This is a genomic window from Microcoleus sp. D3_18a_C4, assembly GCF_036702415.1.
In the GTDB taxonomy this organism is placed as follows: Bacteria; Cyanobacteriota; Cyanobacteriia; order Cyanobacteriales; family Microcoleaceae; genus Microcoleus.
Genome location: NZ_JAUBTI010000025.1, coordinates 1 through 57,671, shown reverse-complemented (window position 1 = coordinate 57,671; position 57,671 = coordinate 1). Strand labels below are relative to the sequence as shown.

54 protein-coding genes and 1 pseudogene are annotated in these 57,671 nt (G+C 45.3%); 25 read left to right on the top strand and 30 right to left on the bottom strand.

Annotation, left to right across the window (positions count from 1 at the left end):
• Positions 1-2 precede the first annotated feature (2 nt).
• The 3 genes from QUB16_RS14025 to QUB16_RS14015 form a co-directional block, all read right to left on the bottom strand.
• Positions 3-353, bottom strand: a complete 351-nt coding sequence (locus QUB16_RS14025) for a hypothetical protein (RefSeq protein ID WP_333316881.1) — start codon at positions 351-353, stop codon at positions 3-5.
• Between the two features lie 483 nt (positions 354-836).
• Positions 837-2,390, bottom strand: a complete 1,554-nt coding sequence (locus QUB16_RS14020; RefSeq protein WP_333316879.1) for an ATP-binding protein — start codon at positions 2,388-2,390, stop codon at positions 837-839.
• Positions 2,391-2,423: 33 nt separating this feature from the next.
• Positions 2,424-2,597: a ribbon-helix-helix protein, CopG family gene (locus tag QUB16_RS14015; protein WP_333316877.1), complete on the bottom strand. Its 174-nt coding sequence runs from the start codon at positions 2,595-2,597 to the stop codon at positions 2,424-2,426.
• A 34-nt stretch (positions 2,598-2,631) separates the two neighbouring features.
• Between QUB16_RS14015 and QUB16_RS14010 the strand changes: the two genes are divergently transcribed.
• Positions 2,632-3,252: a hypothetical protein gene (locus QUB16_RS14010; RefSeq protein ID WP_333299203.1), complete on the top strand. Its 621-nt coding sequence runs from the start codon at positions 2,632-2,634 to the stop codon at positions 3,250-3,252.
• Positions 3,134-3,757 carry an RNA-guided endonuclease TnpB family protein gene (locus QUB16_RS14005; RefSeq protein WP_333101674.1) on the top strand — a complete coding sequence of 208 codons (624 nt, stop codon included), beginning with the start codon at positions 3,134-3,136 and terminating at the stop codon, positions 3,755-3,757. The genes QUB16_RS14010 and QUB16_RS14005 overlap by 119 nt, the downstream gene beginning before the upstream one ends.
• Before the next feature lie 314 nt (positions 3,758-4,071).
• Here the strand turns inward: QUB16_RS14005 and era are convergent, their stop codons facing one another.
• Entirely contained in the window at positions 4,072-4,983 is a 912-nt protein-coding gene (era, locus tag QUB16_RS14000; RefSeq protein WP_293354472.1) for a GTPase Era, read from the bottom strand.
• A gap of 510 nt (positions 4,984-5,493) precedes the next feature.
• Between era and QUB16_RS13995 the strand changes: the two genes are divergently transcribed.
• Positions 5,494-5,925 (top strand): hypothetical protein, encoded by a 432-nt coding sequence (locus QUB16_RS13995; protein WP_333316875.1) that lies wholly within the window; start codon positions 5,494-5,496, stop codon positions 5,923-5,925.
• 573 nt (positions 5,926-6,498) lie between these two features.
• Here the strand turns inward: QUB16_RS13995 and QUB16_RS13990 are convergent.
• Positions 6,499-6,771: a hypothetical protein gene (locus QUB16_RS13990; RefSeq protein ID WP_333316873.1), complete on the bottom strand. Its 273-nt coding sequence runs from the start codon at positions 6,769-6,771 to the stop codon at positions 6,499-6,501.
• A gap of 252 nt (positions 6,772-7,023) precedes the next feature.
• Here QUB16_RS13990 and QUB16_RS13985 point away from each other — a divergent pair, with 252 nt between their 5' ends.
• From QUB16_RS13985 to QUB16_RS13975, 3 genes are all read left to right on the top strand, one after another.
• Positions 7,024-7,581, top strand: coding sequence for an NUDIX hydrolase (locus tag QUB16_RS13985; RefSeq protein ID WP_333316871.1), 558 nt, complete (start codon positions 7,024-7,026; stop codon positions 7,579-7,581).
• A 502-nt stretch (positions 7,582-8,083) separates the two neighbouring features.
• Complete coding sequence (locus QUB16_RS13980) at positions 8,084-8,839, top strand: ATP-binding cassette domain-containing protein (protein WP_333316869.1); 756 nt, start codon at positions 8,084-8,086, stop codon at positions 8,837-8,839.
• A gap of 137 nt (positions 8,840-8,976) precedes the next feature.
• Positions 8,977-9,627: an ABC transporter permease gene (locus tag QUB16_RS13975; RefSeq protein ID WP_333316867.1), complete on the top strand. Its 651-nt coding sequence runs from the start codon at positions 8,977-8,979 to the stop codon at positions 9,625-9,627.
• Here the strand turns inward: QUB16_RS13975 and QUB16_RS13970 are convergent.
• The 9 genes from QUB16_RS13970 to QUB16_RS13930 all read right to left on the bottom strand — a co-directional run bounded on the left by QUB16_RS13970 (position 9,614) and on the right by QUB16_RS13930 (position 23,655).
• Positions 9,614-10,249, bottom strand: coding sequence for a DUF1802 family protein (locus tag QUB16_RS13970; RefSeq protein WP_333316865.1), 636 nt, complete (start codon positions 10,247-10,249; stop codon positions 9,614-9,616). The genes QUB16_RS13975 and QUB16_RS13970 overlap by 14 nt on opposite strands.
• A gap of 116 nt (positions 10,250-10,365) precedes the next feature.
• The gene (locus QUB16_RS13965; RefSeq protein ID WP_333101594.1) at positions 10,366-11,646 is read right to left on the bottom strand and encodes a glycosyltransferase family 4 protein; all 1,281 of its coding nucleotides are present in this window, start codon (positions 11,644-11,646) and stop codon (positions 10,366-10,368) included.
• A gap of 222 nt (positions 11,647-11,868) precedes the next feature.
• On the bottom strand, positions 11,869-12,585 hold the full coding sequence (locus QUB16_RS13960; protein WP_333316863.1) for a class I SAM-dependent methyltransferase: 717 nt from the start codon (positions 12,583-12,585) through the stop codon (positions 11,869-11,871).
• Positions 12,576-13,589: a class I SAM-dependent methyltransferase gene (locus QUB16_RS13955; RefSeq protein ID WP_333316861.1), complete on the bottom strand. Its 1,014-nt coding sequence runs from the start codon at positions 13,587-13,589 to the stop codon at positions 12,576-12,578. Before QUB16_RS13955 ends, QUB16_RS13960 begins: the two co-directional genes overlap by 10 nt.
• Positions 13,546-18,888, bottom strand: a complete 5,343-nt coding sequence (locus QUB16_RS13950; protein ID WP_333316858.1) for a glycosyltransferase — start codon at positions 18,886-18,888, stop codon at positions 13,546-13,548. The genes QUB16_RS13955 and QUB16_RS13950 overlap by 44 nt, the downstream gene beginning before the upstream one ends.
• Before the next feature lie 48 nt (positions 18,889-18,936).
• Entirely contained in the window at positions 18,937-20,457 is a 1,521-nt protein-coding gene (locus QUB16_RS13945; protein ID WP_333316855.1) for a methyltransferase, read from the bottom strand.
• Between the two features lie 15 nt (positions 20,458-20,472).
• On the bottom strand, positions 20,473-21,885 hold the full coding sequence (locus tag QUB16_RS13940; RefSeq protein ID WP_333316853.1) for an ABC transporter ATP-binding protein: 1,413 nt from the start codon (positions 21,883-21,885) through the stop codon (positions 20,473-20,475).
• A 176-nt stretch (positions 21,886-22,061) separates the two neighbouring features.
• Positions 22,062-22,913, bottom strand: a complete 852-nt coding sequence (locus tag QUB16_RS13935; protein WP_445251123.1) for an ABC transporter permease — start codon at positions 22,911-22,913, stop codon at positions 22,062-22,064.
• Between the two features lie 181 nt (positions 22,914-23,094).
• Positions 23,095-23,655 (bottom strand): hypothetical protein, encoded by a 561-nt coding sequence (locus tag QUB16_RS13930; RefSeq protein ID WP_333316851.1) that lies wholly within the window; start codon positions 23,653-23,655, stop codon positions 23,095-23,097.
• 71 nt (positions 23,656-23,726) lie between these two features.
• On the opposite strand from QUB16_RS13930, the gene ruvB reads away from it, so the two are divergent.
• Complete coding sequence (gene ruvB, locus QUB16_RS13925) at positions 23,727-24,815, top strand: Holliday junction branch migration DNA helicase RuvB (RefSeq protein WP_333316849.1); 1,089 nt, start codon at positions 23,727-23,729, stop codon at positions 24,813-24,815.
• Positions 24,816-24,827: 12 nt separating this feature from the next.
• Positions 24,828-25,391, top strand: a complete 564-nt coding sequence (locus QUB16_RS13920; protein ID WP_333316847.1) for a Uma2 family endonuclease — start codon at positions 24,828-24,830, stop codon at positions 25,389-25,391.
• Positions 25,392-25,650: 259 nt separating this feature from the next.
• On the opposite strand, the gene QUB16_RS13915 is transcribed toward QUB16_RS13920, so the two are convergent.
• Entirely contained in the window at positions 25,651-26,982 is a 1,332-nt protein-coding gene (locus tag QUB16_RS13915) for a TAXI family TRAP transporter solute-binding subunit (protein WP_333316845.1), read from the bottom strand.
• A 553-nt stretch (positions 26,983-27,535) separates the two neighbouring features.
• Positions 27,536-28,867 (bottom strand): TAXI family TRAP transporter solute-binding subunit, encoded by a 1,332-nt coding sequence (locus QUB16_RS13910; RefSeq protein WP_333316843.1) that lies wholly within the window; start codon positions 28,865-28,867, stop codon positions 27,536-27,538.
• A gap of 296 nt (positions 28,868-29,163) precedes the next feature.
• Here QUB16_RS13910 and recN point away from each other — a divergent pair, with 296 nt between their 5' ends.
• The 9 genes from recN to QUB16_RS13865 all read left to right on the top strand — a co-directional run bounded on the left by recN (position 29,164) and on the right by QUB16_RS13865 (position 41,882).
• Complete coding sequence (recN, locus tag QUB16_RS13905; RefSeq protein ID WP_333316841.1) at positions 29,164-30,918, top strand: DNA repair protein RecN; 1,755 nt, start codon at positions 29,164-29,166, stop codon at positions 30,916-30,918.
• Positions 30,919-31,514: 596 nt separating this feature from the next.
• Positions 31,515-34,697: a GAF domain-containing protein gene (locus QUB16_RS13900; protein ID WP_333316839.1), complete on the top strand. Its 3,183-nt coding sequence runs from the start codon at positions 31,515-31,517 to the stop codon at positions 34,695-34,697.
• A gap of 745 nt (positions 34,698-35,442) precedes the next feature.
• Positions 35,443-35,991, top strand: a complete 549-nt coding sequence (locus tag QUB16_RS13895) for an inorganic pyrophosphatase (RefSeq protein WP_333316837.1) — start codon at positions 35,443-35,445, stop codon at positions 35,989-35,991.
• Positions 35,992-36,152: 161 nt separating this feature from the next.
• Complete coding sequence (locus QUB16_RS13890) at positions 36,153-37,460, top strand: serine/threonine-protein kinase (protein WP_333316835.1); 1,308 nt, start codon at positions 36,153-36,155, stop codon at positions 37,458-37,460.
• Positions 37,461-37,603: 143 nt separating this feature from the next.
• Entirely contained in the window at positions 37,604-39,109 is a 1,506-nt protein-coding gene (locus QUB16_RS13885) for a serine/threonine-protein kinase (RefSeq protein ID WP_333316833.1), read from the top strand.
• Positions 39,106-39,318 (top strand): hypothetical protein, encoded by a 213-nt coding sequence (locus QUB16_RS13880; protein WP_333316831.1) that lies wholly within the window; start codon positions 39,106-39,108, stop codon positions 39,316-39,318. The genes QUB16_RS13885 and QUB16_RS13880 overlap by 4 nt, the downstream gene beginning before the upstream one ends.
• 38 nt (positions 39,319-39,356) lie before the next feature.
• On the top strand, positions 39,357-39,869 hold the full coding sequence (locus tag QUB16_RS13875; protein ID WP_006634582.1) for an inorganic diphosphatase: 513 nt from the start codon (positions 39,357-39,359) through the stop codon (positions 39,867-39,869).
• Between the two features lie 517 nt (positions 39,870-40,386).
• The gene (locus tag QUB16_RS13870; protein ID WP_333316829.1) at positions 40,387-41,295 is read left to right on the top strand and encodes an MBL fold metallo-hydrolase; all 909 of its coding nucleotides are present in this window, start codon (positions 40,387-40,389) and stop codon (positions 41,293-41,295) included.
• A gap of 20 nt (positions 41,296-41,315) precedes the next feature.
• A complete protein-coding gene (locus QUB16_RS13865) occupies positions 41,316-41,882 on the top strand; it encodes a diheme cytochrome C (RefSeq protein WP_333316827.1) in 567 nt (188 codons plus the stop codon).
• Positions 41,883-42,114: 232 nt separating this feature from the next.
• Here the strand turns inward: QUB16_RS13865 and QUB16_RS13860 are convergent, their stop codons facing one another.
• The 8 genes from QUB16_RS13860 to QUB16_RS13825 all read right to left on the bottom strand — a co-directional run bounded on the left by QUB16_RS13860 (position 42,115) and on the right by QUB16_RS13825 (position 44,292).
• Positions 42,115-42,540: a hypothetical protein gene (locus tag QUB16_RS13860; RefSeq protein ID WP_333316825.1), complete on the bottom strand. Its 426-nt coding sequence runs from the start codon at positions 42,538-42,540 to the stop codon at positions 42,115-42,117.
• Positions 42,527-42,751, bottom strand: a complete 225-nt coding sequence (locus tag QUB16_RS13855) for a hypothetical protein (protein WP_333316823.1) — start codon at positions 42,749-42,751, stop codon at positions 42,527-42,529. The genes QUB16_RS13860 and QUB16_RS13855 overlap by 14 nt, the downstream gene beginning before the upstream one ends.
• 15 nt (positions 42,752-42,766) lie before the next feature.
• The gene (locus QUB16_RS13850; RefSeq protein ID WP_333101671.1) at positions 42,767-42,865 is read right to left on the bottom strand and encodes a BrnA antitoxin family protein; all 99 of its coding nucleotides are present in this window, start codon (positions 42,863-42,865) and stop codon (positions 42,767-42,769) included.
• Positions 42,846-43,004: a hypothetical protein gene (locus tag QUB16_RS13845; RefSeq protein WP_333316920.1), complete on the bottom strand. Its 159-nt coding sequence runs from the start codon at positions 43,002-43,004 to the stop codon at positions 42,846-42,848. Before QUB16_RS13845 ends, QUB16_RS13850 begins: the two co-directional genes overlap by 20 nt.
• Positions 43,005-43,027: 23 nt before the next feature.
• Positions 43,028-43,588, bottom strand: coding sequence for a Uma2 family endonuclease (locus QUB16_RS13840; protein WP_333316821.1), 561 nt, complete (start codon positions 43,586-43,588; stop codon positions 43,028-43,030).
• 46 nt (positions 43,589-43,634) lie between these two features.
• Positions 43,635-43,829, bottom strand: a complete 195-nt coding sequence (locus QUB16_RS13835) for a hypothetical protein (RefSeq protein WP_333316819.1) — start codon at positions 43,827-43,829, stop codon at positions 43,635-43,637.
• Positions 43,826-44,065 carry a hypothetical protein gene (locus tag QUB16_RS13830; protein WP_333316817.1) on the bottom strand — a complete coding sequence of 80 codons (240 nt, stop codon included), beginning with the start codon at positions 44,063-44,065 and terminating at the stop codon, positions 43,826-43,828. Before QUB16_RS13830 ends, QUB16_RS13835 begins: the two co-directional genes overlap by 4 nt.
• A gap of 95 nt (positions 44,066-44,160) precedes the next feature.
• Positions 44,161-44,292, bottom strand: a complete 132-nt coding sequence (locus QUB16_RS13825) for a hypothetical protein (protein WP_333316815.1) — start codon at positions 44,290-44,292, stop codon at positions 44,161-44,163.
• A gap of 214 nt (positions 44,293-44,506) precedes the next feature.
• On the opposite strand from QUB16_RS13825, the gene QUB16_RS13820 reads away from it, so the two are divergent.
• On the top strand, positions 44,507-45,064 hold the full coding sequence (locus QUB16_RS13820) for an HPP family protein (protein ID WP_333316813.1): 558 nt from the start codon (positions 44,507-44,509) through the stop codon (positions 45,062-45,064).
• 143 nt (positions 45,065-45,207) lie between these two features.
• On the opposite strand, the gene QUB16_RS13815 is transcribed toward QUB16_RS13820, so the two are convergent.
• The 5 genes from QUB16_RS13815 to QUB16_RS13795 form a co-directional block, all read right to left on the bottom strand.
• A complete protein-coding gene (locus tag QUB16_RS13815) occupies positions 45,208-46,344 on the bottom strand; it encodes a phosphodiester glycosidase family protein (protein ID WP_333316811.1) in 1,137 nt (378 codons plus the stop codon).
• Positions 46,345-46,378: 34 nt separating this feature from the next.
• Positions 46,379-47,473 (bottom strand): RNA-guided endonuclease InsQ/TnpB family protein, encoded by a 1,095-nt coding sequence (locus QUB16_RS13810; protein WP_445251124.1) that lies wholly within the window; start codon positions 47,471-47,473, stop codon positions 46,379-46,381.
• On the bottom strand, positions 47,460-48,077 hold the full coding sequence (locus QUB16_RS13805; RefSeq protein WP_333135348.1) for an IS607 family transposase: 618 nt from the start codon (positions 48,075-48,077) through the stop codon (positions 47,460-47,462). Before QUB16_RS13805 ends, QUB16_RS13810 begins: the two co-directional genes overlap by 14 nt.
• A gap of 325 nt (positions 48,078-48,402) precedes the next feature.
• Positions 48,403-51,528 (bottom strand): phosphoenolpyruvate carboxylase, encoded by a 3,126-nt coding sequence (ppc, locus tag QUB16_RS13800; protein WP_333316808.1) that lies wholly within the window; start codon positions 51,526-51,528, stop codon positions 48,403-48,405.
• A 418-nt stretch (positions 51,529-51,946) separates the two neighbouring features.
• The gene (locus tag QUB16_RS13795) at positions 51,947-52,171 is read right to left on the bottom strand and encodes a hypothetical protein (RefSeq protein WP_333053485.1); all 225 of its coding nucleotides are present in this window, start codon (positions 52,169-52,171) and stop codon (positions 51,947-51,949) included.
• A gap of 647 nt (positions 52,172-52,818) precedes the next feature.
• On the opposite strand from QUB16_RS13795, the gene QUB16_RS13790 reads away from it, so the two are divergent.
• The 7 genes and pseudogenes from QUB16_RS13790 (at position 52,819) to QUB16_RS13760 (ending at position 56,452) form a co-directional block, all read left to right on the top strand.
• Positions 52,819-53,106, top strand: coding sequence for a hypothetical protein (locus QUB16_RS13790; RefSeq protein WP_333316807.1), 288 nt, complete (start codon positions 52,819-52,821; stop codon positions 53,104-53,106).
• A 15-nt stretch (positions 53,107-53,121) separates the two neighbouring features.
• A pseudogene (locus tag QUB16_RS13785) lies at positions 53,122-54,027 on the top strand (ISAzo13 family transposase); the annotation flags it as partial.
• Positions 54,028-54,136: 109 nt separating this feature from the next.
• On the top strand, positions 54,137-54,508 hold the full coding sequence (locus QUB16_RS13780; protein ID WP_333316805.1) for a hypothetical protein: 372 nt from the start codon (positions 54,137-54,139) through the stop codon (positions 54,506-54,508).
• Positions 54,505-54,870 (top strand): clan AA aspartic protease, encoded by a 366-nt coding sequence (locus QUB16_RS13775; RefSeq protein ID WP_333316803.1) that lies wholly within the window; start codon positions 54,505-54,507, stop codon positions 54,868-54,870. Before QUB16_RS13780 ends, QUB16_RS13775 begins: the two co-directional genes overlap by 4 nt.
• A gap of 224 nt (positions 54,871-55,094) precedes the next feature.
• Complete coding sequence (locus QUB16_RS13770) at positions 55,095-55,925, top strand: alpha/beta fold hydrolase (RefSeq protein WP_333316801.1); 831 nt, start codon at positions 55,095-55,097, stop codon at positions 55,923-55,925.
• 95 nt (positions 55,926-56,020) lie between these two features.
• A complete protein-coding gene (locus QUB16_RS13765) occupies positions 56,021-56,173 on the top strand; it encodes a hypothetical protein (RefSeq protein WP_333316799.1) in 153 nt (50 codons plus the stop codon).
• 39 nt (positions 56,174-56,212) lie between these two features.
• The gene (locus tag QUB16_RS13760) at positions 56,213-56,452 is read left to right on the top strand and encodes a DUF2281 domain-containing protein (RefSeq protein ID WP_333316797.1); all 240 of its coding nucleotides are present in this window, start codon (positions 56,213-56,215) and stop codon (positions 56,450-56,452) included.
• Between the two features lie 149 nt (positions 56,453-56,601).
• Here the strand turns inward: QUB16_RS13760 and QUB16_RS13755 are convergent.
• Positions 56,602-57,671: transposase (locus QUB16_RS13755; RefSeq protein WP_333316795.1), on the bottom strand; the 1,070-nt coding region annotated here is incomplete at its 5' end.

Genomic DNA, 57,671 nt, shown 5'->3' with positions numbered 1-57,671 from the left:
TTTCAGAACTCATGGCAGCATGTTGAACATTTTGGATTGGGCAATAGCTTATGTTGCTTAATAAGGAAAAGCTGATCTGAATCCAACTCCCAAATAACTCCTGGGTGAAAAGAAGCAATTTCATCTTTTATATGCTCACTTATTTTGAGCAGTTCTTCATCAGCCAAGGCTCTATATTTGCTGCTCTCAAACCAGCTTGAAGACCTAAATCTTGATTTGACGCATTTATAACAAGGGAAATCGATATAAATACCAACCAGGTAGGAGTTATCAGTTTTGCCAACCAGAAAACTCAAATCACTCGTGCTTGTGCTATGTAGCGTTTCAAGATCAGGTATTTGGTAATAGGTCATAGCAACTAGCAAACTCCACTTAAAAGATACAGAAATTTTTTTTCTAGTGAAATCACATTGACAGGATAGTGAATTCACTAGGAAGGCGATCTTTCCTTATGCCGTGCATAGTAAGTCAGTTTTGTTCTCAAATTTCTCCATCACAATCACCTCCCGAAGGTTTAGTATAATTATGGTCTAGAAGTAGGTGAGATACAGAAAAAGCCTCGAAAATCCGGACGGACTTCAAAGAATAGCGTACACCTTATATTAAGGAGAACCGCTATAGTCTAAAGATCCCGCATATCGATGATGTATGTCAACCCCTTCTTACTCGCCATCGGAATCTCCTTTCCTAGATAGAGTTCGCCGCACGATTCTACTCAATCACTTAAGCGATCGCACTGAAAAAACCTATCTATATTAGATTTTAGATTAGAGAGCATTTAGAGTCGATCGCACACTAGGGCGATCGCAAAAATCGAGACATTCATCACAACTTCTTCACGCACGAATAACTGTAACCGTTCGCCCCATTGGTGTCAGATGAATTTCAGTATTCAATCGTTCTTCTAATTCGAGCGCATTCTCGCGTCGATCGAAAATCACTAACCACCCTTCATCTTGTCCCAATCGAGCCAAATATCCATCTAACTGTTCCAACCCTTTACTCAACGGATCGACTTTCCGAGTTCGCCAAACCTTCAGTTCAATTCCCAATGTTACGTCACCATAACGCAAACATAAATCCATTCTGTCGCGTCCGATCGCATATTCCCGCTCCAACGTTCCCCCACCATTAATCACCCGATGCAGAAATGCCATCAACACTAAATGAGGGGCAATTTCGGGATAAGACGCACTTTTGAGTAACGGTTCGCCATGCTGTAGCCAAAACGCGAGAAACGCTTGCAGGAGTGCATCTGGTAGTAGTTCGCCGCGATCGTTCAACCAACTCGGACGGATAATCGGTAAACTATCTTGCGGCCCTTGCGCCAAAACTCGCGGCAACACTTCTCGATAAATTGGGTTGGCTATAACTAAACCCCCGGCTGGATCTCGTTTGAGCAAGCCCAAATCTACGAGGTATTGGCGATCGTCATTAGAAGATTCTGGCAATTCTCGTCCGGCTAGCATCGGCTCGATAATGGCTTTAACTCGGTTTTCTCGCAGTCGTTCTGCCAAGCTATCCAAATGCGTATCTTGTCGTTTTATGAGAATTTCTTTGGCTTCTAAAATATGGTCGGGTGTAATTTCTATAGATTCATCGGTAACTAATTCTTCTACAATTTCCTTAGCTAAAGCATTCACTAACCAAGGTTGTCCCTGAGTCAGTTCAAAAGCTAAGGCTACGGCTTCATGTGTAAAAACTTGCCCGGTATCTTGGGTATGTTGCGCGTAGAGTTCCGCGACTTCAGAGGCATTAAAATCTCTGAGAGTAATCGATCGCACTTTAATATTAAACGGACTGGATGTATGGAGTCGATCGCTTCCCCCCGCAGCCACTTTGTAATCGCGAACATCCCGCAAACCAATTAAACCCACCGATTGCGGAAACGCTTTCGGGCGATTGGGATAACCATCGCGTAATTGGCGCAGAATAGAAATCAAAGCTTGGTCTTGTAGTGCGTCAATTTCATCGATCAAAATGACCAAAGGACGAGATGAAACTTGTGCCCAAGCTTGTAAAGCAGCCCGAATTTTCTGTCCCCCCGATTGCATCGCTGTCCAGTCAGGCGGTTGCAGTTCGAGTGGGAGACGGACGGAAATGTTATCTCGCCAAGCCCCCAAAATAGCCTCTTCTGCACCCGCAATGTCTTGACTGAAGGGTGCGCCGACTTCAACTGACAGCATCACGGCGGTGTATTGTCCGCTTTCGGTGAGTTGTTTGGCTAACGCCAGCATGGCGGTGGTTTTTCCCACTTGCCGGGGTGCATGGATGACGAAATAGTTGCGTTGAGCGATTAACCGTTCTAAGCTTGGTAAGCGTACCGTGGGCGACAGTGCGTAATGAATGTCTTCTTGGCATGGGCCAGCAGTATTGAACCAACGCGGCATAGGTCAACTGGGGCGAATGGAGCTGCTCTCAGTTTACCTAAAAATAGGGTCTAAAGCCTCGTCCTTCGCTTGACGGATTTTTTTGAGCTTAAGGCTTCTAATGAGCTCCCTTAGAGCATCTGATTTCGATCTACCGCGTGATTCGCAGTAAGATTCTAGCTTCTCAAACTCTTCATCAGTCAGCCTAAGAAATACGCTCTTTTTCATGGCAAAGTATAGCTATATGATCTACAATAATAGCATGAAAACATTGAAGTTTAAGCTATATCAAAGCAAGCGGAATAGACACCTCAAGCGAAGTATCAATGCTGCCGGGGTGATCTACAACCATTGCATTGCACTCCATAAACGGTACTACCGAATGTGGGGAAAGCATTTGAATTGTGCAAAACTTCAATCGCATATTGCCAAACAGAGAAAGCGTAAAGCGTTCTGGCAAACGGTCGGCTCTCAAGCTGTGCAGGATATCTGCCAACGAATCTCGATCGCCTACCAACTGTTTTTTAAGCATCACAAGAAAGGAGTTAGACCGCCCGGATTCAAGAAAGTTCGCAGATACAAATCGTTCACTCTCAAGCAAGCTGGCTACAAATTCTTAGGCGGCAATCGAATTAAGATTGGGAATCGCGTTTATCAGTATTGGAATTCCAGAGAGATAGAGGGGACGGTCAAGACGTTAACCATTAAACGCACGACATTAGGAGAGCTATTTATGGTTGTGGTCGTTGACAGCGTTGAAGAACCTGAAACCAAAGTCGAGACGAGTAGAATCGCTGGCGCAAGATTTCGGCTTAAAAACGTTTCTCACCTGCTCAGATGGAACGAAAATCGAATCACCGCAATTTCTGAAACAGTCCCTTAACGCTATTAAGAAAGCAAATCGTCAGCATTCCAAAAAACGGAAAGGCTCAGCGAACCGGGAAAGAGCAAGACTCAATTTAGTTCGCAAGTACGAGGATGTAGTGAATCGTCGCTCTGATTGGTTCTGGAAATTGGCTCACGAACTAACTGATAAGTTCGATATGCTGTGCTTTGAGACGTTGAATCTAAAAGGAATGCAACGACTTTGGGGACGTAAAATCTCAGACCTTGCATTCGGCGAATTTCTCCAAATTCTCGAATGGGTTGCCAAGAAAAAAAATAAGCAGGTGATCTTCGTCGATCAGTGGTATCCATCCTCTAAGACTTGCAATCATTGTGGACACGTCCTAAAAAAGTTGGATTTGAATACGAGAGAATGGCGATGTCCGTCCTGTCAGAACGTGAACGACAGAGACGAGAATGCAGCTAAGAACATTTGTGCGGTTGGGGCATCAACCGTTAAGTTAGGCGATGTTAGACAGGCTATGCCTGCAATCGCTGTCTGAGCTTAGAATCCCCCGTGATAAGAGCCGGGGGAGTATGTCAATGTACTGTTATTGGAATGGCGTTCTAGTTGTTAAGCGGGGGTTTGTACCGACTCTCGGTACCAGATGAAGCTCTCTCAGAGCGAAAGTCGTGCTCGATTCTTGATTCAAAAGACCTCTTGCAAAAATAATTAGGACGGGCTCTCCGGCCCATCCCACAAGATTTATTTTTTCTTGTGGGATGGGCCGGAGAGCCCGTCCCATCAATTGATGAAAAGGATGTTTTGCAAGAGCTCTAAAGAACGAAAGAACCCCAACTGCCAACTGCCAAAGTTTCACTCTTCCACGCGATAGCCCAATTCCGCTAAACGAGTGCGCGACTGCCGCCATTTCGGCTGCACCTTGACAAATAATTCCAAATATACTTTACCTTCAATTAACTTTTGAATCTGTTCTCGCGCCGCACTGCCGATCGACTTGAGCATACTGCCGCTTTTACCGATTAAAATGCCTTTTTGGGAATCCCGTTCGACGTGAATTGTCGCCAGAATGCGCGTAATTTTTGCTTCTTCTTGAACTATGTCGATCGCAATTGCTACGGAATGCGGCACTTCTTCCCGCGTCAGCAGCAAAATCTGTTCCCGAATCAATTCGCCCATAATAAAGCGTTCCGGCTGGTCAGTCACCAAATCTGGCGGATAATAGTAAGGCCCAACCTCCAAATGTTCGATTAACAATTGTTGCAGCGGCTCGACACCCTCGCCCGTGAGAGCGGAAAATTTCACTACAGGCCACTCAGGATTGACAATTTGCTCGTAAGTTCGATCGATCAACACGGAATCCTCCGGTTGTTCGTCCAACTTATTCATCCCCAAAATCACCGGAACTTTGCAATTGCTGAGAATTTCGATAATATATCGATCGCCCCCTCCCGATTCCACGGAACCATCCACCACAAACAGCACCACATCCACCGACTGAATCGCGGTGCGGGCATTCTGCACCAAAACCTTGCCCAATTGGTGATGTGGCTTGTGAATTCCGGGAGTATCTACAAAAATAATTTGTGCTTCCGGTGTCGTCAGGATGCCCCGCAGCCTGTTACGCGTCGTTTGAGACACCGGCGAAGTAATCGCAATTTTCTGCCCCACCAACTGATTCATCAGCGTTGATTTTCCGACATTCGGGCGTCCGATAATACCCACAAAGCCCGATTTGTAACCCGCCGGAGCTGCGGGAACACCCATAATGTCCGATACGTCGATAAATTTACTCTCTTCCACTAAAATCACCTATTTTCAAGCCCCTTCTCTGTCTATTGTCGCCTGAAAATACTCAAACGCCCATCGATGCACTGTAGCATCTTTCTCGCCCTGGTATAGCGCGCCACACTCAAACCTCGATCGAGCCGCTTTCCCAGTGTTAAAACAGGATACGCGATCGGCAAAACTTGATATCTGAGACAAAATTTGATAAAGTTCCAATGACATCGATCGAAAATGAATCATTCTGGTAAAACCGACTCCCCAATGCTGTAACAACTTCAGATGTGTAAATATCTAACTCAACTGAAACTCTTCTACAGTTTGTCAGGCCAACCAGTTTTAACATTTTTGAAGGTGTTTGGTAATAAATTAGGTAAGTTGAACTCAAACTCAAAAGCTCAATATCATCAGGCGCTTTCTCAATAAAAGCTAGTGTCTTTTGAGCATACCTAAATTAGTGCTAATCGTCATAAAGTTGAGGAGATGAATCGAATGAAATCGAAATTATTTTGGAGTGCCTGCACCGTTTTGGTAGCAAGCTTGCCTGTTCCCGCATTGGCTCAAACAAGCCCTCCCACCAGCCCTCAAGCAGGTATTGACTACAGGGGTGGATCGAAGAAATACCAGTTGGTACCGGGCAGAATCCAAGACCGAACCTTGCCCAGAGCCTTTGACTTTCCAATTATTACCAATGTTGGTACTGACACTAGCATCACCTCGGATTTCCTAATTACCGATCAGTTTCGCGCCCCAGCGGGTCGTACAGAATACACCGGATCTCTCACCGCTTGGGCAGCATCAATCAGAGAATGTCTCGCCAAACAACCACTCTTGATTCGAGCCAGCACCAAGAACCCGATTCAGATTAATGGTAGAGTAGGCACGATTGTCAGAAACGCAAATAACCGTGCAGTTTGCAAATAAGCCAGCAATATCACAGGGGCTAAATTGACCGTAATTGCTGTAAGGGCGGGTTCACCAATATCTCCCATGCAAGCATCGATACAGTAAACCCGTCACCGCAGCGATATTGGGGTCAATCGAGGCCAGTTGATATAACTTCCGCTATCTATCTTAAAGATAAAAACTAGAGAGTGTTTGTGAACAAAAAGAGCAATAGGTTTTCTATTGCTCTTTTTGTTGGCGAAATTTCTATTAATATCTATTAGGAATTATATCATGTCCGGTCAATTAACCATGATTCCTGTAGGGGCGGGTTCGCCAAGATATTGAATAGAAACGGGAAAATCTGTAAACCCGCCCCGGCCTTTAATCGCGGTCAATCTATGGGACATAATATTATATGATATCGGCTGAAACGACATCATAATAAGAGGTTTGTAGTGAGGAATGCAAGTCCTTATCAAAGTTTAAGGACTTGCATTCCTCACTGCAAACGAGATAATTACGCAGAAACCAGCTTGTTTCCAAAAAATCCCGTGGAACCGGAGGGATATGGATTTTAACACCCGGTTTATGAAAGTTTGTCTGCGTAATTCACGATTTAGGAGCGCAAAATTCATGTGTACTCAGTAAAATTTCGCCATAATCAGGAATCCAAGCTAGCCACTGTTCTTCCGAAGATTCACACAACAGCCACGCTTCGTCAAAGCTGAATGCGGTTGGCGGATTGAACAATTTAACCCACATAGAAGGAGTCAATTTTGGTGCAGGTACGGCGCAGCCAAATTTTTCCCAGTCGCGGACACTGGCGAAGCTTCCGGGCGTTGGTTGGGATTGCCAAGTACGAATATCTGTTTGCAGTTGCATAATTACTCCTGTCTAGCTAAGAGTCTGCACCAGGGCGCGGTTGAAACAACCCAGAGCGAAGGCGCAGATAAATTTTGATTATGTAGTCTATGTTACGGAATTATCTAGGCGAATGTGTAAGGTTGTAGCAAAAATTTACAATCGAGAGGAAAAAACTGGCTCAAAGCTCAAAAGGTCGATCGGCTATTGTTGCGCTCGCTAACAATCGGCTACCATAGCAAAAAATATCTAATTTATTTCAAAAATTCCGACATGAACCAAACTGCAAAATCCCAGTGGAAAACTCTAGACCGCTTTGTAGAAATCAACTCTCATTGGGTAAAACTAATCGCCGAACATCTCGAAACAACCGAAGGAAAAACAGTAGAATATTGGCGAGTAGAAAGAGCAGATTCAGTTGTAATCTTGACCATTCAAGCTGACAAATTGCTGTTTCCCACACCGATGTATCGCCCCGGCGTGGCAGAAGCAACCCTCGATTTTCCCGGCGGTCGCGTACCAGCCGAAGCCACGCCAGCAGCAGCCGTTCCAGCTATAATGAAAAGGGAACTAGGCGTGACAGAAAGTGCGATCGCCCGCATCGAACCGATCAACACCATTGGCTGGGCAGTAAACAGTTCCTTTTCCAATCAAAAACTCTACGGTTTTGTTGCAGAATTGCACCCGACAGCAACAGTAAACCCCGAACTTCTCGGTGCTGAATATCCTGTCACCCCAGACGGAATTCGCGACTTGCTCAAAAAATTAACTTGCCTCCAATGTCGAGCCTTACTGCTAGAATGGCAAAATCAAGTCGATTTTAGATTTTAGGTTTTAGATTTTAGAATTGGGAGTTGTCCCCCGATGCTCGCTGATTTGAATTTTAGGACTTACGCTCATAAACCCGGTTTCTCTGAAAAATCTTGGGTTATACCAATTTTTTATGAGGCCCCGTAGAATCTGATCCCCCCTAACCCCCCTTAATAAGGGGAGTAGGGGGTGGGACAAGATTCTTCTCAAAGTCAACCCCTACTCCCCAACAATCAGGGGGATTTAGGGGGATCGAGATATGTGCAACTTCACCTTAAATTGGTATTAAGCAGCAAAATATCTAAGGATCGTGGATTAAATAACTTCCGTAGGTTGGGCCCGTGGCACGAACCCTCCGTTTCACTCCGCCCAAGCCCACGCTTGATTGTTGGGTTTCGTGCCTCAACCCAACCTACAAAAAATGCAAGTTATTTAATTCTAGTTCCTAATATAAAAACCTGGTTTCTAGCCCCTTGTCTGTAAGTTCTAAAATTCCTGAAAACCCAAATCACCGGAAGTAATCATGCCTCTCAATAAGGAAGTTGCTGTCGAATGCCTCGACGTGACATATCGCCTCAACCGCAGGCATTTAGTAGACCAACTCAATTTCAAAGTGCTGCAAGGAGAAGTTTTAGTATTGCTGGGACGCAGCGGTAGTGGCAAAACTACTACCATGAAATTGATTAACAATTTACTAACGCCAAGCAGTGGCGAAGTTCTTGTCATGGGAAAACCGACAACTCAGTGGAACCCAATTCAACTGCGCCGAAAAATTGGTTATGTGATTCAAGAAATCGGTTTGTTTCCCCATTTTACCGTGGAGCAAAACGTCGGTTTAGTGCCAAAATTAGAAGGTTGGGAGGGCGATCGTATTCAATCTCGCGTCCGGCAACTGTTAGAATTAGTCAACCTCGACCCCCAGCACTTCGCCAAACGCTATCCCCATCAGTTGTCCGGGGGACAGCGGCAGCGGGTAGGCGTCGCTAGAGCACTGGCGGCTGACCCTCCGATATTGTTAATGGACGAACCGTTTGGTGCTTTAGACCCGATTACTCGTCTGGAATTACAGCGGGAATTCGGTCAATTGCAGCAGCAACTGGGCAAAACAGTGATTTTTGTGACTCACGGGATTCAAGAAGCTTTTTTGTTAGCTTCTAGAATTGGTTTGATGCAAGACGGACGGTTGGTTGAATTGGCAACACCTGATGATTTTCTCAAATCTCACCATCCAGAAGCTGGGGCATTTCTTGAATGTTTGCAATTACCCGGGACGGGGTAATAATATGATGTGCGATCGCATCATTGGTTTATGGGTATGGGCGGGGCGGGTTTTTGAAGCTGATGGTTGGGAATTAAAGATATTGGTGAACCCGCCCCTACGAAATTTTTAATTATACCACAATTGCCAATTACCAAATGATAGAATTTTTAAATCGGTATGGCGCTGAGATAATTCGGCGCGCCAGCGAACACTTATATTTAGTAACTGTTGCAATTTTTTTCGCTATTATTGTGGGGATTCCCCTGGGGATTTTAGCCACGAGAAAACCCAAATTGAAAAAGCCAATTTTGGGATTTGCTAATATTATGCAAACAATTCCCAGTTTAGCTTTGTTTGGCTTGCTAATCCCCGTGCCGGTAGTGGGTGGAATAGGCGATCGCACGGCAATTATCGCCCTCACTCTGTATTCTTTACTGCCAATTATCCGCAATACTTATACTGGTATTGTCGGCGTCGATCCAGCGATTACGGAAGCCGGAAGAGGCATGGGAATGACTGATATGCAACTGTTATGGCAAGTGGAAATTCCCCTGGCGCTGGGCGTGATTCTGGCGGGGGTGCGAGTTGCCACAGTAATTGCGATCGGACTCGCTACAATCGCCGCTGCAATTGGTGCCGGCGGCTTGGGGGTGTTTATTTTCCGGGGCGTTGCTACCGTCAACAATCAGTTACTTTTGGCTGGGGCAATTCCGGCCGCTTTAATGGCATTAGTTGCGGATTTTGGGCTGGGTTTCGTAGAAGCGCGCCTCTCGAAAAGTACCTTAAAAACTATTAATGAAGAGTAAAATCCTGGCTACCTTCCGTCAGGGTTGTCACTCTCTGCGAACCAGAAGCATTCGCAGGATTTGCTATCAGATTGCGGATTTGATTTGAGCGTTCAATGTACTCTCGATCGCTCAAAACAGCTTGGCTTCCCTCCAGCGAAATAGCATCGGCCAAATCGATCCAAGAACGGCAACCGCCGTATTCAGGAATGTAGGGAATTTCGCGGATTTCTGCAAGGCGATAAGCCCGCAGCAATAAAATATAAATGGGCTGATTTTGTTTCCATTTCAGGCGATCGCTGACAAAATTTTCATTCCAAATATGGTACGGAAATAGCGCAGTAATTGCCGGTTCCCAAGCTACCAAAAAAACATCAGTAATCTCCGCCCAACTACCAATTCTAATAAGTTCTGGATGCCAACCAGATTCAACTTTCTGGACTTGATGTGCAAACTCCGGCTTTAATAAATCAGGCTGTTGGTGTTCAAAAGTTGGATACAGCAAAACCTGTTTGTCAGTGACATTGAACTGTCCTGCTTGCTCGCGAATTCCCCCCTTCCGCAACAGCACAATGGTTTGACCTTGTTCCAAAGCATTAACTGCTACATTCCATTCTTTCAGCGCCCTAGTAGTTGATTTCATAGGAATTTAGTTGGGTTTTAACAATAGTAACAAAAATGGGTACTTTCAAGCAAGTACAGCCATTTCTTCCTGTTAAAATTGGCGTAGTCCTGACTATGCAGGACTACCCTTTATTGCTAAATTCTCACTGCAAAAGATGCTGCTAATTCCCGTTCTGGTTCCATACCAACTGTAGGCGGCATGGAACGATTTGCTACTTGCTCGATCAGTTGTAAATGTTGCGGCAGCATCTTAGCTAAACTGTAGCGTTCTAGGGCGGTTTGACGGGCTTTGATGCGAATGTCTGCCATGCGGGTAGGATGGTCTAAAACTTCATCAATGCGATCGGCTACTTGTTTCGGTGAGAAGTAATCGACTAGCAAACCGTTTTCTCCGTCGCGGATAACTTCTCTGACTGGCCCTGTGTCGGAACCGATTACTAAACATCCGGTTGATAGAGATTCAATCATCGACCAAGATAGTACAAAAGGTCTGGTCAAATAAACGTGTACGTCGGATGCTTGAATTACTTTTAAATACAGTCCGTAAGGTAGGGGCCCGACAAAGTGAACTCGCGACAAATCTAGGGGTACTTTTTTGAGCATATAGTCTTTGTAAGACTCGCCGTTGGGTAAAGAACGCCCATAACAAACTCTTTCTGAACCAACGATTACGACGTGACAGTTGGGGCGGCGTTCTTGTACATAGGCGATCGACTCAATGAATTCGGGAAAACCCCGGTAAGGTTCCATTCCCCGCGATACGTAGGTGACAATTTCATCAACGCCAGACAAGTCTAAGTTAGGCAAAATTAGTTTAGCACCGGGGTCTGGTTTGAAGTAATCGGTATCTACCCCGTCGTGGAGTGTGGATAATTTTTGTTGTAATTCTGGCGGAAATTGCGATCGCTGCCAATAAGTGGGGGACAAACCCCAATCGCAAGAGTATAAATCGATCAAAATTGGCGCATTTTTGATTCTAATTCTGGCCATATCGTCAACTGTTAAAGGTTCCGCTGGATCGAAATCTGCGTCGGAACCAATAGCATGATAAAACCACTCGAAATAGCACAAAAGCGGCGTATTTGGAAAAGCTTCTTTGACGAACAATGTCGGCCCCCAACCGGAATGTCCGCAGATAATATCGGGTACGAAACCGTCGGCTTTGAGTTGTTCTGCCATTCTAAATACGGCTTGTCCGTAGATGACGGCACTTTCTAAAGGGCGGACGTATTGGTGAGTCTGCGCGTGGGGTTCCCGGCTGGGGGTAAATGCTGCTTTGCGAACGCCGGGAATGTTCCACTCTGGGCGCTCGTTTTTAGTGCCGAAAACAATTTGATTTTTCGGATCTGCGCCTAAAGCCGTGATTATGTGGCGGTATTGGGCGGGGAAGTTGGGATGGAGAAATAATGCTTTCATTGTCTGTTGTCTGTTGTCTGTTGTCGGTTGACTGTTGACTGTTTTCAGTTGTCTGTTGACTGATAACAATCTAAAATCTAAAATCGATTGACTGTTGACTGTTGACTGTTGACTGTTGACTGATAACAATCTAAAATCTAAAATCTAAAATCTAAAATCGATTGACTGTTTTCAGTTGTTAGTGGGAATAAAATATTTAGATTCGGCTAAAAAGCTTTAATTTTATTCATTGGGGGTTGGCGCTTTGCAGATCCAGACACAATCTCGCGGTACTGAAGATGTATTTTTCAGGATGATTTCATAGTTTAAATGAGTGAGAAATTTTTCCATAATTGTATCAGTCATAACTGAAAATGCAGTGCCGTCTCTGCGTCCCAGCAGGTTTTTGTCCCACTCGCCGGCGAATTTTTGCCACCCTAATTCGCTGAGAATATTGCTGTGGTGAAAGACGCAAATTCGATCGCCCCGCAGCAGTTTGGGAATTCGAGTCAGGTAGTTGAATATATCTACCGGCTCTACGTGTACCAGTGTATCGTAACAAAAGCAGACATCGGCTGAACCTGGAGCGATGCCGTCTAATGTTAAACCGTCGAGTTTGACGTAAGAAACGCGATCGTCTCCCAAGCGCGATCGCGCCGCTTGCAGCATTTGACTGGAAATGTCGGCACAAATTAGTCGATCGCAATATTTCAGCAACAGCGAACCTGTTTTTCCGCCGCCGATACCAATTTCTAAAACCGTATGTTCTTTTTTGATGTACGGCGCAATAAATTGCTGTTCTATCAAGGATTCATATTCTGATAGCGAGTTAGCCGCACCGGCACCTTTCCCTATCCATTCATCGCCCAAATAAGCGAGTTCAGGATTATTGTTTTTCCATTCTTGGGCGTAGCTATCCCAAGCTTCTTCGTAATCTCTTTTAGGCGGTATTATTTCCATTTTTTTTTTTTCTGTCTCAGAATACACAAACAAAAGTCGCTTGATAGTCCTCCGGGCTGCTCCATTAAGATTTGTTCAATCTCCAGCAATAACTGGACGATCGTTTCACTCTTTGGTTCTCCGTCTGAAAGTCGAGCGTGATCTAAAAAAGGGTAAAGTTCGTGAAGCAACCCCCCACCGGCTAGATTCAACACTTCCACATCAAAGTAGAATTCTAAAAACGGAAGTATCAGCTTTGACCGGACTGCTTCTGAAGGATCTCTCGCCAATACTTTCTCAATACTTGGACTAGAAAATTTTTCAGTTGTTCCCGACCTTAGCGTGTAGTGAAAACATTTGTAAATGCGATTAATGACATCCACTTGAGCTTGATTATATATATTGTAGCAATCTCCTATGTATTCATTGACAATAAAATATCCATCGGGTTTTAAACACTCCCGAACAATTGATAAACATCGTTCTAGTTCTTTGACGTGATGCAGCGAACCAGAGCAAAAAACTAGATCGTATTTTTTATTATCATCAATCGCAAAAACATTAAAGTCATCTTGATAAAAATTAATCTCTACGCCCGCTGCTGCTGCATCTTTTCTAGCAATTTCTAAAGAACTTTCGGAAAAGTCAAAGGCATCAATTTGAGTTGCCAATCCTAATTTAGCCATGAGAATCTCGTGATTTCCCACTCCGCAACCAATAGACAAAAGACGATCGAAGCGTCGATTTTTGAAATATTTTTTGACTAACCAGGTTAGCCAGTAACCTTGAGTCTTACCACCTGACAGCCGATGGTTTATAGCTTGTTCGATAATCGGATTAGACAACCAGTAACCCTGCTTCCCAATTGCGGCTGTTGGGTTACTCTCCCAGTAATTTTTAGCTGTTAATTCCTTGGAGGTGTTCTCTTCCCTGCCGATCGAAATTTGACGCCCTACTTTTTCACCATTGAATCTAGAAGGATTACTTTTTAGTAGTAAAATAACCTTCTCTAAAAATTTGACCATAAGCTTGAGTCATTTCTGCAAAACTATTCAACGACTCTAACACATATTTAGCATTTTCTGCTAACCGTTGCCGCAAAGATTTATCTTCCAATAAACTATGCAGTGAGGCCGCTAGTTCTTCTGGGCGATCGGGCGTGTAAAACAAACCGTTAATTCCCGGTCTCACTTGTTCTTTAATCCCAAAAACGGGCGTTGTAATAATTGGCAAATCGCAAGCCATCGCTTCCAAAATCACTCTGGGAAAACTTTCGACGCGAGAAGTACACACAAAAATATCAGCCGCTTTGTAATATTTTCCCGTTTCCCCAGTTTCCGGGACTACTGTCACCCTTTGCCGCAACTCTTCTGGCAATTCCCCCACCAACTCGGCTAATTTATTGCTGTAAATACTGGGACGATCGCCCACAATAAAACATCTAATTTTATTGTGCCATTTGTCAGGCAAAAGAGAAAGTGCTTGAACTAAATCCTGCTGTCCTTTGCGTTCGCATACCGTTCCCAGCAGCAGAATTACCACATCTTCCGCTGCAACACCTAAAGTTTTTCTAGCCAATTCAGAGTTCTCCGAATTTTCCAGTTTGCTCAAATCTAAGCCGTTGTGAATCACGGTAAAATTGTGGTGGCTGTTGAGAGGCAAATACCTGTCCCGCGTGGCATCTGCCACAAAAATAACTTTGTAAGGAAAGCGAAAACACTCTAAAGCTCTCGCCGCAATCTCCGAACCAAACCTGTTAAAATAAGTTTGCCAAGGTTCGCTTTCGTGCACGTTCCACACCGCCGGAATTCCGATTTGCCGTGCGGCATCAATTACAAAAAAGTTTTCTAAAGTATTGGCATAAATTGCATCTACTTTTAAACTTTCAATTTCTGTGCTAAAACTGCGGATGGCTTCATCATAAGCATCGCGCTGGTAGATGTGTTCGAGAGGATTGTCGCGCACAATTACTTCAATTCCCTGCTGTTCGTAAGCTTGACGCAGGGGCCCGTCTGTTACGCAAAGTACGATCGGCTTAATCACACCCTCAGCCGCCAATTTCACCGCGATTTCGTACTGATGCAGCGGCGCCCCCGTAAAATCCAGCGAATTGCTGCACATCAAAACTCTGATAGGATGAATCAAATTCTCTGCTTCTGCTACCAACAAACCAGAATCATTAAATTTTACTTCTTCCTTATCTATTACATCCGTTACATAATCCGTTGCCGAACCTTCTTCCTTCATAAAAACCCGTCGAGGTTGAATATGAAAATACTCATCTTCTAAAGACAAGTGAGGACTGTAAAAACTGTCATTTTTGCCCGCATACTTACGCCTAAAAGCTGCCACTTCTTGAGGATTGTCGGTAAAACCCCTAGAAGTTCCCTCTTTGTGCAACAACTCCGCATCGGGACAATATACGCACCGATAACCGCGTTCTAACAGTCGGTATCCGTAATCTGCATCATTGTAAGCAACAGCAAAATTCTCCTCATCAAAACCGCCCAATTCTAAGAACAATTGACGCGGAGTAATCATGCAAGCCGCTGTTACCGCAGAGTAATTTCGCGTTACCATAGCTTGAGAAAGATAGCCTCGATTTTCGCTGTTCATCAGCTTAAAAGCGTGACCCGCCAAACCGTGATGCAGCCCGTGAATTACGCCCGCGTGCTGAATTCTGCCGTCGGGATATAAAAGCCGCGCGCCGACTGCACCCACAGCGGGAATTTGAGCGTATCCCACGATTTGACTCAGCCAGCGGGGGTTAATTACTTCAGTATCGTTGTTCAAAAACAAAACATATTCGCTATCAACTTGTTCCGCAGCGCGGTTGTTAATTGCTGCAAAACTAAACTTGCCACCAGGATTTTTAATCCTCAAAACTTGGCAAGTTAATTGGTTTAAATATTCCAGAGTTTTCGGGTCGTCGCTTTCGTTGTCGATAACGGCAACTTGATAATTTTTGTATGTTGTAGTTTCTAGAGAATCCAGACAGGCTTTCAGCAATTTGAGCTGATTTTTAGTAGGAATAATTACCGTTACTGATGGGCCGTTATCCGGGAACTCCTGGGCAAATATGCCCAGATTTTCTTTAACTGCCCATGCGTGCTGAGCGACATTGCCGTTAATTTTTCGGCGGTTTAGTGCGTCTTGAATGGCTTGTTGACCTGCGGCAAAACTGGCGGGTTTCGCTGCCCCAGATATGGCTGTAGAACCGGGTGCGGTTCGCCAGTGATATAGCACTAGCGGCAGGTGCGCGACGTGGCGAGAAATTTCGGTTGCTCTCAAGGCAAAATCGTAATCTTGCGAGCCTTCAAAACCTAGCCGCAAACCGCCTATTTGTTCAAAAATGTGTCTTTTTACGGCGCACAAATGACCGAGATACATATAAGAAAGCAGCAGTTCCGGCGACCATTCGGGTTTGAATTGCGGGGCAAATCGGCGACCTTTAGTGTCGATTTTGTCGTCGTCTGAGTAAAGAAAATCGGTGTCTGGATGCGCTGCAAAATATAGGGCGACTTCGCCTAATGCGTCGGGAGTTAGTTCGTCGTCGTTGTCTAAAAACAGGATGATGTCGCCTGTTGCGAGGGCGGCGGCGCTGTTGGTTGCTGCGCTGATGTTGCCGTTTTCTGTACGAAATGTGATGCGGATACGATCGTCCTTTTGAACCCAGCTTTTCAAATTTTCAGCAACAGTGAAATCGGTGCTGCAATCATCGGCAATGCACAGTTCCCAGTTTGGATAAACTTGATTGATTACGCTGTCGATCGCACTTTCTAAAAAATCTATCTGCGGGTTGTAAACTGGCATTACTACCGAAATTTTTGGCAGGGGTTCCCGGCAGGATTTTAACCGAGAAATCAAGTAATCGCGCGCGCGATCGTTCCACTGATTCACCAGCAGCCACGCGTCATACCTATCAATGGGTTGAGCCACCACAAAACCCGCAGGTGGCAGTAAATCTCCCGGCGCACTAAACTGTTTTTGCTGCCGATAAATCTTCCCCAACTGGCGAATCACTTTCACAATTTCCCAAGGCATCGGCACAATTCTGCCGAGACGCTGTTTTCTTTCCTTCGCCCGCTGCTGAATTGCCGCTGTAAACCTTGATAACTCCTCAAACTTATCAGCACTTCGCTGCCAGATATGGTAGCGCCGCACTGTCAATATTTTAGGCGCTTGAAAAGACAAAATTTCCCCGGTTTCTAACTCAGCTTGCAGAGAAACGTGCCATTCCCCTGGCGGCAAATCGACAAGGGCCTCAAAACCGCTTTCCGAACTGTTAACCCAGTCGGGAAACACTTCGCCGACATCTTTTCGCCGTAAACCGTAGGCGCATTCTACAGAAGTATCGCCGCACAACAAGCTTAATTTAGCAATTTTGCGATCGTGGTGGCAGCACCAACCTGCAAACAAAATTTGACCCTGACGCTGTTCCCACACCACCGGTACATCTAACGATGCTTGAATCGTTGAAACTAACAGCGGATAAGCTGCCAACAAATGCCATTTACCTCGATCGTCTTGCGCTTCCAGTAGCACTTCGTGCCGTCCCGCAGGCGCTTCCAATTGAATTGTAAAACCTGATTTCTGCGCCGCCGGAATATTAGAGTGTGCTAGCGCTATATCACTTCTATCTATGCCGTAAACGCCTGCGAAACTCTGGTCTTTAATTCTGGCGCGGACTGCTGTAGTCTCTCTTTTTTGGTTAAAAACCCAGCCCACAATTAGCAGGTTGGAATCACAAACTTGCCAAGTAGTGGGTCGATCTAACGAAAAAATAAATTTAGGGAACCAGTCGCGGATTTGGCGCTGAACTTCCCACAACTTTTCTCTCACTTGCCACCCTATTGAAGACTTGATTGTAGCAAGTTCTGCCCGAAAATTTTCATTTTCCTGGCGGGAGTGTTCTAATTTTTCCTGAGTCTCCTTTAATTTTTCCTGATTTTGACTTTGTGCGGTTTCTAACTGAAGTAACTCAGCTAACTTTTGCTGCAATATAAATTCAGTCTCTTCAAATTGTACCTGAGTTTGCCCTAATTCTGCTTCTAATTCTAATACTTTCGCTAACGCTGTTTGAAATTGCGATTCTTTGCCTGCAAGCTGTACCTGAGTTTGTCCTAATTCTGTTTCTAATCCGAGGAGTTTCGCTAACGCTTCTTGAAATTGCGATTCTTTGCCTGCAAGCTGTACCTGAGTTTCCCCTAATTCTGCTTCTAATTTTAAGACTTTTGTTAAAGCTTCTTGAAATTGCGATTCTTTGCCTGCAAGCTGTACCTGAGTTTGTCCTAATTCTGTTTCTAATCCGAGAAGTTTTGCTAAAGCTTCTTGAAAATTTGCTTCTTTGCCTGCAAGCTGTACTTGAGTTGCTCCTAATTCTGTCTCTAATCCCAACACTTTCGCCTGGGCCTGGTGAAATTGTTCTTGCCACTGTTTGAGTTCGGAAGAGCTGGTTTTTTGCTGTTTTTCCAGCAAGCGGATTTTTAGCCAATCTTCAAATGGCCAGACTGGAGATGCTGGGAAATGAATAACTCGATCGATCGCACCTTTCGATTCGCTGCTGAGATTGCCAGCTTGGGTTTCCAAAAGTTCATATAGTTCTAATGCTTCGGGAAAATATTTTTCTATTAAACTCGGTCTGTGACTTTGGACAATATCGTTGACTAATAAAGATTCTTCAAAATTGTCGCCCGGTATCGCACCTAAGTTAACATTAAATTTTTCGTTGACTCGATCGAGGAAAAGTTCAGGAGTGTTGCCGATGGGGTAAACGTTGGCTAGGAGACAGCGATGGGGGAAAGCTTCGTAAAGTTCTAAAACTTTTTGATTGTAGTGAATCCACATTTTTACTGCCTTTTCGGGATTTTGCAGCAAGCTGACATCGGTTCCCCGGCGGTAAAGGGAATCGACTACTTCCCAGGGCGATCGATAAACACAGATAAAATTAGCTTGGGGGAGCAAAGTCAGCCAAAACTCCCAAAAAAGGGCTGTTCGCGGGTCTTTCCAACCCCAATGTTTGTGAGGAAGTTGATTTTGGTCGATCGCCCTTTTGGCGATTTCGACGTATTCGGCTGCTACCGGAATCGTTTTTTCAAACGTACATCCGAGTTCATCAATACCGTGCGATCGCAAAACACTTTTGTGAAACTCCACAAAATCAACATTCTCGAAATGACCTTTCACATTTCCGTCAGCCGGGCCCACTAACTTTTTGCCAATATCAACCCCGACTTTCTGAAACAAAGAAGCTGTTAAAGACGTACCGGAACGGTGCATTCCGGTAACAATAAAAACCGATGGTTTGCTGTCATTTGTACTCACAATTTCTCTCCCTTCTCCCTCGCCCTAATTCCACACCAAATTTACTCGCTACTCTCCCGCTAAGCCCAGGGATTGCCTGACTTGAAACCACGCGCTTCTGAGCTTCCAGAACTTGCTGCTTTCCATTGCCAAAACCCGACACTTCGCTTGCTCTAGTTCTTCCTTGAGATTAATTAGCTGATTTTGTGTTTTATCCAACTGCGTTTGCACAGATACTAACTGCTTTTGAGTTTGCTCCAATTGCGTTTGAGCTGAAACTAATTGGGTTTGAGTTTCTTGCAAGTTTCTTTGAGATTCTTCCAACTTTGTTTCAGTAATCATTAACTTATTTTGATTTTGCTCCCCTTCTCTCCTCGCCGACGCTAACTGAGTCTCAAGTAATTTGAGTTTGGTCTTAGTAGACCCCAACAAAGACTGCGATTGTCTTTGGTTAATCAGGGAGTTAACAGTGCAAGTTTCCAGAATCCATTCCCAACCATAGTTATTGATTGCTTTGACTGTTAACACATCCTCCAGCCCTACAGTGTTTTTGGGTAAATAACAGCTCCAACCCGACTGCAAAGCCCCATCATTTTCAAAATATCCAGCTACATCGGGGCGATCGTAAAAAGGCTCGCATCTCTGTACAACCTCGCCGTTTACCAGCACTTGCAGGTACTCAATTCTACCGCCGATATTTAGATCGGCGGCCCATCCTTCCAGATACAAATTCTCCTTATTCGTAAAAGCAGCAACATCAATATATCCTTCCGGGTGATGATTGAATTTCAACTCCGAAAAATCTCTAACTAGCTCCTTTGTGACAACATACAAATCCTGAAACCTGCATATCCCTTTTTTGATGCGGTGAACAAAAGCTTTGCCTCCGCTAACTCGCTCGACAGTTTCTCTTACAAACTTTTCAGTTACATAAGTTGTGCCGTATTCTTCCTTGTCTAAAGACTGACTTTCGCTGTTGGCGCTGAACAAAATACCGCTGGCAGGCATTTCTACATGAGGAGCCCGCAAACACTCATCGTGAACGCTAAACATCAAAACGCCGTTAGCAGTCAACAAATCGTACAAATTTTGCAACCAACTTGTAAAAGTTCTTTCCGGCATATGGCTGAAAAAAGAATTAGCCAGAATGCAGTCAAACTTTCGGTCAATTAAATAATTTTCAGGTTGCCCAGTTGAGACAATACCGTTGACGCCCAAGTATTCAGTTTGAAACTTAACCGCGTTAGCATAAATATCAGAAACCCAAATTCGTTCCGGCGGTATTTCCTGAATCAAAAACCTGGTAAATCGACCGTAACCGCAGGCAAAATCTAGAAAAGAAGGTACATTTTCCCAACTGCCAAAATGCCATTCCACAACTTGTTTAACCGTATCCAAGATGCGACGCCCGATCGAATAATAGCGCACCAAAGCCCGATCGCGATCGTCTTGGACGTTGTTCAAGCTGAACAAATACATTTCATCGTCTTCGCAGATATGCAGTTTAAAATTTTCGGGAAACTTAGCTTGCTCTCGAATAAATGCTTTGATTACCGGATTTTCTACTAAATCTAAATTGATATCGCTCATTGTTCTCACAGAATTTTAGATAACTTCGGTTGACTGCTCTTTCACCAGAGAATCAGAATTAACAACAGTTAAACACGGTTCGATAAGCAAGTCAACGATGCCGTTGCCGCAGGACTCAGTACAAGACTGAACTCTAAACATCGCCACATCAACGCAGCGATCCAGATAAGTTAAATCTCCATCTACCGTTCCCACAACCCCAGCATTCAGAAAATAAACACCGGGATTCAACAAACATTTAAAATTAAACTTCACTACAATTGTCGTTCCAGCTTCCACATACCTAACTGACTGAGTAGAAGCCTTCAAAGAAGCACCCGCCAACTCAAAACCGCTAATTGTTTTAATCAACATTCCAAACCTAACTTTGGAAGTTGACCGGGAGAAAGTGACAGAGTAAGTGTAAATATAATCTTGACGGCCAAGCAAGTGATTTACCACCTTTCCCTTCAGCGTCTCGATGTGGGGGTTGATAATTTCCGCTCCGCGAGACGGATACCTTACCGTATTCGACGGTATCATCCCCGGATCGTAAAATTCCTCGTAATATTCCTTGGGTTTGGAGAGATGTTGAGCGGGTTTAACTTCCCTCTTTGTGGTTTCTAAATTAGCATCCTGAAGGTGGTCTTGACTTTCCTGTTTTGTCAGTTGGTTCAGAGCTCGAATATCTGACTTCAACCCCAAAACCTGATCCGGATCGGCATAAATCAGCTTTTGATACTTAGAAATTACCACCTTCGGCGTGTGAGCGAGCAGCAATTCACCGCTATCCATTAAAATCGCCGACGTACAAAGTTGCACCACAGAAGTAGCAGCGTGAGAAACAAATAAAATTGTTCCGCCACCTTCCTGAATGCTTTGCAAGCGGGCAAAACACTTGCGTTGAAAAGCTTCGTCGCCCACCGAAAGCGCCTCGTCAACCACCAAAATATCTGGCTCGACGCTAGTCGCAACGGCAAAAGCTAGCCTGACAAACATACCGCTAGAATAAGTCTTGACTGGCTGTTCGATGAAATCGCCAATATCAGCAAAAGCAGCTATATCGTCAAACTTTTCTTCAGTTTCTTTTTGATTGAATCCCAGTAACTGAGCGTTAAAAAACACATTTTGTCGCCCGGTAAATTCCGGGTTAAACCCGCTTCCGAGTTCCAACAAAGCGGAGACTCGGCCTTTAACATCTACGCTTCCTGTGGTAGGAGTCAGCGTCCCTACAATTATTTGCAGGAGAGTGCTTTTTCCCGAACCGTTGCGACCGACGATTCCCAGAGTTTGTCCTTGAGGAATTTCCAGATTGATGTCGTGCAGGGCCCAAAATTCGTCAGCCAGTTTTTTGTTTGGGTAAATAATTTCCTTTAAGCGGTCTCCGGGACGATCGTACCGCTTAAAGCATTTGGAAACATTTTTTAGTGAAATTACATTTTCTGTCATCCGATTTTAGATTTTAGATTTTAGATTTTAGATTGATATTATGTCCGCTCGAACTAAAAATAGGTTTGTAGTGAGTACGACCGTCCTCTGATTTTTATGAGGACTTGCATTCCGATGCTGCAAACACCTTTATGGGGATTTTAGATTGAAGAATTGACTTTAGCTCTAAAACAAATTTACAGCACGTCAGCAAAAGCGGGACGCAAACGCCGGTAAACTGCCAAACCCCCACAAAATATAGCAGCAGAAATTAGCGTGGCGACACCCCATTCGCCCCAATGCTTAACTTCTCCAAGCAGTATGAGGTCTCGATAAACCTCCGAGATGGCGGCCATTGGATTGAGCCAAAATATCCACGCTCGCCACTCTTGGGGGATGATTGATGCTGGGTAGACGATCGGCGTCAAATAAAACCAAAAATTTAGAATAACACCTAATGTCTGAGGAATGTCTCGCAAAAATACAGTCAAGCCCGCTGTCAAATATCCCAAACCAGCAGTTATCAGCAACTGAGGTATCCACACCAGCGGCAGCAAGCATAAAGTAGCGTTGAGCTTTTGCGACGACACTGCTACTATCACAATCAAAGCTGCTAAACCCAGAGAACTTTCAAGAAAAGCTGTAAAAATCGGCACTAGGGGCAGCAAACCGAGAGGAAATACCACTTTTTTTACTAAATTCGGCTGTCCCACCACCGATACTGCCGACTTGATCAAGCCACTGGTGAAGGCAGTCCAAGGCAGCAAACCTGCAAACAACCAGACTCCAAATGTAATGTCGCTGTTTTCTGGGAAGCCTGCAAGGCTCAGCTTTACCTTGAGGACGATCGAAAATACATAAGTGTAAATCACCAATTGCGATAGCTGATTCAGCAGCGGCCACAAATTGCCCAGAATCGAGCCTTTGTATTGAGATTCCAAGTCCCGGCGCACCAATGTTGCCAGCAGATTCAGCTTCGCCCACCGCCGGGACGTACTTGCGGGCAGCCTGCCGCGCACCCTTCGGGCCTTTTGGGCAACTCCTTTCACCGTTCTCAGCAATTTTTTCGCCCTCGTTCACTCGCTTCACACCTAAATCAACTCAAGCTACAATTGTGCAGCTTTTGCTAAACCGCAATTATTCCACAGCCTTGTCGTTTTGATCAAGGATCTGCCACCCTGGCTTGGGCTTCTTCGTTCTTTCTTCTTTCCCCTTCCTTCGGAGGTTATTTTACAGCGCCGATCGCACTGCCGAACCGATCGCCCGTTTTTGCTCGTCGTCGTAGCCCCACCGCTGGAAAAATTTTTCATACTCGCCGTTGCCACTCTGCAAACTTTCTAGCATTTGCGACGCTATAGTTTGACAGGCTGGCATTTGCAGGATTTGAATTAAATTGCGCGATCGCTCCTGCACTCTAGCAGAACCGGCCGCCATTTCCTCCTTTTGCTGGCGCGAATGATGTACAACCATTGCCGCCGACATCGCCAAATTTTTCACCAGCAGTTCTGCTACGATCTCAGGAGCCGATCGCAGCGCCTCGACTACTCCGGGTGACGGGTGATCTGCCTCCTCTCCATCGTCCGTTAGATAGGTGACAAAAAACCCCCTAGCACCGTTCTGTGTTTTCACCAGAGATGTAACAGCTTGCTGGATGTCGGCTTGTAAAAGTCGTGAAGCGTAGCTATCCCGTAGGGAATCGGCCTCCATGAACGAGAGTAAAGATTGAGTCAGCTCGATCGCCCCCTCAAAAGTTATGCTTTCCGATGCTAATAAAGAAGATGGAATACTCATAACGAACTCAATAATTGTAAAGATTCTGCCAATAATTGTAAACAATTCCCGCTGCCCGATCGCAAATAAATATGGCTATTATCTCCTCCAAACAACAGCCCCCCGATCCAAATCTACCCGAAGACATAGCCCCAGCCCGTCGCAAAAAAGCCGCCAAACCCCAGGCGGAATCATTGCTAGAATCGCAAGAACTACCCGACGAAATCAACAGCAAACAAGACGACAAAATCCGACCCCAGCGGTTAGCTGAATACATCGGGCAAAAAGACTTAAGAGAAGTTTTGGCGATCGCAATTGCAGCAGCCAAATCTCGCGGCGAACCTATGGATCACCTGTTACTATACGGGCCTCCAGGGTTAGGAAAAACCACAATGTCGCTAATTCTAGCAGCAGAAATGGAAGTTGAATGCAAAATCACCACCGCCCCAGCGTTAGAAAAACCGCGAGATATTGTCGGATTGCTGATCAACCTCAAAGCAGGCGACGTGCTGTTTATCGACGAAATTCACCGCTTATCTAAAGTTACGGAAGAAATCCTCTATCCGGCGATGGAAGACTGTCGGTTAGATATTACGATCGGTCAAGGAAAAACCGCCAAAATCCGCAGCATACCCCTGAAACCCTTTACCTTAGTAGGAGCAACCACAAAAGTCGGATCGCTGACATCTCCATTGCGCGATCGCTTCGGCTTGATCCAAAGATTGCGCTACTACGAAATAGACGAACTTAGTCTAATTGTCCAAAGAACCGCCCAAGTTCTCGACACTCAAATCACCCCAGAAGGAGCCACAGAAATTGCCCGCCGAGCTCGTGGAACCCCCCGCATCGCTAACCGCTTGCTGCGGCGAGTTAGAGACTACAGCGAAGTCAAAAATTTAAAGCCAATTGATGCCGAAGTTGCCTCACTCGCCCTGGAATTATTCAACGTCGATCCGCTAGGTTTAGATTGGACTGATCGGCGCATTTTGACAGCAATGATTGAGAACTTTAACGGCGGCCCAGTGGGCTTAGAAACCCTCGCAGCTTCTACAGGAGAAGACACTCAAACCATTGAGGATGTATACGAACCGTACTTAATGCAAATCGGATTTTTGCAGCGGACAAATCGCGGGAGAATGGTAACTATTGCTGCTAGAAAACACTTAGGTTTTATGGAATAAAAGGAGTAAAAAATGGTACAAATACAAACAAAAACACTAAGTTTATCCGAGTTTCTAAAACTACCAGAAACAGAACCAGCTAGCGAGTATATCAACGGTCAAATCATCCAAAAACCTATGCCACAAGGAAAACATAGCAGGATTCAAGGTGAATTAGTCCCAGCGATCAATGTCGTAGTTAAAAAGCCGAAAACTGCCTTAGCTTTTCCAGAATTGCGGTGTACTTTTGACGGCAGATCGATCGTGCCAGATGTCACAGTATTTACTTGGGACAGAATACCAGTTGATGAAAATGGGGATGTTGCGAATGTATTTGAAACTTACCCTGATTGGACAATTGAAATTCTCTCTCCAGGCCAGAGTCAAACTAAAGTAACTGGGAATATTTTACACTGTCTGAAAAACGGCACTAAAATGGGTTGGCTCATCGATCCGATGGTGCGCTCGATCTTAATTTATCCCCCTGGCAAGCAACCGGAAATTTTAGCAAAACCCGAAGAATTGTTACCCGTTCCAGATTGGGCAGCAGAATTGCGGCTGACGGTAGGAGATTTGTTTGGGTGGTTGAAACTATAGCCGAAGTCAGTTGACAGTTGACAGTTGACAGTTGACAGTTGACAGTTGACTGTTGACAGTTGACTGTTGGCTGTTGGCTAATGACTAATGACTAATAACTAATAACTAATAACTAATAACTAATGACTGATAACTCCTCTTATAAATTAAGTAGGGTGTGCAGGGCGCACCTTACCGCTATAAGTAGTGTGAAACCAATTTTGGCATCCAGGAATGAACTAATAACCAATAACCAATAACTAATAACTCCTAAGATAAATTATTTTTCCATCTTTTTTACATCCGTAAAATCAGCTTTTAAATCATGGGAAACCAGCGACAAATTCCGCAAAGCTTTTTCTCGATCGCTCGCAATTTTTAGAGCTGTTTCCCAAGTAAAAGTAAAAGAATGAAAAGAATCCGCATCAATTCTATCTTCATCCAAATCCGCCATAACTTGCTTAAAAATCTCAAACAACTCTTCTTGCAACCGATCTATTTCCTCAAAACTTCCGGCTTGGCGGCTTCTTTGAATCAAATTTAGAATAATCAAATTAAATTTGTCAGCTCGATTTTTTTGTTTCTGCAAAAAGCGCGATCGCAACTGCCAAAGCCAAGAAACAAAAAGAGTGACAAACGAAAAAGACAAGCCGATAACATCGGAATTTGCTGCAAAAAAATCCGGCTTTTCGCGATCGTAATAAGCCTGAGCGCCCTCATGTACGGGCAAAGCCAAACCGCCACTTTCCGACGGCTGACTAATCATGGCCGCCAAAGAATTAGCAGCTACCAAATTGCGGCGGTGCTCGAACAAAATCCGCGTAATTTCCTTAACTATTACCGGATCGACATCCTCATGAACCAACAGAGTAGCCTGCACCTCAACGCTAGGCAAATCCACATCTGGTACTGCGGGAGCGGCCTTGTAAGTACCCTTAGGAATCAAGTGATCTTCCAGATAAGGCCACTTAATTTTCATCGCCGCCGCTTGGTCGATGGACACCAATTTGCCCCGCGTATTTTGCAGCAAATCGCTAAGCGCATCGCTCCCCAGAGGTTGCACCCGAAAAATAGCATCCGCCTCGCCGCTAGCAAACAACTTAGTAGCCTCAGTCCAAGAGCCAGGAGTAGACTTAAAATCGCTTGGTTTCAAACCGTAATGTTTGCTGACCAACCAAAAAGAACTATAAGAACCGCTGCCTTGAGCCATCAGCGCAATATGTTTTCCTTTTAAATCAGAAACGCTTTCAATTCCCGACTGTTCCGAAACAATTAAATGAAAAACTTCCTTAAACAAAGAAGCAATTACCCGCGCTTGGGACACAGCAGCCGTATCGTTCTGGACAATAGCTAACTGAGCCTCATTTGCCTCAAGCCGGCGCATATTTTCGTCAGAGCCTTCAGTCTCAACAACTTTAATCCGCAGGCGCGGATTTTGTTGCATAACTACCTCAGCAATTGCTTGTCCGAAAGGATAATAATAGCCTGTCTTGGTTCCAGTCGCCAGGGTTAATTCATAGACTCGCTGCTTGTCTTTGTGCACCTCCCAGCCAAAAACTCCAATCAGGACAACGCTTACTAGAGCAACGGGAAGCAGAAATTTATTTTGCATAGAGGTTGAGACTCGTTAGAATGGCAAAATCAAAAGTATTCTCGATGAAAATGAAAATAGGACTCGGAAAATTCGACGCGCCCGATTGTGGAGGAGCCAATAGCCAATTCCCTGTTTGGCCGATGCTTTTAGGCCCCATCCGATGGGGGATTTCCCATAGGGAATTTTAGATTAAGATTACCACTCAATCTAAAATATACAATCTAAAATCTAAAATTGTCCGATGCTTTTAGGCCCAATGCCCAATTCCCAATTCCCAATTCCCAATTCCCAATTCCCCATTCCCATGTTACTATAGCAATCCTAAATCATTTGCATAATTCTTGTAGGGGCCATCCCACGCCCGGTTGCCCGATAGATAGGGGGTAGGCAAAGAAAGGCACTACCCCTACGAATTTATCTGAATCATTTAGGATTGCTATAATAACTTATAACTCCTCTTATAAATTAAGTAGGGTGTACAGGGCGAACCTTACCGCTATCGGTAGGGTGAAACCACTTTTTGCATCCAGGAATGAACCAATAACCAATAACTACTAACTGCTAATATAAATTAGTTTTCCATCTTTTTTACATCCGTAAAATCAGCTTTTAAATCATGGGAAACCAGCGACAAATTCCGCAAAGCTTTTTCTCGATCGCTCGCAATTTTTAGAGCTGTTTCCCAAGTAAAAGTAAAAGAATGAAAAGAATCCGCATCAATTCTATCTTCATCCAAATCCGCCATAACTTGCTTAAAAATCTCAAACAACTCTTCTTGCAACCGATCTATTTCCTCAAAACTTCCGGCTTGGCGGCTTCTTTGAATCAAATTTAGAATAATCAAATTAAACTTGTCAGCTCGATTTTTTTGTTTCTGCAAAAAGCGCGATCGCAACTGCCAAAGCCAAGAAACAAAAAGAGTGACAAACGAAAAAGACAAGCCGATAACATCGGAATTTGCTGCAAAAAAATCCGGCTTTTCGCGATCGTAATAAGCCTGAGCGCCCTCATGTACGGGCAAAGCCAAACCGCCGCTTTCGGACGGCTGACTAATCATGGCCGCCAAAGAATTAGCAGCTACCAAATTGCGGCGGTGCTCGAACAAAATCCGCGTAATTTCCTTAACTATTACCGGATCGACATCCTTGCGAACCAACAGAGTAGCCTGCACCTCAACGCTAGGCAAATCCACATCTGGTACTGCGGGAGCGGCCTTGTAAGTACCCTTAGGAATCAAGTGATCTTCCAGATAAGGCCACTTAATTTTCATCGCCGCCGCTTGGTCGATGGGCACCAATTTGCCCCGCGTATTTTGCAGCAAATCGCTAAGCGCATCGCTCCCCAGAGGTTGCACCCGAAACATAGCATCAACCTCGCCGCTAGCAAACAACTTAGTAGTCTCAGCCCAAGAGCCAGTAGTAAACTGAAAATCGCTTTGTTTCAAACCGTAATGTTTGCTGACCAACCAAAAAGAACTGTAAGAAGTGCTGCCTTGCTCCCTCAGCGCAATATGTTTTCCTTTTAAATCAGAAACACTTTCAATCCCCGACTGTTCCGAAACAATTAAATGAAAAACTTCCTTAAACAAAGAAGCAATTACCCGCGCTTGGGGCACTGCCCCCGTAGTGTTCAGGGCAATAGCTAACTGAGCCTCATTTGCCTGAATCCGGCGCATATTTTCGTCACCGCCTTGAGTCTCAACAACTTTAATCCGCAGGCGCGGATTTTGTTGCATAACTACCTCAGCAATTGCTTGTCCGAAAGGATAATAATAGCCTGTCTTGCTTCCCGTCAGTAGGGTTAATTCATGGACTCGCTGCTTGTCTTTGTACACATCCCAGCCAAAAACTCCAATCAGGACAACGCTTAATAGAGCAACGGGAAGCAGAAATTTATTTTGCATAGAGGTTGAGACTCGATCAATAATGGCAAAATCCAAAGTATTCTAGTTAAAAATAAAAATGGGACTCGGAAAATTCGACGCGCCCCATAGTGGAGGAGCCAATAGCGAATTCCCTGTTTGGTCGATGCTTTTAGACCCCATCCGATGGGGGATTTCCCATAGGGGATTTTAGATTAAGATTACCACTCAATCTAAAATATACAATCTACAATCTAAAATTGTCCGATGCTTTTAGGCACAATGCCCAATTCCCAATTCCCAATTCCCAATTCCCAATTCCCTATTCCCCATTCCTCATGTTAATATCCCTCAGAATAGAAAACTTTGCCTTAATTGACTGCCTGGATCTAGAATTTGGCCCGAGTTTGAACGTATTTACAGGGGAAACCGGCGCTGGTAAATCGATTATCCTAGATGCGATCGATGCAGTGTTGGGCGGGAAAGTCGATCGCCGATCGATTCGCACCGGAGCAACGCGGGCAATATTGGAAGCTACCTTTGAACTGGACAAAGCTTCCGCAAGATGGCTGGGCGAGCAAGAAATCGAACCCATAGACGGAAATTTAGCCGTTTGCAGCCGGGAAATTAACGCATCGAGCGGTGCTCTACGCAGCCGATCGCGCTTGAACGGAATTCTCGTCAACCGCCAGTTAATGGATCAACTGCGCGATCGGCTTGTCGAAATTACCGCCCAAGGCCAAACCGTCCACCTCGGACAAGAAACCCTCCAGCGAGAATGGCTCGATTTATACGGCGGCAAAAAGCTCACTGAAGCGCGATCGACAATCGCCTCCGCGTGGCTGGGAGCCAACAGCGCCAAAACCGCCCTCAAACGCAGGCGTCAGTCGGAACAGCAGCGACTGCAAAGACTTGATTTGTTAGAATACCAAGTCCGAGAACTCGGCGAAGCCCATATCGAAAACGCCGACGAACTCGAACAGCTAGAACACGAATCAATCCGGCTAGGCCACGTCGTCGAATTGCAGCAGCAGAGTTACCAAGTCCACCAAGCCCTGTACCAAAACGATGGCGACAGCGCATCAGCCGCCGACTTGTTGAGCAAAGCCGAAGTAATTTTAAGCGACATGGCCGTTTACGATGTGCAGTTGCAACCAATCCTAGAAATGGTCAGCGATGCTTTAGCTCAAGCCACAGAAGCCAGCCGACAAATTAGCAGCTACGGCGAACAATTAGAAGCAGATCCCGAAAGACTCGAAGAAGTAGAAGATCGGATTCGCGAACTCAAACAAATTTGTCGCAAATACGGGCCGCTCAAAGAAGCGATCGCCTACTACCAAAGCATTCAAAACGAACTAAATGAACTTTTAGAAGGAGGCGAGTCAATGGAAGCCTTAGAACTCGCATATCAGACCGCTTTAGAGCAATTAAAAGACGCTTGCAGCCACCTCACCACCCTGCGACGCGAAGCAGCCCTCAAACTAGAAACGCACCTCGTAGGAGAACTTAAGCCGTTAGCAATGGAAAAAGTGCAATTTCAAGTCGAGATCTCGCCTTGTACCCCAAGCGCTACGGGTGCAGACCAAATCGCCTTTTGTTTCAGCCCCAATCCGGGCGAACCTTTGCAACCTTTGGGCGCGATCGCCTCTGGGGGAGAAATGAGCCGCTTTCTACTCGCTATCAAAGCCTGTTTTTCCCAAATAGAAAGTGCCGGCACCCTGATTTTTGACGAAATCGACGCCGGAGTCTCCGGGAGAGTCGCTGGGGCGATCGCCAAAAAACTCTACCAACTTTCCGACAAACACCAAGTTCTCTGCGTCACCCACCAGCCGCTGATCGCCGCGATGGCTGATTTTCATTTTCGCGTCAACAAACAGACGATCGAAGCAGAACCAAGTATCGGCGAACCCGCAGCCGACTCCGAACCAGTCGAACGCACAGTAGTCAGAGTTGCCGCTCTCAACAGTGACCAGCGGCGGGAAGAACTCGCCCAACTCGCCAGCGGCCGCTCAGCAACAGAAGCCATCGCCTTCGCCGAATCCCTGCTTGTCGAAGCCGCCGGATTGCGCCAAACTCAGTCGGCCCAACCCTGATCGCACCCTCAAGCCGATCGGGGGGCCAAAAGGCGGAGTTTTTTCCGAGTCGGAGGTTACACTAAAAATGTCAACCGCAAATTTTACAAAAAAAAGCTGAAAACCCCGTGAATTTAGTGGGCTGAAAGCTAAGAGCAGCAAAATAGAGATAAATTCTAGTTAAAAACCACAATTGTGTAGAGAAGGGCACACATCACTAGCAACAGATAGTGTCACAATTGCGGCTAGTCCCACAAGACCACCCCTCTTTCAGCAGTCATCCCGCCAGTACGCATTCTTCTGCGGGCGATCGGCTCAAAGATCGCCAGAACCTACTTAAACCAGGTACGCACAATGTCAAAATCAGTTAATAAACCCTTTAAACAAGATTCGCGATCTCTAAAAAGATTGCAGCACTCCCACCGCCTCGTTACTCTCCCACCCTCCCTTGGGCAGCAAGGCCAACTGAATTTCCCTTGCCTTGTGGCCGGAGTTCTGTAAACTGGGAAATACTTTCACACATAATTGAGTTTTGTGCGACAAGTGACTCACTAATGAACTTCCCCGCTCTCTTGGCTTAGAGACTAACCCTTACACTTAAGCTTCTGTAAAGGTCTATGAAATCTGCATCTTCCACCAATTACTCTTCTCTAGACAACGTGATTGATGTCGCTGTTGTCGGCGGTGAAAATCATCATCAGGAACGCTATCCTGCCCCGGAAATTAGGAGCAGTGCAATTATCCCGCGCCAAGGAAACCTCTCCGGCATTCTCGACCTTCTAAATAAGCAAAGTTTCACAGTAGTAGTTAAGGAAGTAGAAGACAAACTTAAGGTTGTCAATCAAACCCTGGGAATGCTCGACAATATCCTGGAGAGCGAGGGATTTGATGCCATCCTCAACGAGATGTTGCAGTCGATTACCCTCAAAACAGGGGAATTGCTGAATGCCGATCGCAGCACGATATTTTTATTAGACGACGAAAAAAATGAACTATGGGCGATCGTAGCTAAAGACGAAAATGGCAAAAACCTAGAAATCCGAGTTCCGGCCCACGTGGGCATTGCGGGAGAAGTAGCCACGTTCCAAAAAGTGGTTAATATCCCTTACGATTTTTACAACGACGAACGATCGGCTAACGCAAAAAAAACTGATGAAAAAACGGGCTACCGCACTTATACAATGCTGGCAATGCCCCTAATTAATGAAGACACAAAAGAGTTAGTAGCAGTTGTTCAACTGATTAATAAACTCAGACCCAATCACGAAAAATACCCGACTTTAGACGAACAAATAGACAGGCACGGATTTACTAAAGAAGACGAACAAGTTTTTAAAGAATTTGCTCCCTCGATTCGCCTAATTCTAGAATCTTCCAAATCTTTCTACGCAGCAACTCAGAGACAACGAGCTGCAACGGCGCTGATGAATGCCGTCAATGCTCTTTCTCAGAGCAGTTTAGACTTAGAAGATACCCTAAAAAGGGTGATGGATCAGGCCCAAGAACTCATGAATGCCGATCGCAGCACCCTGTGGCTGATCGACGAAGAGAAAGACGAACTGTGGACGAAAATCCCGATGGGCGGCAACCTTAAAGAAATTCGCATACCCAGAACCGCCGGTTTTGCAGGCATCGTCGCCCAATCTAGCGAACCGCTGCTGATTCCCTTTGATGTGTACGACGACCCCCGCGCCGCCACTTCCAAAGAAGTAGATCAAAAGTCGGGCTACCGCACTTGCAGTATGCTTTGTATGCCAGTATTTAACTCGGACAAAAAATTGATTGGCGTCACCCAATTAGTTAATAAAAAACGACAAGGAGAATTCCCGCCCTACAACCCGGAAGATTGGCCTCACGCCCCGGAACAGTGGAAAGCGAGTTTCAATCGCAACGACATGGAATTTATGAAGGCGTTTAACATCCAAGCAGGAGTCGCGCTGCAAAACGCCAAACTGTTTGCCGAAGTCAAACAGCAAGAACAAAGACAAAAAGATATGCTACACGCCTTGACTAACGGCGTGATTTCTACAGATAAAAAAGGCAATATAGTAGCAACCAATCCCAGTGCCAAAAACTTACTGGGTGTTAGCGATGCAGAATTAGCCGAAGGTCAATCTTTGCGCGACTTAATTAAGTTAGAAAAAGGCGATTTTGCCAAATGGTTTGATGCTTCTTTGTCTCCCGAAGACGAGAACGACCGCCAGCAGTATTACCCAGATCAAGTTTTGCTGACCTTGGAAGGAGAAGGGCAGAGTATCAATCTCTCGATTAATTCAATGACCGACGCTACCGACCCCAGCAAGGTCAACGGCGCGTTAGTCGTCATGGAAGATATTAGCAGCGCCAAGCAAATCAAAAACTTGATGTACCGTTACATGACTCCAGAAGTAGCCGAAGCGCTTTTAGCTTCAGGCGATACAGGATTGGGCGGTAAGCGCAAAAACGTTTCGGTGCTGTTCTCAGATATTCGCAGCTATACCACACTTACGGAAAAATTGCAAGCCGAAGAAGTGGTAGTGATGCTGAATAAATATTTTGAAGTGATGGTAGATGTCGTATTCGAGTACGGAGGGACTCTCGACAAATACATCGGCGATGCTCTGATGGCAGTTTTTGGCTCTCCAGCGCCCCTAGAGGATCATGCTTGGTGCGCCATGCAAACGGCAGTGAAAATGCGCGAAAAACTGGCAGAGTTTAATGAAGATCGGGTGGCAAATGGCGAATTGCCGATCGGCATTGGTATGGGCGTACATTCCGATGAAGTTGTCAGCGGCAACATCGGTAGTAGCAAACGCATGGAATTGACTTCGATCGGAGACGGCGTAAACCTCGCCTCTCGCTTAGAAGGCGCTAGCAAGCAGTACGGCACCGACTTGATCATCAGCGACAATACTTACAGAGATTATGCCGATCGGCTGTACGTGCGAGAACTCGACTTTATTACTGTCAAAGGCAAAAGCGAACCCGTAATCGTTTACGAACTCGTCGGCATCCGCGAGGGATACTCGCCAGTGGGCAAGTCACTAACCGAAACACAGCAACAAATTATAGAACATTACACGAAGGGGCGCGAACATTACAAAACTCCAGTCAGGCAAAGACTTTCAGAAAGTGAGGTGAAAAACGTCTTAAAGGATGTCGCCGAAATGCCAGAGGCAGAGATTAAGAAACTGTCCTACAATCTAGAGCAACAGTTGGAACACGAACTCAAAAACCTGTTATATCAACTGAAAAAGCTGTCAGAGTACGACCCGAAAAACCTGTCCGAAGCAGACAAACTCATCGTACTGTTGCAGCCAGAAATCCAACTGCTGAAATTGGAAGGAATCAAAAACCTCTCGGAAGACGAAGCCAAAATGCTGCTGCAAGCAAAAATCAAGCCCCTATCAGCAGACGATATTAAATACTTGCAAGAAGGCGAAGTTAAAAAGCTGTTGGAAGCAGACATCTTAGAACCATCAAATCCCCAAATCAAGCGGCTGAAACCAGGAGAGATCAGGCAGCTATTGCAGGCGAAAATTAAAAGTCGGGCCTGCGAGACAGTTGCAGAAATGTTAGATGAGGAATTTGAAAACCTGGGACTCGATCGGGTGAAAAAACTGCTGAGCGAGTTTAAGAAAGCCTTAGAACCAAAAGCCAAGCAAGCTTTTACAGACGCCAAACGCGAATTTAACGCCGTTCTGGAAGTTGACCCGAAAAACAAGGCAGCTAAATTGCACGTCGATCGCTGTATGTTATTTCAGCATAGTTTTTCAGACGTACTCAACTGGGATGGTGTGTGGAATCTCACAGAAAAATAGCAGTAGCCCACAGCAAATGCTGGCGGTGGCGTCAGGGTTCGGGGCGGGGGCGATCGCGATCGGGGGTGCGCCTCCCATCCCACCACCAATTAACCTTAATATCCTATTGAGGTAATTGTAAATAAGCTCCAACAGGTATTATGGTTATCAGGAAGATGGGTTTAAAACCCTGTCCTTTTAGGACGGCTTTGTATTAAAATGCTGAAGACTCAAAGGATCTTTAGGCTCAAGACACGTTGAAACAGCTACGATGAGAGCTCTCCTTAAAGACAGCTAGAAGGGCAATGGTTGACTCTAACCCGGAAGGCAAGAGTAAAAGTCGCCTAGCGGGCATTGGGAGACTTTAAACGGACAGGGAGGGACTGTAAGACTACTTCGGTAGCAAGACCCGATGAACTGTCAAGAATCACCGCTGAAGAGAACGGGCGTGAGTATGTCAAATAACCGGATTTGAATTTGCCAGCGAGATGCCGGGGTTTCGCCCTACGTGTTTCGTTCGCACTACCTACCGCAACAAACTTAGCACTTCTATTATTTGAAGCGCTTAAAAATAGTTATGACGGGCGGCAGCGTTACCCGGTTTCTGAGAAAAATCTTGGAGAAAGGCGACGAAAAATCCGCTCAAAAACCGGGTTTCTCACCCCGCCCGCGTAAGTCTTAATAGCGTTAGTGGCTCCTAAAAAGAGCTTCCTTCGCAGATAGTCAATGTTCTAGTCTTAGATATAGAAAACCACTAGCGTCAGTTATGGATAATTGGAATTCGCAATCGGGAGATGTTGAGTGGGTAGATCAGGTTTACCAACTATTGCTGGAGATTGCTCGGAGCTCGCTGTCAGATATCCCCAGAATCCCGGAAAACATCACTGTTAAGGCTATCCCTTTGATCCAGAAGGTACAAAGCATTCAGCAAAGACCTGACGGGCAAGTGTTCAAATCAGGTTCCTTTTCAGTAAACGATCGCGAATGGGTCGATCGAGTCTGCCAACTATTGGTAGAACTAACCAGCGCCTCTTTGTCCGAACAGCCCAAAATGCCGGAAAACCTTGCAGGCAGATCTTTAGCCCTCGCCGATCGAGCACAAAAAATTAAAGAAGATATCGAAGAAAATGCAGCCCAAACCCCAGCAGATGAAGAGGACAATTCTTTACAGTCTCCAGACGCGCTGCTTTCCCTCTTGCACCACAGTTTGAAAACTCAGCGCGCCAAAAGCTACAACCCCGATGCCCCCGAATGGCAGCAAGTCTTGAGTCTGCTCGACGTAGTGCAGTCAATTTACAAGCAAATCCAAAATTAAATTCAAGCTTAACTCAGGGGCATCTTCCGCAGTGCGAGATCGATCGCTCTTAAAGGCAGTTGGTCTTTGACATAAAAAATTTTTTGCCCTAGCCCGAACATTTCCGATTATTGCACTTTTGTCAATTACACTAGGTTTAATCGGTTCTAGGGCAAGAGAACATGAGCGGACAAAACATCGGCGATTTGTCAAAAGAAATATTAGCCGATCGCTATCAGTGCGATCGGCGGCTCGGCAAGCAAGCAGGAAGGCAAACCTTACTCGCCCGCGACTTAAAAACCCAAAAGCAAGTAGTAGTCAAACTCCTGTCATTCAGCAGCGACTTTAACTGGGAAGACTTAAAACTGTTCCAGCGAGAAGTCGAAACCTTAAAATCCCTATCCCATCCCGCAATTCCCCGATATCTCGACTCCTTTGAAATCGACACGCCCAAGCGCAAAGGATTCGCCCTAGTTCAGACTTACATCGCAGCCAAATCCCTACAAGAATATCTCTCAGACGGCCGCACCTTCAGCGAAAGAGAAGTCAAACAATTAGCCACAGCATTATTAGACATTCTCGCCTACCTGCACCAGCGACAGCCCCCAGTCATTCACCGCGACATTAAACCCAGCAATATCTTACTCAAGAATCGATCGGGAAACAGCGTCGGCGAAGTCTACCTAGTCGATTTCGGTGCAGTTCAAACCCTAGCAACGCAACAGGGAAAAACAGTCACCGTTGTCGGAACATATGGCTATATGCCGCCCGAACAATTTGGCGGGAGAGCAGTTCCAGCTTCCGACTTGTACAGCTTGGGAGCAACATTAATCGCCTTAATTACCAAGCAGCATCCTGCAGATTTGCCACAGCAAGATTTGCAGATTGAATTCGAGCAATTCACCAAATTAAGTCCCGGTTTTACCAATTGGCTGAAGTGGATGACGCATCCCAGTTTAGAATGCCGTCCCGCCTCAGTCCAAATAGCTAAAGAAGTTCTAGAAAAACCACAGGAAATAAATAAATATTCCCAGACATTGAGACTGGGAAAAACGCTAGATACCTCTAGGTTGTTCAAGAATGCGATCGGGCGCAGCACTTGGATGGGCACTCTAGGTGTAGGAGCTTGTGCAGCAATTTACGGCACATTTATTTTTCCGGTAGTGGCGACAATTTTCGGAGGATTAATCGGTCTTCTTCTGGGCTTGCTGCTGGGGTTGGGGAACGGAATAATCGTAGGAATTGTGACGCGCTTGTGGTTTTTTCCCCTAACTAATCCCAAACTTCACCGACAGGTTTTAACTGCAATTAGTATCGTACTCTGTACCTCGACAAGCATCGTCTACTTTCGGATAATGGATTGGAATAAGCTAAACGACTTGAGTGTTGAGATTGTTTTCGTGCTAGCACCGTCCCTAATTGCAGGACTGTCAATGGGGGCAAGTAGCAAGTCTATTGCCCGGTGGTATCAAAAAGAAAGTGGACTGTAATCTAAAATTTACAGTTATGGACGCACTCCGACTCCTAGAAACCGGGTTTTTACGAAAAGCCACGTTACAACTGCCAGACTCGCTAAAAAACCCGGTTTCTGAACCCCGACGTTCCCCTCACACTCAAATTCATGTAAAAAAATATGACCAGCAAAATATTAGCAGAACGCTACGAAGTGCAGCGACAACTAGGAAAACAAACTGGTCGCCAAACGCTGCTGGCTCGTGACTTACAAACTCAAGAATTAGTTGTCATCAAACAGCTATTCCTCGGCAGCGATTTTGAATGGCAAGACCTCAAGCTATTTGAACGGGAAGCGGAAACTTTAAAAGCACTTTGTCACCCAGCAATTCCGCGCTACCTCGATTACCTGGAAATTGACGAACTAAACAGTAAAAGCTTTGCGCTGGTACAGACTTATGTAGAGGGAAAAACTTTGCAAGAGCATTTGCGATCGGGGCGGACTTTTAGCGAAAGCGAGGTGAAACAATTAGCTAAATCGCTGTTAGCAATTTTGAATTACTTGCACAAGCAAAATCCGCCTGTTATTCACCGTGACATTAAACCCAGTAATATTTTACTGCACAGCCGATCGGGTAACTCGGTCGGACAAGTTTATTTAGTTGATTTCGGTTCGGTGCAGAACCAAGCTGCAAAATTTGGCGGCACAATTACAGTAGTGGGAACTTACGGGTATATGGCACCCGAACAATTTGGCGGGCGCTCGGTTCCGGCTTCTGACCTCTACGGTTTAGGTGCAACTTTAATTTATTTGGTAACGGGTTTGCATCCCGCCGAACTGTCGCAGCAGGATTTGAAAATTCAATTTGCCGATCGGGTAACGCATCTCAATCCTAATTTAATAGATTGGCTGGAGTGGATGACAGAACCAAGTTTTTCCAAACGGTTATCTTCGGCTAGGGAAGCATGGCGAGGGCTTAAAAATCCCCGCCCGATCAACAAAAATCCTCTGGTGGTGCTGCAGCCACAAGGCAGCGATATTAAACTTACAAAAAAATCGGAATTTATAGAAATTGTAATTCCGCCCAAAGGCATCGGTTTTGGTTTAATTGCCACGCTTTCGGCTCTGGTATCTGCGAGTCCTGTCTCATTTATAGCAAGGGATATGTTGAGCGATGCGTTAAAGATAAATCCCCAATTTTTTATAATAATATCAGGAAGTTTGTTATGTATGGCAGGACTAAAGTTGATATTTGCACTATTTCGGGAAAGGCGTCTCAGAATCGATCGCCAGCAAATCTCCTGTAGCAGCCATCTACTGGGGTTGAGATGGAATCATGCCAAGCCATCTCCCAGGAACGAGATTTGCCAGTTGGAAATTCAACAACGTGAATATAGAAACAGCGGTATTGGTGTAAAAGTTATAAAAGTTATGATTTTTGCTTTTTCAATCCCTAGAGAGTTATATCAAGCGGCATCATTATTTATGCAGGAGAGCCACTCGGAAGTGAGATTAGGGAAAGTCTATCAGATGATAGTTCAAGCAGGCAACCACAAATATCAGTTAGGAGAGAAGGAGGGACTAAGTGAATCAGAAATCAAGTGGTTAGCAACAGAACTGAGCCAGTGGTTGAGATTGAAAATTCAAAGAACTTTGACAGACGGTCAAAAGAAGAGATCGATGTGAAAATATCTCCCTCGCCCAAACAAAGCATTCCCCTCTCAAATTGTGGGATGGGCGTCCCGCCCGTCCGCTCTCTCTTGTGTGGGATGGGCGTCCCGCCCGAAAGCGTGTATTCCCCCAGCCGGCGACACACTCGTCCGCTTTCGGTCAATCTCATGCAGCCGAAAGGCCCGATCGCCCGTAAAATGCTATCAAAGGGATTTGGCAAGTAGCACTCATCCCAATCATCTGTTAACTTGGAGATATTGTTGTGGACTTATCGCTAATTCCGGCACAGCCGAAACCAGGACTGCTCAACGTCCTCATCGAAATTACCGCCGGTAGCAAAAACAAGTACGAATTTGATAAAGACTTACAAGCCTTTGCTCTCGATCGGGTGCTTTCTTCCTCAGTCCAATATCCGTGCGACTACGGCTTCATACCCAATACCTTAGCCGATGATGGCGACCCCCTCGACGGCATGGTCATGATGGATGAGCCCACATTTCCAGGGTGCATTATCGCAGCCCGTCCGATCGGAATGCTGGAAATGATCGACGGAGGCGACAGGGACGAAAAACTTTTGTGCGTTCCCGACAAAGACCCCCGCTATGCTCACTATAAGTCCCTCAAAGACGTAGCCCCCCACCGCTTGGACGAAATAGCCGAATTTTTTAGAACCTACAAAAATTTGGAGAAAAAAGTCACGGAAATTCTGGGTTGGCAAGATGTCGATCAAGTCATGCCCTTAGTCGAAAAGTGCATCGCAGCCGATCGCAAATAAGTCCCTAGCCCGTACTCCTCGACTGCAACCCGACTAAAAACTCAGGAGGCCGAACTTAAGGCGATGCTGCACGTCAGGGGATGCAGTCGAGGAACGGGTGGCTAGAATGTCAAATCAGTCGTGTAATGCCGACTCACCGGAACAGCATTCCTCAAAACCCCATCCCGGCCCCAATCTTGAAAAAAATACTACTCCTAGAGTAAGATGAAGCGCAAATTCTACCCCAGAGGAATGCGTTCTACGTTTGAGGAAGTTTTACCCTAACACTTAGAGCGATCGGCGCTATCTTAATCTCAGAACACAGAACACGGCGGGCTGCCCGGATGATGCAACAAATCATCTCTCAAGCGTGACATCTCCTACACGAATCGGTAAGGTTGAGAATTCTAACAGCCCAAGTATTAGGCACTCGAATAGTTTCCCGATCGAGGGCTTTATTATAGTACAGATTGCTAAAAACTAAAAAGTAAAAACTAAGATTTCAACTCCCAAGTTCCAGCCCCCAAAACTAAAAAAAATGCCAGATTCCGCACCCTCTCTAGCCAATCCACAGCCTTCCGATCGCAAAGCCCCTATGGAAAATAGTCCTTTGACCGAGTTTGTCGTTCAGTTTTGGGGCGTGCGGGGCAGCATCGCCACCCCCGGCACCAAAACACTTCGCTACGGAGGCAACACCTCCTGTGTAGAAATGCGCTTGGGCAAAAAACGCCTGATTTTTGACGGCGGTACGGGCCTGCGAGTTCTAGGCCTAAACTTGCTGCGGCAAATGCCGGTGGAAGCCCATATGTTTTTCAGCCACACTCACTGGGATCACATTCAAGGGTTTCCGTTCTTTACTCCCGCCTTTATCCCAGGGAACTGTTTTCACATTTACGGTGCGATCGCCCCCAACGGCACTACAATCAAACACCGTCTTGCCGACCAAATGGTGCACCCCAATTTCCCCGTCCCCATCCAGGTGATGCAGTCAGACCTCAAATTCAACGATTTGACGCCTGGGGATATTCTCGAACTCGACGATGTGAAAATAGAAACGGCACTGCTGAACCATCCCAACACCGCGATCGGATATCGAGTCACCTGGGAGGGACACACGGCCGTCTACTGCACCGATACAGAACATTTTCCCGATCGCCTGGACGACAATGTGGTACACCTAGCTCGCAACGCCGACGTGCTGATTTACGACGCCAACTACACCAACGAAGAGTATTACGACTTCAAAACCCCGAAAGTCGGCTGGGGACACTCGACTTGGCAAGCAGGAGTAGAAATAGCGAAAGCTGCTGGAGTCAAAAAAATCGTGATGTTTCACCACGATCCGGGCCACGACGACAATTTTCTCGATGGCGTAGAAGCAGACGTGCAAGCAGCGTTCGCCAATAGCTGCTTAGCCCGCGAAGGTATGAGCATACCAGTGATTTAACCAAAAATAAATTCAGAATTATGAAACAGGAAAAACCCCGCAAACGTCGCAGAGTAGGCTTGCGGGGGCTTTACTCAACGTTGGTATTGTTGATAATTATCTGCTGTACCTGCGGCGGATGGGTTGCAGATCAGACTGCCTACTCTCGCACTCCCGCGCGACTTGCTCAGGTTTCTTCGATCGAGGATACTGGTACGGTCGATCGCATCCCCGAACGCTACCAACTCGGACAACAACTATACCTAGAAAACTGCGCCACCTGTCACATCGCTTTACCGCCGCAAGTCTTACCTACAGAAACCTGGCGCCGGTTGCTGCAAGATCCCCAACACTACGGACAAACCATCAAACTGCTAGTAGACCCGCCCCGCCTGCTAGTCTGGAACTACCTGCAAACTTTTTCCCGTCCCCAAGCCAAAGACGAAGAACTCGCCTACCGAGTCGCCAGTTCTCGCTATTTCAAAGCATTGCACCCCAAAGTCAAAATGTCACAACCCGCAAATATCAGCAGTTGTGTTACTTGTCACCCCGGCGCATCTAAATATAATTTCCGCAATCTTACCGCCGAGTGGCAAAACTCTCCGTAGGGAATGCAGGATTGAATCACAAACTATTGAGTAGGGGGGTTATGCGGGCAGATTAAGTTGTGGGTGTATCCCGCTAAGGCGGATGAAGAGATTTTAGGCCCACGGAAAGTCATTGTAATTATGTCATTCTGAGCGGAGTTTACTTGCAGAGCGTAGTGTCAATCTCGACTCAAAAAAATTAAGATTTTCCCATATCTATGCTGCAACCCACCATTTTATCATATTCATAATCTCAACTAGCCCTAAATTTAGGACACACTTCAAACGCCAACTGTGAACGATAAAAACAGACATCAAACTCCATAAAAAAGTTTAACTGGCCTAAAATAATAGGCGGATCGTTAGATTTAGCCCAAGCAAAAGCCAAACGAACAGGTGGAAAATCGCTAATTTGTCCCACAACAGCTAAACCCCTTGCTTCCACTGGCGCAAGATTACCTGCTAACGGAATTGAAAGCGTTTGCTCCTCCCAAACAGCTCCCAACGCTAAACCAACATGGTACGGTAAAACATTAAGACTCGATCCCGTATCCAACAAACCCACAGTCTCCGAAATACAATCCCGATAGCTTAAAGTTATGGGTACACAGGGAAAAAAATTAGTTTCTCCTGCTTGATTCCTTCGTTCGATAAAAGAAAATCGTTTAAAATTTCGCATTTTCTTTCGTTTCTTCTTGTTCTAATAAGCTCATTAATTTCTGGGCAGCATCACCATAATCATAAGGCGACCAAACACGATAACCCGCGCCATTATCCAATGGCTTTAACATTTCTTCTTTCGCCAATTCAGCCATTAAAAATTGCATTATTTGAAACTTCTCGGCCGGGGATAACTGCCGCAGTTGGTCTAATAATTCAAGATTTGACATAAAACGCCATTGAATTCATTTTTCTATCTTACCACGACCTTGAGGTTTAAACCACTCCAAAACATCACTGTCTATGCGTAAGGTGAGTTGAGCTTTAGTCTGAGGGTTGGGCAAACCTCGCCCAACTACTGCTAAGCGCAAACATTTTAGGCGTAATTTCAGGGCAATCAGATAAATCAATATCTCGATCGCTTATGGCATCGAGGCCTTGCGAGTCAGTTTGAGATTGGCTCGAAGTAAATTTGTTGTTCATATTTTGTGGCTGTAAAACACAAACTAAACAGGCAAAAACAATTCGGAAAAACTAATTTCAAGGTCAGGAAAAGCTAGCATTCTCATCACAGCATTATCTGCAACAACTGTCTCAGATTGATAGCCTCCCGGTGCAGGATTCCGATAAATATATGCCTCCCGCGCCGCTACATCTAAAATCCAATATTCAGGGATATTTGCTCTAGAATAAATCGGGGCTTTTTCCTGGCGGTCAATGTGTAATGTCGCGTAAGAAACTTCAATTAACAGCAAGATTTCGCTAGGATTTGGGTGATGGTCGCGATAATCTCCCGGATCGATACAAACAATAGCTATATTTGGTTCCGGTTCCGAAGTTGCTAAAGTAATTGGCAACTGCACGCGAATTAATGCTAAATCTCTTAGCAGGTGTTGTAGATATCGATCGCTGCGTTGGGTTGTAGCAGCATGGGGTGGAGTTTGTGCGCTCATTTCAACAATTCTCCCATCTAGCAATTCAATCTTATCACCTTCAGTGAGAATGCCAGCTTCAATCATGCGGTGATATTCTTCGACTGTCCAAGTTCTTTCTTTTGTTGCTGTCATAATCTTTGCCTGCAAAAGCTTACTTCATATTATAGTAATTGCCGATTCAATCAAAAAACACTGGTTTGTCCGGTGCTGGTCGAGCTCCCTTTTGAAAGCGTTCCCAAGACTGTTTTAATTGAGCAGGATCTGGATATTCGCGATCGTAAACCACCAGGACATTCGTCAAATTCCGTCCCGGCGGCAATAAAATCTGCCCTTGATGAGCCAAACCCACGGAAGCACCACCGTCCAAATTCATCGCTTCAAAACAGCCGTAGCACGGGCGAGGGCGGGACGCATCGCTTGCATAACCTTAGCTTCTGCGTCCAAAGACAAACTATCAAAAAAAATTATCAAAAATAACTTCTCTCTCGAAGTCGGAAAGCCGATCGCCGTTCTCGAACCCACGCCCACAACATGAGAATCTTTAAAACCTTCCGATAAAGGAGACAGCCAAACTTTCCCCCCTTTAACCAATCTCGGCCCGCAAGTCAAAGAAAACCAATATTGACTCCAATCCAGCTTACGCTTACTGGGCCTGGCACCTTACAAATAACCTCTCGCTTTACCCTCATCAATAACTCTGACGGCTAACGGTGAAGTTTTGCGGCTGCCGATAACGTCTGTTGCAACTGAGATGTTGCACCATTCTCAATAAGCTTTTTATGAACAGGCTTTCCGGCCTGTTCCACAAAAAAATTCACTCTTTGTGGAACAGGCATCTTGCCGGTTCCTGAGAATGGTGCAAGATGTGAGTTGCAAAACCCACCAAACTTGCTAGTCCGTTCCAACGGAGTGGTTAGCAGCAGCTTGAGTAGCCTAGAAGTAAAAAATCTGTGCCTTTAGCTACTTTTTGACCAATTGTTATGATATCTTAACTTTAGCGGAGGCTAGTTCAGGCAATTTAAGAAACCTGGTTATCAAGTAACCTGATTTATGATTGACCGTAAAAAAATTCAACTGAAATGGGAAAGTTATTGGTTTAAAACCCTTGGGAGATGGCGATCGTGTCCATTGGCCTGCCCAATAGACAGACCTCATCCTCGGCATATTTTTTGGAGTTTGATTGGCAGTTTTTTGGCAATTACTGCAACGTCCTATCTTGCTCTAAAAACTAATTCTCCTTTACTAATGGCTCCGTTTGGCGCTACAAGCGTTCTGATCTTTGGTGTCCCTGACAGCCCTTTGGCTCAACCCCGGAATGTCATTGGGGGCAATTTCTTCGCTGCTCTCATCAGTTTAATCATTCTGCATTTTCTCGGTTCTTCTCCCTGGGCGATGGGAATGGCTGTTTCTAGTGCGATCGGAATTATGCAGATTACCCGAACTCTACATCCGCCTTCGGGAGCAGTTGCCTTAGTCGTCATGATGACCCAACCAGACTGGAAATTTTTGCTAACACCTGCTTTTGAGGGTTCAATAATCTTGGTCTTGTGCGCCGTCATCTTTAATAATTTAGCGGCAGAAAGGACGTATCCCAACCACTGGTTATAGCATTATCTCTAATGATTTCATCCTTCCCTTGGGAGCACCACCCAAAATCTGGATGCTCCCTCGATTCCTTCTTTCTTCTTCCTTCTTTCCTCCATCCGTTAGATCCCGATTCAGTGCGCGTTGCCGAACTTCCTTCTGCTAGATCAATCAAAAAACACTGATTTGTCCGGCGTTGGTCGAGAACCCTTTTGAAAGCGTTCCCAAGACTGTTTTAATTGAGCAGGAGCCGGATTTTCGCGATCGTAAACCACCAGCACATTCGTCAAATTCCGTCCCGGCGGCAATAAAATCTGCCCTTGATGAGCCAAACCCACCGAAGCGCCCCCGTCCAAATTCATGGCTTCAAAACAGCCGATCGCCCGCATAACATTAGCTTCTGCTTCCAAAGACAAACTATCAAGAAAAGTCACCAAAAATAACTTATCTCTCGAAGCCGGAAAGCCGATCGCCGTTCTCGAACCCACGCCCAAAACACCAGCATCTTTAAAACCTTCCGACAAAGGAGACAGCCAAACTTTCCCCCCTTTAACCAATCTCGGCCCGCAAGTCAGAGAAAACCAATGTTGACTCCAATCCGGCTTACCTTCAGTTCTAGCCGTCACCATTTCCAATTGATTTCCCGCTTTAATCCCCAAAGTCGTGCCGTAATTTTCCCATCGGCTGTATTTCAGAAACTTACCCGCCGCCACCATATTTCCCAGCACCGATTTCTGATCGTCTTTACCAAAAAAAGTCCCGTTAGCAACAACAGCAGCCCGGTAACGCGACACCATATTTTCAAAAGGTTCGTCGCCCCGCGTTACTTTAGAAGTATTAGCAAAATCTGCATTATTAGCTAACCCAATTGTGATATAATTTTCTGGGTCGGCGAGGTCAATAGTTGTGAGATAAAAACTTGCGCCAGCTACAGTTTTTATTCTGACTTGTACGGGTTTTGCTTGCTTAGCAGAACGTCTGATAATTTGAGGTTGAGACGGCTGCGTAGCAGGATAATTTTCGGGCGATTTTACAATAGGATTACTCGGCAGAGGTTGATTGGTTTTTGCCGATTTTACAATGGGATTGCTAGGAAGAGGTTGAGGAGTTTGATTTGATTGTATACTTGATAAAAAAGCGAGTGACTTTTGCCACAGTTGAGCCCCCAGAGTCAAGAAAGTATCTCGGTTTTTGGCGATCGCAAAATAGTCAGCCAAAACCCGCGCCAAAGCTATGCCCGTTAAAAATAAAAAAGTGCGCCGCAGCATCGGGCGACAACCTTCAGACTGTTTGCGTTTAGACATAAAAAATCTCAGCTAGGATAGCGAACAGATACATTTAACCCGGTAAATTCAGGACTAAGCCAGAATTTGCCGTGTATGGCAAGATAGAGAAAGCTGCAAGCTTTTCTATCAGGGAGGTATCTCTCAAAGCTTTCAATAAAATATTGCAAGCGCCATTGAAATCTCTGTCCAGAGTGTGTCCGCATTCTGGACATTTAAAGATTTTAGACCCGTTTAATTTAGTGTGGATATGTCCACACTTTGAGCAAGTTTTCGATGTGTACTCTTCTGTTACGTCTACTACAAAGCCCCCATGTTTAGCGGCTTGATGCTTCAACATTTGTTTAAAACGATAATGACTCAAAGTTACCATCGCTCTAGCTGTTTTAGTTGCCAGTCTGCGCTTGCCTTTCTTGACCATTTGTTGCGTTTCAAAGGTCGGCAACAAAATTAATTTGTATTTGACTGTCAAATGTTTAGCAGCTTTTTTGTGCAATTCATTGACTAAGTTTTTAATCTTAATCCGAATTTTTGCTGCTGACTTTCTCAAGGAATACCTCAACCGCTTGAGTTGCCTTCCTTTGCTCAACCCTATACGTGACATTAATTTGTCTAGATGTCTTGCCAGTCGATAGATACGACCGATATCATTCTTTCCTATTTCGATAAATTCACTGCCGTCAAAGCCAGTAATAAAAGTTCTCACGCCGGGGTCTAAAGCAATAGCTAAATCGCTTTTAATTGCTTCTATTTTAGGTGCATCAACAGCATAGCCAATAAACCATTGCCCGTCGCTCAAGCTTAGTGTTGGTTCGTGTTGCATTTCTTCAATAATAGGCTCCGATGCTTTAAAGCTTAACCCCTTAGTAGACAGCGGATAAAAAGTCCCGGATTTCCAATTACACTTTTGGAACCTGATAGTCTGAGATGCGTCGAAACGGCTTCTAAACTTTGCTATTCCTTTTGACTTCTTAGCTGCTTTATGTGCTTCAAAAGCTTGAAATACTGCCATTTGTCGCGGGTTGTAAGGTTGCTCTGATACCCAAGCAGGAGCCAAGTCCATTACTTTTTTTCTTAAGTCGTACTTGCCAATTCTTTCGTTTTTAACAATAGCAATTGCTTGGTTGTAACACCATCTACTTGCTGCAATCCAAGTCCTCCATTTCGCTGCTAGCCCGATTTCCGGGTAAACTCGGATCTTCTTTGATAGCAGATTTGTATTTTCGGAGTCCGTAGAGTCGGCAACTGAAGACGTGGATGATGGCAAGGATATCTTCAACCATTTCTCGCTCTGGAGACAATTCACTTCTACTGAGAACCATGAGTTCGCAATCGTTCTGCTCGCAGATCCATTTGATGAGGTCGCCACCAAACCTTGCGAGTCTGTCTTGGTGTCCGACCACAACTGTTGAGATAGATCCTGACATGATTTGTCCCAAAAGGGCAAGCAGTGATTTTCTTTTGAAGTTGAGTCCGCCTCCGATATCTTTGAAGACTTTAGCTTGCGGGTAGAGACTTTGGAGGTAGCCAACTTGTCTTTCGAGGTCTTCTCGCTGTTTGTAGCTGCTGACTCTGGCATAGATAGCTGTGACTCGGTTGTGTTTTGTTCCGAGAACGCTGTCAATGTCGTAGCGGCGCTGGTTGGAGGGAGTTCTGATTGCTGATATTTTGTCGGCAAGCTCCCAGTTTCTAAGCGTTTTTTCTGAGACTTGCAGGATTTTGCAAGCTTCTCGCGGTGTGACATATTTGGTCATCGGTGGCGGTAGAATGTTCTTAATCTAAGTTACCACCATCTACCAGCATTTACCGGAAAATTCCGGAAAATTATTTATTTCACATTAACAGTTTTCTATGGCTGTGACTATAGCGGTTCTCGGAAAGATGAGGTATTCACCAATTAATTAAAAATTCCCCAATCCCCCAATCTAAAATCTAAAATCTAAAATCTAAAATCTAAACTTGTACCTCATCTATCTGAGAAAGGCTATATAATGGGCGATCGCCCGAATTCTGAAACTAACAGTAGCAAGGTGCTCCATCGCGCACCTTACCACTAATTCACAACTCAAAACTATTTGCCTAGCCGGTATTCCGCATCCCCGCAGCAATACCATTAATCGTCAGCAGAGCTCCCCGCAACAATTCACCCTTGCTATAACGCGAGTGAATCACCCCCGGAACCCCGCCACTACCGTGCTGCCGCAAGCGTTTCAGCAGCGAAACCTGCAACAAACCCAAAGGCACAATCGTCGCATTTCGCAACTGCACCGATCGCTGCAGCGATGGATCTTCGTCCAACAAACGTTGGTGTCCGGTAATCGTTAAAACCAAATCGCGAATCAAGTGAAATTCGGCAGCAATTTGATCGAATAAAGCCTTAAAACGCTCCCTGTCCGCTGGCAAAGCTAACTCCTGCACGTAGTGTTCTGCAATCTGCAAATCCACCTTCGATAAAGTCATTTCCACCTTAGAAATTACCATTCTAAAAAACGGCCATTTCAAGTAGAAATACTGCAAAAGTTTCATGTGTTCTTCCGGTTCCTCCAGCAAAAACTCTTGCAAAGCTGTACCGACACCGTACCAAGAAGGCAGCAAAAAGCGGCTTTGAGTCCAGCTAAACACCCACGGAATTGCTCGCAAACCGCTGATGTCTTTTTTGCCACCGCGACGGGCCGGGCGAGAACTAATTTGCAACTGGCTGATTTCTTGAATCGGGGTAACTTGGTGGAAGAAATCAACTAAATCCGGCTGTTCGTAGATTAAATTGCGGTAGTGCGATCGCGATCGCGCCGATAACTCCTCCATAATCTCATTCCAAGGGTCGATGCCATCAAAACCAGTGTGCAGCAAACTCGCTTGAATTACCGCCGCCGCCACCGTTTCCAAATTGTAAAGCGCCAACTCCGGCAAAGAATATTTAGAAGCCAAAACCTCCCCTTGTTCAGTAATCTTAATTCGCCCGTTAATACTCTTTCCAGGCTGAGCCAAAATTGCCTTGTAAGCAGGCCCGCCGCCGCGCCCTACAGAACCGCCTCGGCCGTGAAAAATTCGCAACTCCACACCGTGTTTTTCCGCAACCATTTGCAAAGCCTTTTGAGCTTTGTGGATTTCCCAATTGCTGCTGAGGAAACCAGAATCTTTATTGCTGTCGGAATAGCCCAGCATCACCTCTTGCAATTTGAGAGTTTCGATTGGGCATTTGAGATTGTCTGCGTTTTTTACCGCTAGTTCCTGCGCGTATCCTCCTGTTAGCAAAGCTCGATAAAGCGGCAGATCAAAGATTTTTTGCATTACTTCCGGCGCTTTTTTCAAATCTTCCACCGTTTCAAACAGGGGAACTACTTGAATACTGCTAATTCCTGTCGCCGGATCGTAAAGTCCCGCTTCTTTTGCTAACAGCAAAACCGCCAGCAAATCGCTGACATCGTGGCTCATGCTGATGATGTAAGTTTCGCAAATTTCCGGGCCAAACTCCTGCTGCATTTGCCGCAATATTCGGAAGGTATTGATCGTCTCGCAAGTTTTGGGAGAAAATGGCAATTCTGCTGGAATTAAAGGGCGACGAGTTTGCAGTTCCGTTGCCAGCCAAATAATTCGATCGCATTCCGACATTTGATTGTAAGGCTTTGGCAAAATTTGCAAGTATTCAGCAATTTCCCTCAAAGCCTCCGAGTGTACAGTTGACTCTTGGCGAATATCTAGGTAAGCCAAATTAAATCCGTAAATTTCTACTTGGCAGAGCAGATTTTCCAAGTCCCGACAGCTCAAACCTGTTTCCACTAAATTGTGCTCGATGAGCTTGAGCTCGGTCAAAAACTCAGCGCCCGATCGATAAAGGCCGGTCATTCCGGGATTTTCCGACAAAGCTTCGCGTTCCCGCTGCAACTCGTCTCCTTTGTAGAGCCGCCAATTACGATCGCGCGTATTTTCCAGTCGCTGCTGCACGTAGGCCAGCTTCAACCGATAAGGTTCTTGCCTATAGCGAATCGCCCACTGCTCGTAAACCTCCGGGAATTCCGATTTGTCGCGATCGAGAGATTCGAGCAATTCCGGCAGCACGTCGCTCCAGTGCAGCGACAAACTCAAAAGTTCGTTCAGTCGCTTCACCGCCGCGATGTACTTCTCTAGCACCAAGTGGCGCTGATAGCAAGCCGTTTGCCAAGTAACTTTTGGAGTCACAGAAGGATTGCCGTCCCTGTCGGAACCCACCCAAGAACCGAACTTGCAAAAATTGTAACTCGGCGGTTTCAGATAAGGATAAGAAGCGTGGATCGCTTGCTTTAAGCGCTGGTAGAGTTCGGGAATAGCATCAAACAGAACTTCCTCGAAGTAGTGGAGAGTGTATTCCACCTCGTCAAGTACAGTCGGCTTGAATTGGTGCAGTTCGTCAGTGCGCCACCAGAGGCGAATTTCTTCCATCAGTTGCTCTTGGAGAGCCGCCGCTTCCCAGCAAGACACCGGGTAGGGGCTTTGAGAGTCGGTTCCGATCGCCTGAAATTTCTCGTCAACTTGGTCTAGCTGTTGGAGAATCTTCGCCATTCGCCGCTGCTTGGTGCGGATCGTGTGGCGGACAATTTCTGTCGGGTGAGCCGTGAATACTAAGCGGATGTCTAACTGATCGATCAACCGCTGGATTTGCTGGCTGGGCACGTTCAAGCGCAGCAGCATCGGGAACAGTTGGTGAAAAGTGCCGGCATCTCGGGCGATCGTCTCGCCGCTGTCTGCACCGCGAGGAGCCATTTGGGCGGGGACTGGGCCTTCCCGGTGGCGGGGGCGATCGGGGGCATCCGTTGCTTGTCCTGGCAGCTTAGAAAACATCCGCCCACCAGCGTCGTTGCTGCTAGCGTAAGCTAGCTGTTGGTCTCGCTGTTCGTAGTGCTGTTCGACAATGTTGATCAACTGGAAATACAGTGCAAAAGCCCTAGCGGCGCGGATGGCGGCGTTGAGGTCGAGCTTTTCGATTAGCTGTACGACATTCGACTCGCGAAAGTGAGTGGCTTGTCCCTCGGCGGAATTGACCGATCGCATTTGTTGGAGCAAATCCACCAATTCCTGCCCGCACTCCTGTCGCAGCACCGATTCCCACAAGTCCTCTACAACTTTGAGGCGATTTCGTAGAAACAGGTCTGATTTTGAGTAAGCGGGAAAAGGGGAAATAGATGTTGCATCAATAGCCTGTTCTGAAGACTGGAGGACTGAACTCATCGGGCTGTTCCTCAATAGCTGCGGGTGTCAAGAAAATTGTATGGTTTAGTTTCGCCTAAAACACTTTTGTTTGCAGTCAAATTTGAGACTTATTGCAACGTTAAAAGTAGAAGGCACTTATGTACAAAGTATAAGGAAAGATTAATTTTTACAGCACGGATTGTACCTATTGTCAAGCTTTCAGGTCAGTTAACTTGCGATTTGAGATTGTAGACGATCGGCGTGAGACGTTCGGCCAGAAGTCAGTTGAGTCGCGCTAAGTCGAACACTTTTAGATTTACTTCAAAGATGAACCTGGGATTTTGAACTAGGGTCGAAAATTTTTATCTGTCCCCGACAGGAGTACGTGGCACCGTATCCGTTTTTGGGCGGGGTCACAAAATTCAACTTCTAGCAGCAGCATCCTTCCTTGGGCTTTCTAATCCTGTGATTGAGGAAAGTTGAGTACGGGGAGGCGCGAACCCCGAAAGACTTCTTCGCTTTCAACGCCGATCGACGCAACAAACTCAGCAGCAGCTTTAGCCACCACCAACCCGCCCAGCATGGGTAAGGCGACCAAGCTCAATAAGATGTCTGAGGGAACCGGCAATTTTGGACTGTTAGGTGTTTGAGTTTTGAGCAAGTCTTGGTTTTCCGACGGCATAAATCTTTCCTGCGTATTCTGTTATCCCTAGTTTACAAGCTAGGGCGGGTTTTCTTGCCTCGTTGTATCCTAGATTGGGGCGAGATTCGTGTTCATCCAAGAATTAGTGCCGTGTCATCGCAGGCCAGACATAGCTGCGTGCCGAGCTCCCCTGAAGGATGTTACACAAAAATCAGAGCGCACGACGATCGCACGTACAACAGCTTTTTCAAGCCGATCGCTCGCCCGCACGATCATGCAGCGTGTAAAAAAGTGAGAACGCCCGTTTGTTCAATCAGACCGGCCGATCATCGACTCAAAGGAAATTGTACCCGGTGTGCGATCGCCATTTCAGCTCAAACTATCGACAATAATTCGAGCGCACAAAATAACTAGCCCGCCCCGGTCGATCGACTCAAAGGAAATTGTACCCGGTGTGCGATCGTCCGCAATTTAAAAATTCAGACTTGGTTGTTGTTTCGCTCCACCATCTCTCGTAACTGGAGCTGATATTTTATGACCTAATTCTCACTAAGGAATGAAAAATAAATAAGTTGATGAATTATCGGTTATACTGAAAAAAGTGCGCTTATTGCAATTTTCACCCAAACATAAATTAACTCACAACGGATTTTTCTCCTCAACTACTCTAATTGGCGTTTAAACCCATGTCTTATTCTAATTCACTTGAGTCAGAAATGAAAAAATGTTATAAATCCTTATCAGAAAAGTATAAAAGAAGGTATGCAGCTATCGACGCTCCAAAATTAGGATGGGGTGGAATTAGCTATGTAATGCAACTTTTGGGATGCAGTCGAAACACCATCGTCAAGGGAATAGAAGATTTAGAAAAAATGGACTCAGAGACACTCAATAGTTCCAGGGTAAGAAAGAAAGGAGGCGGAAGAAAAAGTATTCTGTCTACTCAAATCGGCATTGATGCAGCATTTTTATAAGTTTTAAAAAATTACACGGCGGGAGACCAAATGAATGAATTAATCAAATGGACTAATTTGACGCATAAAGAAATAGCTGCGGGACTACGAGCGGCAGGTTTTACCCTTAGTCTCCCCTTAGTAGCCCAACTTTTAAAAAAGCATGGGTATGTGAAACGAAAAGCTCAAAAAAAACAAACAATAGGAATTCATAAAAATTGGGATGCTCAATTTAAAAACATTGCTAGACTTGATGCAGAGTATAGAGAAGCCAGCCACCCTATTATTAGTTTTTACACCAAAAAGAAATAAGTTTTAGGCAATTTGTATCGTCCGGTAACTCTCTATACAAAAGAACCAGTCACTACTTTAGATCGTGATTTTTGGAGTTTAGGTCACGGCAAAGTGATCCCACATGGAATTTATAATTCTCAACAAAACCGAGGATATATAACATTAGGAAATACTAAAGATACCAGTGAATTCGCCTGTGAGTCTTTAAAAACTTGGTGGAATAATTATGGTAAAGCTACCTACCCTAACGCTAATTCTATCTTGGCCAAATGTGATGGGGGAGGTAGTAATAATGCTAATCATTATATTTTTAAAGAAGATTTGCATAAATTAGTTAATGAAATAGGAATTGAGATCAGAATTGCTCATTACCCTCCTTATACATCTAAATATAATCCGATAGAACATCGACTTTTTCCTCATATTACCAGGGGTTGTCAAGGAGTAATTTTTACAAGTTTAGAATTAGTGAAAGTTATCGTAGAAAAAACTCACACTAAAACGGGACTATCTGTAGCTGTAAATATCCTTAATAAAGTTTATCAAACGAATCGAAAGGTGGCTGATAATTTCAAAAATACTATGCAAATTGTTTTTGACAAATATTTGCCCAAATGGAATTATCGAGCCGTACCCCAACCTGAGTAATTCATTAAGTTATTTATTTTTCATTCCTAAAGATAGCTTGTTTCAGTGCGACGGCTGAAGTGTTTGAGCCGAAGCGTGCGGCGAACTCGATCGAGGAAAGGAGATTCCGATGGGGAGTAATAACGGGTTGACATACATCATCAAGCTGCGGTATTATTCGATTATATCCAGTATTGTACCGCAACTGCGATATAATTATCAGCATATGCAAGCAATCCTTTTAAGCCGTGAAGAAGTTGCTCAACGTGCAGAGCAACTATACGAAAGCAGAATCCGCCAAGAAGTGGAAGTTGAAGAAAATATTGGCAAGATGGTCATCATTGACATTGAGACAGGTGACTACAGGGTTGATGCAAATGGCCTACGCGCTGCTGACTTCTTGAGCGAGAAACATCCCAATGCCCGACTCTTCGGGATTAAAATTGGGTATAACGTTGCTGCTGCTTTTGGTGGCGGTGTCATGGAGCGCATCGTCAAGTGATTTCAGGTATTGTGGCTGACGGACACGCGATTATCACCATCCCATTTCGGATTCCGAATCGTACTGACTTCCCGATCGAGTTTGTAGTAGACACAGGATTTACAGATGAGCTTTGTTTACCACCAGAAGCAGTGGCATTGCTGAATCTTCCGTTCAAATACGATATGCGTGCAAATTTGGCAGACAACAGCCGAGTGATGCTGCCTCTTCATAAAGCAATTATTATTTGGAACGGAGAGGAGCGAGAAACTCGTGTGTTTGCGACAGGACGACGACCCCTAGTTGGGACTGCTTTGCTAGATAACCATGAGCTTGTGATCCAGTTTACGGAAGGTGGGTTGGTAACGATTGATGAGTTGTAGTCCTCAGCATCGGTGCAAACGCAGGCTAACAAGTCGTTGACACTCTCAGCGGTGAACCGACTGAGATTCTTGAAGAGTCCAGAACCTGAACTTCAAAGGCATTGTCAAGGTGCCTCTAGACGCTCAAAACAACTACCCATACAAGAGGTATTGCAATTGCGGTTACTTGAAATTTCAAATTGCTTTGAAGCTCAGTTATCTTCACGTTAAGGTTGAATTGCTGCATGAAGATAACAGATCGATACATTAAAGTAGATTCCATCCACACTCGTTACTGGAGTGCAGGAACTCAAGGAAGTCCTGTCATTTTGCTCCACAGTGGCGGCAGTTCAATCGAAATGTGGGAACAGAATATTCAAGCCTTAGCTCAAAACTATCGTGTGTTTGCCTTTGATATGGTCGGTACAGGTTTATCAGACAAGCCAGCAGTCGCTTATTCATTGGACTACCAACTTCAGTTTCTGAAAGCTTTCCTGGATACACTCGATATCCAAACAGCAAGTTTGATTGGCAATTCAATGGGCGGAAGCATTGCACTCAAGTTTGCCCTAGAATCGCCAGAGCGAGTGAGTAACCTCGGATTAATATCGAGTTTTGGATTGGGACGAGAAATCGATATTGCTGACCGTCTACTGGCGGCGTTTCCAGCGATCGCTAAACGGATTCCGCCCAGTCGAAGGGGTGTAAGAATGGTACTGAACAGTTGCGTTTACGATCCTAAATCAGTGCCAGAGGCATGGATTGAACTGAATTATCAGCGGTTTAATCTCCCCGGTCAAAAGGAATCCCTAATTTCTCTGCTAGTTGCTAATTTGGATTTTTGGGGTGTCCGTCGAGAGGTTTTCAGTCCGATCGTTCAACACCTCGATCGCATCAAGATCCCAACCTTAATTATTTGGGGAAAACAAGACTCAATCACGCCAGTTGCTCATGCGTATGTTGCTTCCCAAAAGATTCTCAATTCACAGTTGTATATTTTTGAGCGGTGTGGGCATTGGGCGCATGTTGAGTATCCAGAAAAATTTAATCGTTTAGTTTTGGAGTTTTTAGCATAATTCTCAATCTACCGCCAGCCAACTAACACGGCGTTGGAGCCGAAGGGCGAAAAGCTATCGGTCTCCGTTTCAGTAATATCTGCCTCGGCTCAACTGTGTCGTTATCTCGTAAACGCCGCCTGACTTTGGAGATGGTTCGGAAGCTCGATCGCCAGTTTGACCTACAGAAAATTGGTAGAATCAATAGAGATGCTCGATCGCGCACCATGCAACAAGCTAGTAGCTTCAAAAAAAAGATGTTTGTGTAAATCGTTAAAATAGTACCAAAAACAACCAAGGAGAAACCCATGTTAACCCTAGAAATGGCAATCCAAAAAATCCAACTTTTTTCCCCAGAACAACGCAATAAAGTTATTGAATTTATCGAATTTCTAGAATTTCAAGCCAGCCAAACTAAAACGATAGAACCAAAAAAAGATGACTCCAATCAAGAACAATCCTTTTTTGAGCTAGCCGGAATCTGGGAAGAAAAAAATATCACTATAGACGACATTCGCAAAGACGCATGGGGCAAAGAAAATCAATGATTTTGTGTGACACCAATATTCTCATCGAATTATATAAAAACAATCACTGATTGGGAGCGTTATCTCATAAACGCTGCCTGACTTTGGAGATGATTCGGAAGCTCGATCGAGAGTTAAGGTGACATACTCCCACATCAAGCTGAGTACAGCTATGATGTGGGCGTCTTTGCAGCCCGATGAAGGGTATACAAAATTTCCTTCGCGGTACTATCATCCATAGTTCCTACAACAGAAAGATTCCCGCTACGGCGTTTTATTGTGGGGAAAATGTCCAACCCCAACCTCTTCAAGTTAATCGCGGCATTAACATCACGATCTACTATTAAAGAATGCTGCTCATCCCAATAATTTCGTATACCGCAATCGGTGAAAATAATTTCATTCCGATAGCACAGAACCATTGAAGTATAAGCAGGTTTTTGCGGAACGACGACTGACCCAGCTTTTTCGGCTATGTATTCCAGCGTCTTGAAAAATTGACCGAACGCAGCATCCAGCCAAGACTTATTTAATCCTGATTTTGCTGATTGACCGTTCGGGAGGTAATTACCCTCATCATCTTGCTTAACTTTATTCCGCTTCGTTAAGCCTTTTAAGTTTAAGTCCTCATGGAAGAAGAATTTAGCTCCAGACTTGACAAGTTTGTGAGCCGTTTTGTAATGAAAGTCTTGGCGAGAACGCGCTATTTTTTGGTGCTGTCTCGCCTCTCTTTTGGCTAGTTTCCGTCGGGCTCTAGAGCCACGCTTCCGCTTATTCCGATTCCTTGAAATACGGTCTAATTTAGCTGGGTTTTTGCGAAGCGGTTTCAAAGAAGGTAACTTTTCACCCGACGATGTTGCCAGGTAGACATCTTCGTGCAGCACCGCATCCAGCCCGATTGAGTTGTCCCAGCTTGGGGTAACTTTGTCGGGAATAAACTGTGGCACCGAAACGTCTTCAAGCATTATCTGAACGAACCAACCGTCAGCCTTTCTAGTTACACTAATTTGTTTGACGGTAAATCCGTCGGGGACCCTGCGGTGCATCCGAACTTTTACGGTTCCTAACCTCGGCAGTCGAATGTAAAGCCAATTCTTGCGAACCAGCTTAATCCAATCGCTGTTAGCCGTAGAAAAAGTCATCGTTCGGTAATCCGCTTCCGTCTTAAATCGGGGTCTACCAGATCGCCCGCCTTTACTATCCCCTACTATAAACCGCTCAAAGGCTTTGTCTACTCGCT

Coding starts and splice junctions, on each gene's coding strand:
- QUB16_RS13955 (WP_333316861.1), bottom strand. CDS start 13,589: ATGGTCAAATTTTTAGAGAAGGTTATTTTACTACTAAAAAGTAATCCT.
- QUB16_RS13795 (WP_333053485.1), bottom strand. CDS start 52,171: ATGCCGTCGGAAAACCAAGACTTGCTCAAAACTCAAACACCTAACAGT.
- QUB16_RS13770 (WP_333316801.1), top strand. CDS start 55,095: ATGAAGATAACAGATCGATACATTAAAGTAGATTCCATCCACACTCGT.
- QUB16_RS13960 (WP_333316863.1), bottom strand. CDS start 12,585: ATGGAAATAATACCGCCTAAAAGAGATTACGAAGAAGCTTGGGATAGC.
- QUB16_RS13890 (WP_333316835.1), top strand. CDS start 36,153: ATGAGCGGACAAAACATCGGCGATTTGTCAAAAGAAATATTAGCCGAT.
- QUB16_RS13940 (WP_333316853.1), bottom strand. CDS start 21,885: ATGACAGAAAATGTAATTTCACTAAAAAATGTTTCCAAATGCTTTAAG.
- QUB16_RS13760 (WP_333316797.1), top strand. CDS start 56,213: ATGTTAACCCTAGAAATGGCAATCCAAAAAATCCAACTTTTTTCCCCA.
- QUB16_RS13805 (WP_333135348.1), bottom strand. CDS start 48,077: ATGACCAAATATGTCACACCGCGAGAAGCTTGCAAAATCCTGCAAGTC.
- QUB16_RS14015 (WP_333316877.1), bottom strand. CDS start 2,597: ATGAAAAAGAGCGTATTTCTTAGGCTGACTGATGAAGAGTTTGAGAAG.
- QUB16_RS13975 (WP_333316867.1), top strand. CDS start 8,977: ATGATAGAATTTTTAAATCGGTATGGCGCTGAGATAATTCGGCGCGCC.
- QUB16_RS13855 (WP_333316823.1), bottom strand. CDS start 42,751: ATGTCAAATCTTGAATTATTAGACCAACTGCGGCAGTTATCCCCGGCC.
- era (WP_293354472.1), bottom strand. CDS start 4,983: ATGGGTGTTCCCGCAGCTCCGGCGGGTTACAAATCGGGCTTTGTGGGT.
- QUB16_RS14020 (WP_333316879.1), bottom strand. CDS start 2,390: ATGCCGCGTTGGTTCAATACTGCTGGCCCATGCCAAGAAGACATTCAT.
- QUB16_RS13930 (WP_333316851.1), bottom strand. CDS start 23,655: ATGAGTATTCCATCTTCTTTATTAGCATCGGAAAGCATAACTTTTGAG.
- QUB16_RS13895 (WP_333316837.1), top strand. CDS start 35,443: ATGGATAATTGGAATTCGCAATCGGGAGATGTTGAGTGGGTAGATCAG.
- QUB16_RS13845 (WP_333316920.1), bottom strand. CDS start 43,004: ATGAACAACAAATTTACTTCGAGCCAATCTCAAACTGACTCGCAAGGC.
- ppc (WP_333316808.1), bottom strand. CDS start 51,528: ATGAGTTCAGTCCTCCAGTCTTCAGAACAGGCTATTGATGCAACATCT.
- QUB16_RS13860 (WP_333316825.1), bottom strand. CDS start 42,540: ATGCGAAATTTTAAACGATTTTCTTTTATCGAACGAAGGAATCAAGCA.
- QUB16_RS13840 (WP_333316821.1), bottom strand. CDS start 43,588: ATGACAGCAACAAAAGAAAGAACTTGGACAGTCGAAGAATATCACCGC.
- recN (WP_333316841.1), top strand. CDS start 29,164: ATGTTAATATCCCTCAGAATAGAAAACTTTGCCTTAATTGACTGCCTG.
- QUB16_RS13965 (WP_333101594.1), bottom strand. CDS start 11,646: ATGAAAGCATTATTTCTCCATCCCAACTTCCCCGCCCAATACCGCCAC.
- QUB16_RS13985 (WP_333316871.1), top strand. CDS start 7,024: ATGAACCAAACTGCAAAATCCCAGTGGAAAACTCTAGACCGCTTTGTA.
- QUB16_RS13835 (WP_333316819.1), bottom strand. CDS start 43,829: ATGAATTTGGACGGTGGTGCTTCCGTGGGTTTGGCTCATCAAGGGCAG.
- QUB16_RS13995 (WP_333316875.1), top strand. CDS start 5,494: ATGAAATCGAAATTATTTTGGAGTGCCTGCACCGTTTTGGTAGCAAGC.
- QUB16_RS13945 (WP_333316855.1), bottom strand. CDS start 20,457: ATGAGCGATATCAATTTAGATTTAGTAGAAAATCCGGTAATCAAAGCA.
- ruvB (WP_333316849.1), top strand. CDS start 23,727: ATGGCTATTATCTCCTCCAAACAACAGCCCCCCGATCCAAATCTACCC.
- QUB16_RS13980 (WP_333316869.1), top strand. CDS start 8,084: ATGCCTCTCAATAAGGAAGTTGCTGTCGAATGCCTCGACGTGACATAT.
- QUB16_RS13865 (WP_333316827.1), top strand. CDS start 41,316: ATGAAACAGGAAAAACCCCGCAAACGTCGCAGAGTAGGCTTGCGGGGG.
- QUB16_RS13815 (WP_333316811.1), bottom strand. CDS start 46,344: ATGTCTAAACGCAAACAGTCTGAAGGTTGTCGCCCGATGCTGCGGCGC.
- QUB16_RS14010 (WP_333299203.1), top strand. CDS start 2,632: ATGAAAACATTGAAGTTTAAGCTATATCAAAGCAAGCGGAATAGACAC.
- QUB16_RS13990 (WP_333316873.1), bottom strand. CDS start 6,771: ATGCAACTGCAAACAGATATTCGTACTTGGCAATCCCAACCAACGCCC.
- QUB16_RS13910 (WP_333316843.1), bottom strand. CDS start 28,867: ATGCAAAATAAATTTCTGCTTCCCGTTGCTCTATTAAGCGTTGTCCTG.
- QUB16_RS13885 (WP_333316833.1), top strand. CDS start 37,604: ATGACCAGCAAAATATTAGCAGAACGCTACGAAGTGCAGCGACAACTA.
- QUB16_RS13790 (WP_333316807.1), top strand. CDS start 52,819: ATGTCTTATTCTAATTCACTTGAGTCAGAAATGAAAAAATGTTATAAA.
- QUB16_RS14025 (WP_333316881.1), bottom strand. CDS start 353: ATGACCTATTACCAAATACCTGATCTTGAAACGCTACATAGCACAAGC.
- QUB16_RS13820 (WP_333316813.1), top strand. CDS start 44,507: ATGATTGACCGTAAAAAAATTCAACTGAAATGGGAAAGTTATTGGTTT.
- QUB16_RS13900 (WP_333316839.1), top strand. CDS start 31,515: ATGAAATCTGCATCTTCCACCAATTACTCTTCTCTAGACAACGTGATT.
- QUB16_RS13825 (WP_333316815.1), bottom strand. CDS start 44,292: ATGCCTGTTCCACAAAGAGTGAATTTTTTTGTGGAACAGGCCGGAAAG.
- QUB16_RS13780 (WP_333316805.1), top strand. CDS start 54,137: ATGGGGAGTAATAACGGGTTGACATACATCATCAAGCTGCGGTATTAT.
- QUB16_RS13920 (WP_333316847.1), top strand. CDS start 24,828: ATGGTACAAATACAAACAAAAACACTAAGTTTATCCGAGTTTCTAAAA.
- QUB16_RS13870 (WP_333316829.1), top strand. CDS start 40,387: ATGCCAGATTCCGCACCCTCTCTAGCCAATCCACAGCCTTCCGATCGC.
- QUB16_RS13970 (WP_333316865.1), bottom strand. CDS start 10,249: ATGAAATCAACTACTAGGGCGCTGAAAGAATGGAATGTAGCAGTTAAT.
- QUB16_RS13915 (WP_333316845.1), bottom strand. CDS start 26,982: ATGCAAAATAAATTTCTGCTTCCCGTTGCTCTAGTAAGCGTTGTCCTG.